The following is a 57,671-nucleotide window of genomic DNA, read 5'->3' on the forward strand; positions in this document are numbered from 1 at the left end:
GCGGCTGCAACTGCAGCCCGCGGACCGGATGCTGGCCACGACCACCATGGGGTTCGACATCGCCGCGCTGGAGGTCTTTGCGCCGCTGCTCAGCGGCAGCAGCCTCACCATCGCCTCCCGCGCCGTCGTGCTGGACCCACCCGCATTGGCGCAGTTGGTTGCCGCCTCGGGCATCACGGTCATGCAAGCCACGCCGACCTTGTGGCAAAGCCTGCTGTCCGCCACCGATGCGCTGCCTGCCGTGCACATCCTGGTGGGTGGCGAGGCGCTTGCGCAGGAGCTGGCCCTCGTGCTGCACCGCGCGGGGCGCAAACTCACCAATCTGTATGGGCCCACCGAGACGGCCATCTGGTCAGCGGCCGCCGAGCTGCACGATGTCAGCACCACGCCGCCCATCGGCGGCCCGATCTGGAACACGCAGGTGTTCGTGCTGGATGCCATGCTGCGTCCCGTGCCCGCGGGTGTGCCCGGCGAGCTGTACATCGCAGGCGCGGGCCTGGCGCGCGGCTACCTCAAACGCCCGGGCCTCTCCGCCGAGCGCTTCGTGGCCAACCCCTTCGGTGCTCCGGGCAGCCGCATGTACCGCACGGGCGACCTGGCCCGATGGCGCCCCGATGGCGTGCTCGACTTCCTCGGGCGCGCCGACCAGCAGGTCAAGATCCGCGGATTCCGCATCGAGCTCGGAGAGATCGAGGCCGTCCTGGTGGGTCTGCCTGGCGTTGCGCAGACCGCCGTCATCGCCCGCGAGGACACCCCAGGCCACAAGCAGCTGGTGGGCTATGTGGTGGCCAGCGACGATGCGGCCATGGATGCGCAGGCGCTGCGCCGCGCACTGGCAGAACAGTTGCCCGACTACATGGTCCCCGCGGCCATCGTCGCGCTGCCCGCCCTGCCCCTGACCCCCAACGGCAAGCTCGACCGCCGAGCCCTGCCCGCTCCGGACTTCACGCCCCAGAGCATCCGCGCACCGCGCACCCCCCAGGAGGAGATCCTGGCCACCCTCTTCGCAGAGATCCTGCACCTGCCACAGGTGGGCATCGACGACAACTTCTTCGACCTGGGCGGCCACTCCCTGATGGCCACCAAGCTGGTGAGCCGCGCTCGCTCGGCCCTGGGCGTGGAGCTGGCCATCCGCACACTCTTCGAGGCCCCCACCGTCGCGCTGCTCGCGCAGCGCCTTGCCGAAGCGCCCGCCGCACGCAAGTCCTTGCGTCCGATGCGCCGCGAACAGCATCCCGATACCGCACAAGGGGCACTCACGGCTTGAGCCGCACAAGACAGACAGCGATCGATGACACCACGTCCCTCGATGGGTCATCGACCCCTGATCCCCTATCACCCACCGCGTTGCCGTCGAACGACGGCGGAACCACACCTCTCGACCCGGACCGATGATGATTCCTCTCTCCTTTGCTCAGCAACGACTGTGGTTCCTGCACCGGCTGGACGGTGCGAACGCCACCTACAACCTTCCGTTGGCCCTGCGGCTGACAGGCAACGTCGACGACGCGGCGCTTCAACTCGCCCTGGGCGACCTGGTCTCCCGGCACGAGAGCCTGCGAACCATCTTTCCCGACACGGACGATGAGCCGCAGCAGATCATTCTTCCCGCGGAGAAAGCGGATTTCGTTCTGGAAAGAGCTCAGGCCCGCCAGGCAACGCTCGCCACGCAGCTCGCCGAAGCCGCCGACCACTGCTTCGAGCTGACACGCGAGATTCCGTTTCGCGCATGGCTGTTCCGCATCGATCCGCAGCAGCATGTCCTCTTGCTGCTGTGCCATCACATCGCCAGCGACGGCTGGTCGCTCGCACCGCTGGTGCGCGACCTGTCTGTCGCCTACGCCGCACGCTGCCAAGGCAAGCCGCCCGCGTGGGAGCCGCTGCCGGTGCAGTACGCCGACTACACCCTGTGGCAGCGCGAGCTGCTGGGCGACGAGAACGATCCGGACAGCACCGGGGGGCGCCAGCTGGCCTACTGGAAGCAAGCCTTGGCCGACCTGCCCGAACAACTCGAACTTCCCACCGATCGCCCGCGGCCTCCGGTCTCCAGCTATCGCGGTGAAAGCATTGCGTTCCAGCTCGATGCGCAACTCCACCAGGGTTTGACGGCGCTGGCTCGCCAAGGAGGAGGCAGTCTTTTCATGGTGCTTCAAGCAGCCTTGGCCACCCTGTTCACCCGCCTGGGCGCGGGCACGGACATCCCCTTGGGCTGCCCGATCGCAGGTCGCACCGACGAAGCACTCAACGATCTCGTCGGGTTCTTCCTGAACACGCTCGTGCTGCGCACCGACACCTCGGGCAACCCACGCTTTGACGAGCTGCTGCAGCGGGTACGGGAAACCAACCTGAGCGCCTACGAGCACCAGGACCTGCCGTTCGAGCGCCTGGTAGAGGTGCTCAACCCCGTGCGCTCCATGGCGCGCCATCCGCTGTTCCAGGTCACGCTGGTATTCCAGAACAACGCGAGGGCCAGCGTCGAGCTTCCCGGGATCGAGACGGCCTTCGAGCCGATCGCCATCCACTCGGCCAAGGTCGACCTGTCCTTCACACTGTGGGAAGAGCGGAACAAGCAAGGCAGCTTGAACGGCATCTCGGGCCGCGTCGAGTTCGCCACCGACCTGTTCGACCGCTCCACGGTGACATGGATGCTCGAGCATCTGAAGTCCGTGCTGCGCGGGGTTGCCACCCATCCGGCCACTCGCCTGTTCCAGATCGCACTGCCATCCCCGGCTTCTTCCGCCACGCGTGTGCCGGGCGGCCCCAGGCCGACCCAGCCCTATACGCCGTTCACAAGAGACGACATCGAGCAATCGTTGACGGCCCGCTTCGAAGCGCAGGTGCGACGCGACCCCACAGCCGTCGCCCTCACGCATCAGGACACATCCTGGAGCTACGCCGACCTGGACCGCAAGGCCAACGGGATCGCCAATGCCCTGTGCCAGCGCTTGGGCGCGGGCGCAGGGCGCGTGATGCTGCTGTTCGGGCACGGCGCGGAAATGATCGCCGCTATGCTCGGCGTGCTGAAGGCGGGGAAAACCTATGTGCCGCTGGACCCTCTTCATCCGGTAGAACGGCTCAGGTTCATGTTGGCGGATTCGGAAGGCGAGGCGCTGATCTGCGAATCCGCCTTGACGGCGCTCGCGAGCAGCATCGGAGCTCAGCAGGACATTCCTGTTTTCGATCCATCGACCATTTCGCCAGCCGAGCGCTGCGCCGCGCAACGCGATTCCCGCACGCCAACCTACATCCTCTACACCTCGGGGACGACCGGACAACCCAAGGGGGTGGTGCAGATCGATCGCAATGTCCTGCACTTCATTGCCACATACACCAATGCGCTTCACCTGAGCGCAGGCGACCGGTTGACGCTGTTTAGTTCCTACGGCTTCGATGCGTCGGTCATGGACATCTATGGAGCGCTGCTGAATGGCGCCTCGCTTCACGTCCTCGATCTGCGGGAAGCGGGGTTCACCAGAATCCGCGAGTGGCTCCACCGGCACCAGATCACGGTCTGGCATTCGACGCCGACCGTGTTTCGCCTCGGGGCCATGGGACTGCATGCGCAGAAGGCGTCTTCGACGAGGCTGGTGGTCCTGGGCGGCGAGGAATCGACACCGGCCGACCTCGATCTGCTCCGGAAGAACTTTGAGCCGAATTGCTTGCTCGTCAATGGCTACGGACCGACCGAATCGACGGTGACGGTGCAGTTCTTTGCCGACGCGCAGACGAATTCGAACGGCATGCGCCTGCCCATCGGTCATCCCGTCGAATCGACGCACATTGCATTGCTCGATCCGGACGGCCAGCCGACGGATGTGTTCGGCGAACTGGCCATCTGCAGCGACTTCATCGCGCGCGGCTACCTGAACAGGCCGGGCCTCACCGCCGAGCGCTTCGTGGCCAACCCCTTCGGCGCTCCGGGCAGCCGCATGTACCGCACTGGCGACCTGGCCCGATGGCGCCCCGACGGCGTGCTCGACTTCCTCGGGCGCGCCGACCAGCAGGTCAAGATCCGCGGATTCCGCATCGAGCCGGGCGAGATCGAGGCTGCGCTCACGCGCCTGCCCCATGTCGCGCAGGCCGCCGTCATCGCCCGTGAGGACACGCCCGGCCACAAGCAGCTGGTGGGCTACGTGGTGCCCGAGTCCGCCGACTCTCTGATCGACACCGCAGCCCTGCGCCGCGCCCTGGCCGAGCAGCTGCCCGACTACATGGTCCCCGCGGCCATCGTCGTGCTGCCCGCCCTGCCCCTGACCCCCAACGGCAAGCTCGACCGCCGAGCCCTGCCCGCCCCGGACTTCACGCCCCAGAGCATCCGCGCACCGCGCACCCCCCAGGAGGAGATCCTGGCCGCCCTCTTCGCAGAGATCCTGCACCTGCCACAGGTGGGCATCGACGACAACTTCTTCGACCTGGGCGGCCACTCCCTGCTGGCCACCAAACTCATCAGCCGCATCCGCTCAGCCCTGGGCGTGGAGCTGGCCATCCGCACGCTGTTCGAAGCACCCAGCATCGCGCAGCTCGCGCAACGCCTGGGCGAGGACTCCACCGCCGCACGCACGCCCCTGCGCGCCATGCCCAGGCCCGCACAGGTCCCGTTGTCCTTCGCACAGCAGCGCCTGTGGTTCCTGCATCGCCTGGATGGGCCCAGCGCCACCTACAACATCCCCCTGACACTGCGCCTGGCCGGCCCGCTCGATGGCGATGCCCTCGCGCAAGCCCTGTGCGATATCGCAGCCCGCCACGAGAGCCTGCGCACCATCTTCCCCGACACGGACGATGTGGCCCAGCAGGTGATTCTTCCACCGGAGGCTGCGCGACCCGTCCTGCAGGTGCTCGACGTGTCCGAAGCAACGCTGGCCGAGCAGCTCTCCGTGGCCGCAAGCCACGGCTTCGAACTCGCGCACGAGTTGCCCCTGCGCGCGTGGCTGTTCCGCCTCGATCCCCAGCAGCATGTCCTCTTGCTGCTGTGCCACCACATCGCCAGCGACGGCTGGTCGCTCGCACCGCTGGCGCGCGACCTGTCCACCGCCTACGCCGCGCGCTGCCTGGGCAAGGCCCCCGCATGGGCTGCGCTGCCGGTGCAGTACGCCGATTACGCCCTCTGGCAGCGCGAGCTGCTGGGCGACGAGAGCGATCCCCACAGCACCAGTGCGCGCCAGCTGGCCTACTGGCAGCACGCCCTGGCCGGCCTGCCCGAGCAGCTGGAGCTGCCCACCGATCGCCCACGCCCGGCCGTCTCCAGCTACCGCGGACAGAGCATGGCGTTCTCGATCCCGCCCGAGGTGCACCAGGGCCTGGTCGCCATCGCCAGGGAAGGGCAGGCCAGCCTGTTCATGGTGCTGCAGGCCGCGCTGGCCACGCTCTTCACCCGCATGGGTGCGGGCACCGACATCGCCCTGGGCAGTCCCATTGCCGGGCGCACCGACGAGGCCCTGGACGATCTGGTGGGCTTCTTCATCAACACGCTGGTGCTGCGCACCGACACCTCGGGCAACCCCAGCTTCCGCGAACTGCTCGCACGCGTGCGCAACACCGACCTGGCCGCCTATGCGCACCAGGACCTGCCCTTCGAGCGCCTGGTGGAGGTGCTCAACCCCACGCGCTCGATGATGCGCCATCCGCTGTTCCAGGTGGCCCTGGTGCTGCAGAACAACGCCCGGGCCAGCTTCGCGCTGCCGGGCCTGGTGGCCACGGGCGAGCCCGTGGCCAACCACACGGCCAAGTTCGACTTGTCCTTCGCCCTGTGGGAGCAGCGCGACAAGAGCGGGCAGGCGCAGGGCATTGCCGCCCGGGTGGAGTTCGCCACCGACCTGTTCGAGCTGGCCACCGTGGAGCAGCTGGTGGTGCGCCTGCAGCGGGTGCTCGAAGCGATTGCCGCCGATGCCTCGCAGCCCATCGGCCACATCGAGATCCTCGCGCCCGAGGAGCGCCAGCAGATCCTTGTCGGATGGAACGACACCATCGCGCCGCTTCCCCAGGCCACGCTGCCCGCGCTCTTCGAACAGCAGGTGGCACAGACACCGGACGCCATCGCCCTGGTCTTCGAGGACCGGCGCCTGAGCTACGGCGAGCTCAATGCACGTGCCAACCAACTCGCACATCACCTGATCGCCCAGGGCGTGGGACCCGAGCGCTTCGTCGCCCTGGCGCTGCCGCGTTCCCTGGAGCTGGTGGTCGGCCTGCTGGCCATCGTCAAGGCCGGCGCCGCCTACCTGCCGCTGGACGTGGACTATCCCAAGGACCGCCTGGCCTTCATGCTCCAGGATGCAGCGCCCGTCTGCATGATCAGCGACGCGGCCACCGCACAGCTGCTGCCCCCAGGCGTGCCCACACTGCTGCTGGACGCGACCGACGTGGGCCAGGCGATCGCCGCGCGCCCGACGGCCAATCCCACCGACAGCCACCGCACCCGCCCCCTCACCCCGCTCAACCCCGCCTACGTCATCTACACCTCCGGATCCACCGGAAGACCCAAGGGCGTGGTCGTCTCCGAAGCGGCCATCGTCAACCGCCTGGCATGGATGCAGGCGGCTTACCGACTGCGCGCCGATGATCGCATCCTGCAAAAAACACCGGCCGGGTTCGACGTGTCGGTCTGGGAATTCTTCTGGCCCTTGCTCGAAGGTGCCGTGCTCGTCCTTGCCAAACCCGAAGGCCACAAAGACTCCGCTTATCTTGCGCAATTGATCCGCAGCCAAGGGATCACAACCGCCCACTTCGTGCCCTCGATGCTGCAGGCCTTCGTCCAGGACCCCAAGGCCCCGGGCTGCACGTCGCTGACCCGTGTGATCTGCAGCGGCGAGGCGCTACCGCGGGAACTCGAAATCGAGTTTCACCGTGTACTGGATGTGCCATTGCACAACCTGTATGGTCCCACCGAAGCCGCCGTGGACGTCACATTCTGGGAGTGCGATCCCCAGGAGAAGTCGACGTCTATCCCGATCGGCCGCCCGATCTGGAACATCCAGATGTACGTGCTGGATGCCATGCTGCAGCCGGTGCCCGCGGGTGTGCCGGGTGAGCTGTACATCGCGGGAGCAGGCCTGGCGCGCGGCTACCTGAACAGGCCTGGCCTGAGCGCCGAGCGCTTCGTGGCCAATCCCTTCGGCGCTCCGGGCAGCCGCATGTACCGCACCGGCGACCTGGCCCGATGGCGCGCCGACGGCGTGCTCGACTTCCTCGGGCGTGCCGACCAGCAGGTCAAGATCCGCGGGTTCCGCATCGAGCTCGGAGAGATCGAGGCCGCCCTGGTGGGTCTGCCTGGCGTTGCGCAGACCGCCGTCATCGCCCGCGAGGACACGCCTGGCCACAAGCAGTTGGTGGGCTATGTCGTCACACAGGGCGACCTGCCCGTGGATGCCCAGGCGCTGCGCCGTGCGCTCTCGGACTTCCTGCCCGAACACATGGTCCCCGCGGCCATCGTCGCGCTGCCCGCCCTGCCCCTGACTCCCAACGGCAAGCTCGACCGCCGAGCCCTGCCCGCTCCGGACTTCACGCCCCAGAGCATCCGCGCACCGCGCACCCCACAGGAGGAGATCCTGGCCGCCCTCTTCGCAGAGATCCTGCACCTGCCACAGGTGGGCATCGACGACAACTTCTTCGACCTGGGCGGCGACAGCATCAGCTCCATCCAGCTGGTCAGCCGCGCCCGCAAGGCGGGCCTGCTCATCACCCCGCGCAGCATCTTCCAGCACCAGAACGTCGCGGCACTCGCAACGGTGGCCGTTCCGCTGGGCCTGCAGGACCACAACGACTTCACCGCGTCCGGCCTCTCGCTGCTCACCTTGAGTGAGCCGGAGCTCGAACGCCTGGAGCAGCAGCACCCCTTGCTCGAGGAGATCCTGCCCCTGTCGGCCCTGCAGCAGGGCCTGCTGTTCCACGCCCTGTACGACGAGCACGAGGCCGACGCCTATGTCGTGCAGATGGCCTTCGAACTCACCGGTCCCCTGGATGGCACTGCCCTGCAGGCGGCCGCCCGCGCCCTGCTGCAGCGCCACGCGCACCTGCGCGCCGCATTCCTGCACCAGGACCTCTCCGAGCCCGTGCAGATCATTGACCGCCAGATCGCCCTGCCCTGGCAGGACATCGATCTGGTTTCGCTCGATGCCAACGCGCGCGAGGCCGGCCTGGCCCACTTCCTCGAGCAGGATCGCCTGCAGCCCTTCGACCCCGCCCAGGCGCCCCTGCTGCGCTTTGCGCTCGTTCGCCTGGCCCCCCAGCGCGCCCGCTTCGTCTTCACCAGCCACCACATCCTGCTGGACGGCTGGTCCATGCCGATCCTGCTCAAGGAGCTGTTCGCGCTCTATGAGAGCCGGGGCGATGCCCACGCCCTGCCGCCGGCCACGCCCTATCGCAACTACCTGGCCTGGTCCAGGCAGCAGGACCGCAGCGCCGCCGAGCAGGCATGGCGCGAGGCCTTCGCGGGCCTGCAGGAGCCCACCAAGCTCGTCTCCTCGCCCGCCTCCACCTCGGGGCGCCAGGAGTCCTTCGCCTTCAGCCTGCCGCACACGTTGACCGACGCCCTCACCCGGCAGGCCCGCCAGCACAGCCTGACGCTCAACACCCTCATGCAGGGCGCATGGGGTGCGCTGCTCGCACGCCTGACGGGCCGCCAGGACGTGGTCTTCGGCATCACGGTCTCCGGTCGTCCCCCTGAGCTGGCCGGCGTGGAGTCCATGGTGGGCCTGTTCATCAACACCCTGCCGCTGCGCCTGCAGTTCCAGCCCGACGAGCCCGTCGCCCAGGTCCTCGCACGGCTGCAGGACGAGCAGTCCTCGCTCATCGCGCACCAGCACCTGGGCCTGTCGGACATCCAGCGCCTGAGCGGCTTCGCTTCGCTCTTTGACACGCTGTTCGTCTTCGAGAACTATCCGGTGGACCCCAGGGGGCGCCAGCCTTCCTATGCGGGCGTGCAGGTCGCACGGGCCGGGGGCAGCGGGGGAGACACCACCCACTATCCGCTGAGCATCGCGGTCATCCCGGGGGCGCAGTTGCAGTTGCGGGTGGGCTATCGGCCTGACCTGTTCGAGCGTGCTGACGTGGAGCAGATCGTGCAGCGCCTGCAGCGGGTGCTCGAAGCGATTGCCGCCGATGCCTCGCAGCCCATCGGCCACATCGAGATCCTCGCGCCCGAGGAGCGCCAGCAGATCCTTGTCGGATGGAACGACACCATCGCGCCACTTCCCCAGGCCACGCTGCCCGCGCTCTTCGAACAGCAGGTGGCACAGACGCCGGACGCCATCGCCCTGGTCTTCGAGGACCGGCGCCTGAGCTACGGCGAGCTCAATGCACGTGCCAACCAACTCGCACATCACCTGATCGCCCAGGGCGTGGGACCCGATGTTCGCGTGGGTGTCTGCCTGGAGAGGTCGTTCGATCTGGTCATCGCCTTGCTCGGCGTACTCAAGGCGGGCGGTGCTTTCGTGCCCCTGGATCCGGACTATCCCGCCGATCGCCTGGCCTTCATGCTGGAAGATGCGGCACTGCCCGTCGTGGTATCTCACCATCAGCTTCCCTTGCCGCCGCACCATGCGACACAGCTACAGCTCGACGCGCATGAGGCATTCATTGCGCGCTGCAGCGCACACAACCCGACTCGGAGTGCGACGCCCCGGCACGCTGCGTATGTCATCTACACCTCCGGCTCCACCGGCATGCCCAAGGGGGTCATCGTCTCGCATGCGGCTGCCTGCAACAACATCCTCTGGTTCTCTCGCACCGTCGGACTCGGTGTATCGGATCGCCTGCTGCAGAAGACTTCCATCAGCTTCGACGCCGCATTCCACGAGTTCTTTTCGCCGCTCACCAGCGGTGCAACGGTGGTTCTTGCATTGCCAGGTGGACAGGCCGACACCGACTATCTCGTTCGCACCATCCAGCAGCAGCGCATCAGCCTGGTTTCGCTGGTGCCCACGCTGCTTCGGGCATTGACCACTGAGCCCTCGTTCGCACAGTGCGAAAGCCTGCGCTACCTGATCGTTGGGGGCGAAGCACTGGATGTCGAACTGGTTGGCAAAGTACGCGATCGGCTGCCGGCAGTGGCGATCGGCAACTTCTACGGCCCGACAGAGGCGGCCTGCAACTCCACGCACCACTTGATCGGCAACGTGACCGACTACGTCGACACGATTCCCATCGGTCGCCCGATCTCCAACGCGCGATGCTATGTGCTTGACCACAATCGCCAGTTGGTTCCGGCCGGGATGCCTGGAGAGCTTTACATCGGCGGTGCCGGCCTGGCACGGGGCTATCTGAACCGGCCCGAGTTGGATACGGAGTATTTCGTGCCGGATCCCTTTCAAGCCGGAGAACGCATGTACCGCACAGGCGACCTGGCCCGATGGCGCCCCGACGGCGTGCTCGACTTCCTCGGGCGTGCCGACCAGCAGGTCAAGATCCGGGGCTTTCGCATCGAGCTCGGAGAGATCGAGGCCGCCCTGGTGGGTCTGCCTGGCGTTGCGCAGACCGCCGTCATCGCCCGCGAGGACACCCCAGGCCACAAGCAGCTGGTGGGCTATGTCGTCACACAGGACGACCTGCCCGTGGATGCCCAGGCGCTGCGCCGTGCGCTCTCGGACTTCCTGCCCGAACACATGGTCCCCGCGGCCATCGTCGTGCTGCCCGCCCTGCCCCTGACTCCCAACGGCAAGCTCGACCGCCGAGCCCTGCCCGCCCCGGACTTCACGCCCCAGAGCATCCGCGCACCGCGCACCCCCCAGGAGGAGATCCTGGCCGCCCTCTTCGCAGAGATCCTGCACCTGCCACAGGTGGGCATCGACGACAACTTCTTCGACCTGGGCGGCGACAGCATCAGCTCCATCCAGCTGGTCAGCCGCGCCCGCAAGGCGGGCCTGCTCATCACGCCGCGTGGCATCTTCCAGCACCAGAATGTGAAAGCCATTGCTTCGGCCGCCACTTCACTGGACACGCAAGGAATCCTTGAGGATGTAGCGACAGGCACCTTGCCCTTGATGCCCATTGCCCATTGGCTGCTCGATGCCAACGGCCCAATGGCCCAGTTCAACCAGTCGATGCTGCTGCAGGTCCCGGCGGACATGCAAGAGCTCCACCTGTCCGTTGCCCTGCACACGCTGGTGGCTCACCACGACGCGCTGCGCATGCGCCTCGTGCCCGCACGCAGGGATGCAGGTGCCTGGCAGTTGGAGATCGCGTCCGCCAAGCCCAGCGACGTACAGGGCTGCCTGCAGCGGGTCGACATCGACGGACTGGATGACACCAGCCGCCGCAGCCTCATCGCCGGAGCGTCGCGCGCGGCCGCAGCCCGCCTGGACCCCGAGGCCGGACGCATGCTGCAGGCCACCTGGTTCGACGCCGGCAGCGCACAGCCGGGACGCCTTCTGCTGACGATCCACCACCTGGCGGTAGACGGCGTCTCCTGGCGCATCCTCGTGCCCGACCTCGAACTGGCCTGGCGGGCCGCGCTGCACAACGAGCGCGCCAAGCTGGGGCCTCGCGGCAGTTCCCTGCGGCACTGGGCGCTGCGCCTGAACGCCGAAGCGCTCTCTGCACGACGGCTCGCCGAGCTGCCCTTGTGGCAGTCCATCGTGGGCGCATCGGACCCGCTGCTGTCCCATCGTCCGCTCGATGCGACCCGCGATACGGTCGCAACGGCCCGGCGCCTGACCCTGAGCCTACCCAGCACGCTCACCTCCGCACTGCTCACGCAGGTGCCGGCACTCTTCCATGGTCGCATCAACGACGTGCTGCTGACAGCCTTCGCGCTGGCCGTGGCCCACTGGCGCCGCAGGCGTTCATCCGAACAAGCCTCGGGCGTTCTCTTCGATCTCGAAGGCCATGGCCGCGAAGAGATCTTCCAGGACATCGATCTCTCGCGCACCGTGGGCTGGTTCACCAGCATCTTCCCCATGCGCCTGGACTTGCAGGGCATCGACCTGGATGACGCGCTGCGTGGCGGCCCGCACATGGGCCGTGCGCTCAAGCAGAGCAAGGAGCAACTGCGCGCCCTGCCCGACAACGGCCTGGGCTTCGGGCTGCTGCGCTACCTGAACCCCGAGACGTCCAAGGTCCTCGCCGGTGCCGCACCGCAGATCGGGTTCAACTACCTGGGCCGCTTCGCAGCCCCGCGGGCGCAGGACTGGGCCGCCGCGCCGGAGGCCTCCGGGCTCGGCGGCAGCCGCAACCAGGACATGCCGCTGGCACACGCTATCGACATGAATGCGCTGGTCAGGGATCGCATCGAGGGCCCCGAGCTCCACGCCTCCTGGGCCTGGGCCTCCGAGCTCTTTGGCGAAGAGGACATCCGCGATCTTGCCAAGGGCTGGTTCGATGCGCTCGAAGCATTGGTCTCGCATGCCCAACGCAGCGACGCTGGCGGCTTCACGCCCTCGGACTTCCCGCTGCTGACGCTCGCGCAACCGGAGCTCGAACGCCTGGAGCAGCAGCACCCCTTGCTCGAGGAGATCCTGCCCCTGTCGGCCCTGCAGCAGGGCCTGCTGTTCCACGCCCTGTACGACGAGCACGAGGCCGACGCCTATGTCGTGCAGATGGCCTTCGAACTCACCGGCCCCCTGGATGGCGCAGCCCTGCAGGCGGCCGCCCGCGCCCTGCTGCAGCGCCACGCGCACCTGCGCGCCGCATTCCTGCACCAGGACCTCTCCGAGCCCGTGCAGATCATTGACCGCCAGATCGCCCTGCCCTGGCAGGACATCGATCTGATCTCGCTCGATGCCAACGCGCGCGAGGCCGGCCTGGCCCACTTCCTCGAGCAGGATCGCCTGCAGCCCTTCGACCCCGCCCAAGCGCCCCTGCTGCGCTTTGCGCTCGTTCGCCTGGCCCCCCAGCGCGCCCGCTTCGTCTTCACCAGCCACCACATCCTGCTGGACGGCTGGTCCATGCCGATCCTGCTCAAGGAGCTGTTCGCGCTCTATGAGAGCCGGGGCGATGCCCACGCCCTGCCGCCGGCCACGCCCTATCGCAACTACCTGGCCTGGTCCAGGCAGCAGGACCGCAGCGCCGCCGAGCAGGCATGGCGCGAGGCCTTCGCGGGCCTGCAGGAGCCCACCAAGCTCGTCTCCTCGCCCGCCTCCACCTCGGGGCGCCAGGAGTCCTTCGCCTTCAGCCTGCCGCACACGTTGACCGACGCCCTCACACGGCAGGCCCGCCAGCACAGCCTGACGCTCAACACCCTCATGCAGGGCGCATGGGGTGCGCTGCTCGCACGCCTGACGGGCCGCCAGGACGTGGTCTTCGGCATCACGGTCTCCGGTCGTCCCCCTGAGCTGGCCGGCGTGGAGTCCATGGTGGGCCTGTTCATCAACACCCTGCCGCTGCGCCTGCAGTTCCAGCCCGACGAGCCCGTCGCCCAGGTCCTCGCACGGCTGCAGGACGAGCAGTCCTCGCTCATCGCGCACCAGCACCTGGGCCTGTCGGACATCCAGCGCCTGAGCGGCTTCGCTTCGCTCTTTGACACGCTGTTCGTCTTCGAGAACTATCCGGTGGACCCCAGGGGGCGCCAGCCTTCCTATGCGGGCGTGCAGGTCGCACGGGCCGGGGGCAGCGGGGGAGACACCACCCACTATCCGCTGAGCATCGCGGTCGTTCCGGGAGCGCAGTTGCAGTTGCGGGTGGGCTATCGGCCTGACCTGTTCGAGCGTGCTGACGTGGAGCAGATCGTGCAGCGCCTGCAGCGGGTGCTCGAAGCGATTGCCGCCGATGCCTCGCAGCCCATCGGCCACATCGAGATCCTCGCGCCCGAGGAGCGCCAGCAGATCCTTGTCGGATGGAACGACACCATCGCGCCGCTTCCCCAGGCCACGCTGCCCGCGCTCTTCGAACAGCAGGTGGCACAGACACCGGACGCCATCGCCCTGGTCTTCGAGGACCGGCGCCTGAGCTACGGCGAGCTCAATGCACGTGCCAACCAACTCGCACATCACCTGATCGCCCAGGGCGTGGGACCCGAGCGCTTCGTCGCCCTGGCGCTGCCGCGTTCCCTGGAGCTGGTGGTCGGCCTGCTGGCCATCGTCAAGGCCGGCGCCGCCTACCTGCCGCTGGACGTGGACTATCCCAAGGACCGCCTGGCCTTCATGCTCCAGGATGCAGCGCCCGTCTGCATGATCAGCGACGCGGCCACCGCACAGCTGCTGCCCCCAGGCGTGCCCACACTGCTGCTGGACGCGACCGACGTGGGCCAGGCGATCGCCGCGCGCCCGACGGCCAATCCCACCGACAGCCACCGCACCCGCCCCCTCACCCCGCTCAACCCCGCCTACGTCATCTACACCTCCGGATCCACCGGCAGGCCCAAGGGCGTCATGGGTCCCCATGCCGGCGCCGTCAACCGCCTGAACTGGATCCATGCGGTGCATCCCTATGGTGAGGGAAAAACTTCCATCGCCAAAAGCTCCATCGCATTCATTGATGGATCGACCGAGCTTCTCGGCCCCCTTCTGTTCGGCTCGCCTGTCGTGATGGCCAGCGCCCATGCGACCAAGACGCTTGACGATCTGGTCGCACTGATTGAGCAACATCGGATCGAACGCATCACGCTCGTTCCAAGTCTTCTTGCAGGCTTGATAGAGCAAGGCGATGCATCACGACTGCAGGACTGCCGGCTCTGGATCGTGAGCGGCGAAGTAATGCCACCCGAGCTGGCCACGCGTTTCACGACATTCCTGCCGCACGCGCAGCTCCTGAACTTCTACGGATCCTCGGAGGCAACGGGAGACAGTGTCTTCGCGCCTGCCGGCAAAGATGAAGCGCCCATTGGCCGGCCGATCTGGAACACGCAGGTGTACGTGCTGGATGCCATGCTGCGTCCCGTGCCGGCCGGTGCGTCGGGTGAGTTGTACGTGGCAGGTGCCGGCCTGGCGCGCGGCTACCTGAACAGGCCTGGCCTCACCGCCGAGCGCTTCGTGGCCAACCCCTTCGGCGCTCCGGGCAGCCGCATGTACCGCACAGGAGACCTGGCCCGATGGCGCCCCGACGGCGTGCTCGACTTCCTCGGGCGCGCCGACCAGCAGGTCAAGATCCGCGGCTTCCGCATCGAGCCGGGCGAGATCGAGGCTGCGCTCACGCGCCTGCCCCATGTCGCGCAGGCCGCCGTCATCGCCCGCGAGGACACGCCCGGCCACAAGCAGCTGGTGGGCTACGTGGTGCCCGAGTCCGCCGACTCTCTGATCGACACCGCGGCCCTGCGCCGCGCCCTGGCCGAGCAGCTGCCCGACTACATGGTCCCCGCGGCCATCGTCGTGCTGCCCGCCCTGCCCCTGACCCCCAACGGCAAGCTCGACCGCCGAGCCCTGCCCGCCCCGGACTTCACGCCCCAGAGCATCCGCGCACCGCGCACCCCCCAGGAGGAGATCCTGGCCGCCCTCTTCGCAGAGATCCTGCACCTGCCACAGGTGGGCATCGACGACAACTTCTTCGACCTGGGCGGCCACTCCCTGCTGGCCACCAAACTCATCAGCCGCATCCGCTCAGCCCTCGGCGTGGAGCTGGCCATCCGCACGCTGTTCGAAGCACCATCGGTGGCCCAACTGGCCCAGCGCCTGAGCAACGCGCAGGGCGCTCGCAAGGCACTGCTACCCATGGCACGGCCTGCGCAGATTCCCGTCTCGTTCGCCCAGCGCCGCATGTGGCTGCTCTTCCAGATCGACGGACCCAGTGCGACCTACAACATCCCCATCGCCCTGCGCCTGACAAGCCGCATCGATGACGCGGCGCTGCACCAGGCGCTGGGCGATGTGGTCGCACGCCACGAGAGCCTGCGCACCATCTTCCAGGACACGAACGAAGCCGCCTGCGTGCAGCTCATCCTGGCGCCCGAGGCCGCACAACCCGTGCTGCAGATCGCACAGGCCAGCGAAGCCTCCTTGCCCCAGCAACTGGCCGCTGCGGCCGCTCACTGCTTCGATCTGGGCTCGGAGATCCCAATTCGCGCCAGCCTGTTCCACCTGGACGAGGAGCACCACGTCCTGCTGCTGCTGTGCCATCACATCGCCAGCGACGGATGGTCACTCGCGCCACTGGCGCGAGACCTGTCCAGCGCCTATGCCGCTCGCGCACAGGGCCATGCCCCACAGTGGTCGCCACTGCCTGTGCAGTACGCCGACTACACGCTCTGGCAGCATGAGCTGCTGGGCGGCGAGTCGGACCCCCAGAGCATCATCTCGGCACAGCTGGCCTACTGGCAGCACACGCTCGCCGGCCTGCCCGAGCAACTTCAATTGCCCACCGACAGGCCCCGCCCTGCCGTCTCTTCCTATCAGGGCGGAGGCATCGCCTTCCAGCTGGATGCACCCCTGCACCGCAAGCTGGCAGCCATCGCCCGCGAGGGCCAAGCCAGCATGTTCATGGTGCTGCAGGCCGCACTGGCAACCTTGTTCACGCGCCTGGGCGCGGGCACCGACATCCCCCTAGGCAGCCCGATCGCCGGGCGCACCGATGAGGCCCTGGACAACCTGGTGGGCTTCTTCATCAACACGCTCGTGCTGCGCACCGACACCTCGGGCAACCCCAGCTTCAAGGATCTGTTGACCCGCGTGCGTGAGACCAACCTGAGCGCCTACGCGCACCAGGACCTGCCCTTCGAGCGCCTGGTGGAGGTGCTCAACCCGCAGCGCTCCATGGCGCGCCATCCGCTGTTCCAGGTCATGCTGGTGCTGCAGAACAATGACCGCGCAAGCTTCCAGCTGCCCGGCCTGCAGGCCAGCGCCCAGCCATTGGGCCTGCACACTGCCAAGTTCGACCTGTCCTTCGCGCTGCGCGAGCAACGTGGCACGGACGGTTCGCCCCAAGGCATCGCGGGACACGTCGAGTTCGCCACCGACCTGTTCGAGCTGGCCACCGTGGAGCAGATCGTGCAGCGCCTGCAGCGTGTGCTCGAAGCGATTGCCGCCGATGCCTCGCAGCCCATCGGCCACATCGAGATCCTCGCGCCCGAGGAGCGCCAGCAGATCCTTGTCGGATGGAACGACACCATCGCGCCGCTTCCCCAAGCCACGCTGCCCGCGCTCTTCGAACAGCAGGTGGCACAGACACCGGACGCCATCGCCCTGGTCTTCGAGGACCGGCGCCTGAGCTACGGCGAGCTCAATGCACGTGCCAACCAACTCGCACATCACCTGATCGCCCAGGGCGTGGGACCCGAGCGCTTCGTCGCCCTGGCGCTGCCGCGTTCCCTGGAGCTGGTGGTCGGCCTGCTGGCCATCGTCAAGGCCGGCGCCGCCTACCTGCCGCTGGACGTGGACTACCCCAAGGACCGCCTGGCCTTCATGCTCCAGGATGCCGCGCCCGTGTGCATGATCAGCGACGCGGCCACCGCACAGCTGCTGCCCCCAGGCGTGCCCACACTGCTGCTGGACGCGACCGACGTGGACCAGGCGATCGCCGCGTGCTCGACGGCCAACCCCACCGACAGCCACCGCACCCGCCCCCTCACCCCGCTCAACCCCGCCTACGTCATCTACACCTCCGGATCCACCGGCAGGCCCAAGGGCGTGGTCATCCCCCAGCAGAACGTCGTGCGCCTGCTGGGCGCCACCGAGCACTGGTACCGCTTCGGCCCGGACGACGTCTGGACCATGTTCCATTCCCATGCCTTCGACTTCTCGGTCTGGGAGCTGTGGGGGCCCCTGCTTCGCGGCGGCCGCCTGGTCGTCATCCCCAATCTGCTCAGCCGCTCGCCCTCGGAGTTCCTGGCGCTGCTCGTGCGCGAGAAGGTCACGGTCCTGAATCAGACGCCTTCGGCCTTCTACCAGCTGATGCAGGCCGACCTGGAGCAGCCGCACCTGCGCGCGGGACTGGCGCTGCGCTGCGTGATCTTCGGCGGCGAAGCCCTGGAGCTCAGGCGCCTGCAGGACTGGTACGCGCGGCACGCGGACAACGCCCCGGTGCTGGTCAACATGTACGGGATCACCGAGACGACGGTGCATGTCAGCTACATCGCGCTGGACCGGCAGATCGCCGCAGTGGAGGCCAACAGCCTGATCGGGCGTGGCATCCCCGACTTGCAGGTGCATGTGCTGGATGCGGCGCTGCAGCCGGTGCCCGCGGGTGTGCCGGGTGAGCTGTATGTGGCAGGTGCCGGCCTGGCGCGCGGCTACCTGAACCGCCCGGGCCTGAGCGCCGAGCGCTTCGTGGCCAATCCCTTCGGCGCTCCGGGCAGCCGCATGTACCGCACAGGAGACCTGGCCCGATGGCGCGCCGATGGCGTGCTCGACTTCCTCGGGCGTGCCGACCAGCAGGTCAAGATCCGCGGATTCCGCATCGAGCTCGGAGAGATCGAGGCCGCCCTGGTGGGTCTGCCCCATGTTGCGCAGGCCGCCGTCATCGCCCGCGAGGACACCCCAGGCCACAAGCAGCTGGTGGGCTATGTCGTCACACAGGGCGACCTGCCCGTGGATGCCCAGGCGCTGCGCCGTGCGCTCTCGGACTTCCTGCCCGAACACATGGTCCCCGCGGCCATCGTCGCGCTGCCCGCCCTGCCCCTGACTCCCAACGGCAAGCTCGACCGCCGAGCCCTGCCCGCTCCGGACTTCACGCCCCAGAGCATCCGCGCACCGCGCACCCCCCAGGAGGAGATCCTGGCCGCCCTCTTCGCAGAGATCCTGCACCTGCCACAGGTGGGCATCGACGACAACTTCTTCGACCTGGGCGGCGACAGCATCAGCTCCATCCAGCTGGTCAGCCGCGCCCGCAAGGCGGGCCTGCTCATCACCCCGCGCAGCATCTTCCAGCACCAGAACGTCGCGGCACTCGCCGCAGTGTCCACGCCCCTGGCTTCGCAAGATGCCACGGCGGACATCTCTACCGGGACGATTCCCGCGACACCGATCATTCGCTGGTTGATCGAGCGCGGCGGCCCGATACGCCGCTACAACCAGTCGATGCTGCTGCAGGTGCCCGCGGACGTGCAGCAGGACCATCTGGTTGCCGCCCTGCAGGCGTTGCTCGACCAGCACGATGCGCTGCGCATGCATCTGCATTCCGCGACCCGTGCTGCCCAGAGTAGGATGGGCTGGCAGCTGGAGATACCGCCAGTGCCGGCCTTCGGAGCCAGCGAGTGCCTTCGCCGCATCGACACGGTCGGTTTGCACGAGGACGGCCTTCGTATGCTCATTGCCGAGGCCTCGCGCGCAGCCGCAGCCCGCCTGGACCCCGAGGCCGGCCGCATGCTGCAGGCCACCTGGTTCGACGCCGGCAGCGCGCAGCCGGGACGCCTGCTGCTGACGATCCACCACCTGGCGGTGGACGGCGTCTCCTGGCGCATCCTCGTGCCCGACCTCGAACTGGCCTGGCGGGCCGCGCAGCGCAACGAGCGCGCCAAGCTGGGGCCTCGCGGCAGTTCCCTGCGGCACTGGGCGCTGCGCCTGAACGCCGAAGCGCTCTCTGCACGACGGCTCGCCGAGCTGCCCTTGTGGCAGTCCATCGTGGGCGCATCGGACCCGCTGCTGTCCCATCGTCCGCTCGATGCCGCCCGTGACACGGTCGCAACGGCCCGGCGCCTGACCCTGAGCCTGCCCAGCACGCTCACCTCCGCACTGCTCACGCAGGTGCCGGCACTCTTCCATGGTCGCATCAACGACGTGCTGCTGACAGCCTTCGCGCTGGCCGTGGCCCACTGGCGCCGCAGGCGTTCATCCGAACAAGCCTCGGGCGTTCTCTTCGATCTCGAAGGCCATGGCCGCGAAGAGATCTTCCAGGACATCGATCTCTCGCGCACCGTGGGCTGGTTCACCAGCATCTTCCCCATGCGCCTGGACTTGCAGGGCATCGACCTGGATGACGCGCTGCGTGGCGGCCCGCACATGGGCCGTGCGCTCAAGCAGAGCAAGGAGCAACTGCGCGCCCTGCCCGACAACGGCCTGGGCTTCGGGCTGCTGCGCTACCTGAACCCCGAGACGTCCAAGGTCCTCGCCGGTGCCGCACCGCAGATCGGGTTCAACTACCTGGGCCGCTTCGCAGCCCCGCGGGCGCAGGACTGGGCCGCCGCGCCGGAGGCCTCCGGGCTCGGCGGCAGCCGCAACCAGGACATGCCGCTGGCACACGCTATCGACATGAATGCGCTGGTCAGGGATCGCATCGAGGGCCCCGAGCTCCACGCCTCCTGGGCCTGGGCCTCCGAGCTCTTTGGCGAAGAGGACATCCGCGATCTTGCCAAGGGCTGGTTCGATGCGCTCGAAGCATTGGTCTCGCATGCCCAACGCAGCGACGCTGGCGGCTTCACGCCCTCGGACTTCCCGCTGCTGACGCTCGCGCAACCGGAGCTCGAACGCCTGGAGCAGCAGCACCCCTTGCTCGAGGAGATCCTGCCCCTGTCGGCCCTGCAGCAGGGCCTGCTGTTCCACGCCCTGTACGACGAGCACGAGGCCGACGCCTATGTCGTGCAGATGGCCTTCGAACTCACCGGCCCCCTGGATGGCGCAGCCCTGCAGGCGGCCGCCCGCGCCCTGCTGCAGCGCCACGCGCACCTGCGCGCCGCATTCCTGCACCAGGACCTCTCCGAGCCCGTGCAGATCATTGACCGCCAGATCGCCCTGCCCTGGCAGGACATCGATCTGATCTCGCTCGATGCCAACGCGCGCGAGGCCGGCCTGGCCCACTTCCTCGAGCAGGATCGCCTGCAGCCCTTCGACCCCGCCCAAGCGCCCCTGCTGCGCTTTGCGCTCGTTCGCCTGGCCCCCCAGCGCGCCCGCTTCGTCTTCACCAGCCACCACATCCTGCTGGACGGCTGGTCCATGCCGATCCTGCTCAAGGAGCTGTTCGCGCTCTATGAGAGCCGGGGCGATGCCCACGCCCTGCCGCCGGCCACGCCCTATCGCAACTACCTGGCCTGGTCCAGGCAGCAGGACCGCAGCGCCGCCGAGCAGGCATGGCGCGAGGCCTTCGCGGGCCTGCAGGAGCCCACCAAGCTCGTCTCCTCGCCCGCCTCCACCTCGGGGCGCCAGGAGTCCTTCGCCTTCAGCCTGCCGCACACGTTGACCGACGCCCTCACACGGCAGGCCCGCCAGCACAGCCTGACGCTCAACACCCTCATGCAGGGCGCATGGGGTGCGCTGCTCGCACGCCTGACGGGCCGCCAGGACGTGGTCTTCGGCATCACGGTCTCCGGTCGTCCCCCTGAGCTGGCCGGCGTGGAGTCCATGGTGGGCCTGTTCATCAACACCCTGCCGCTGCGCCTGCAGTTCCAGCCCGACGAGCCCGTCGCCCAGGTCCTCGCACGGCTGCAGGACGAGCAGTCCTCGCTCATCGCGCACCAGCACCTGGGCCTGTCGGACATCCAGCGCCTGAGCGGCTTCGCTTCGCTCTTTGACACGCTGTTCGTCTTCGAGAACTATCCGGTGGACCCCAGGGGGCGCCAGCCTTCCTATGCGGGCGTGCAGGTCGCACGGGCCGGGGGCAGCGGGGGAGACACCACCCACTATCCGCTGAGCATCGCGGTCGTTCCGGGAGCGCAGTTGCAGTTGCGGGTGGGCTATCGGCCTGACCTGTTCGAGCGTGCTGACGTGGAGCAGATCGTGCAGCGCCTGCAGCGGGTGCTCGAAGCGATTGCCGCCGATGCCTCGCAGCCCATCGGCCACATCGAGATCCTCGCGCCCGAGGAGCGCCAGCAGATCCTTGTCGGATGGAACGACACCATCGCGCCACTTCCCCAGGCCACGCTGCCCGCGCTCTTCGAACAGCAGGTGGCACAGACGCCGGACGCCATCGCCCTGGTCTTCGAGGACCGGCGCCTGAGCTACGGCGAGCTCAATGCACGTGCCAACCAACTCGCACATCACCTGATCGCCCAGGGCGTGGGACCCGAGCGCTTCGTCGCCCTGGCGCTGCCGCGTTCCCTGGAGCTGGTGGTCGGCCTGCTGGCCATCGTCAAGGCCGGCGCCGCCTACCTGCCGCTGGACGTGGACTACCCCAAGGACCGCCTGGCCTTCATGCTCCAGGATGCCGCGCCCGTGTGCATGATCAGCGACGCGGCCACCGCACAGCTGCTGCCCCCAGGCGTGCCCACACTGCTGCTGGACGCGACCGACGTGGACCAGGCGATCGCCGCGTGCTCGACGGCCAACCCCACCGACAGCCACCGCACCCGCCCCCTCACCCCGCTCAACCCCGCCTACGTCATCTACACCTCCGGCTCCACCGGCAGGCCCAAGGGCGTGGTCATCCCCCAGCAAAACGTCGTGCGCCTGCTGGGCGCCACCGAGCACTGGTACCGCTTCGGCCCGGACGACGTCTGGACCATGTTCCATTCCCATGCCTTCGACTTCTCGGTCTGGGAGCTGTGGGGGCCCCTGCTTCGCGGCGGCCGCCTGGTCGTCATCCCCAATCTGCTCAGCCGCTCGCCCTCGGAGTTCCTGGCGCTGCTCGTGCGCGAGAAGGTCACGGTCCTGAATCAGACGCCTTCGGCCTTCTACCAGCTGATGCAGGCCGACCTGGAGCAGCCGCACCTGCGCGCGGGACTGGCGCTGCGCTGCGTGATCTTCGGCGGCGAAGCCCTGGAGCTCAGGCGCCTGCAGGACTGGTACGCGCGGCACGCGGACAACGCCCCGGTGCTGGTCAACATGTACGGGATCACCGAGACGACGGTGCATGTCAGCTACATCGCGCTGGACCGGCAGATCGCCGCAGTGGAGGCCAACAGCCTGATCGGGCGTGGCATCCCCGACTTGCAGGTGCATGTGCTGGATGCGGCGCTGCAGCCGGTGCCCGCGGGTGTGCCGGGTGAGCTGTATGTGGCAGGTGCCGGCCTGGCGCGCGGCTACCTGAACCGCCCGGGCCTGAGCGCCGAGCGCTTCGTGGCCAATCCCTTCGGCGCTCCGGGCAGCCGCATGTACCGCACAGGAGACCTGGCCCGATGGCGCGCCGATGGCGTGCTCGACTTCCTCGGGCGTGCCGACCAGCAGGTCAAGATCCGCGGATTCCGCATCGAGCTCGGAGAGATCGAGGCCGCCCTGGTGGGTCTGCCCCATGTTGCGCAGGCCGCCGTCATCGCCCGCGAGGACACCCCAGGCCACAAGCAGCTGGTGGGCTATGTCGTCACACAGGGCGACCTGCCCGTGGATGCCCAGGCGCTGCGCCGTGCGCTCTCGGACTTCCTGCCCGAACAGATGGTCCCCGCGGCCATCGTCGCGCTGCCCGCCCTGCCCCTGACTCCCAACGGCAAGCTCGACCGCCGAGCCCTGCCCGCTCCGGACTTCACGCCCCAGAGCATCCGCGCACCGCGCACCCCCCAGGAGGAGATCCTGGCCGCCCTCTTCGCAGAGATCCTGCACCTGCCACAGGTGGGCATCGACGACAACTTCTTCGACCTGGGCGGCCACTCCCTGCTGGCCACCAAACTCATCAGCCGCATCCGCTCAGCCCTGGGCGTGGAGCTGGCCATCCGCACGCTGTTCGAAGCACCCAACATCGCGCAGCTCAGCGAACGAATCAACGCCAAGGATCAGAACGACTCGTTCGAGACGCTGATACCGATCAGGTCCACGGGAGACATCGCGCCCCTTTTCTGCATCCACCCGGGAGGTGGGTTGAGCTGGGGCTACGGGTCGCTCATCAAATACCTTGGCAACAATCGCCCCGTGTACGGACTGCAGGCCCGGGGGTATGCGGATCTCGCGCTCATGCCGGATTCCATCGAAGCGATGGCAGCAGACTACCTGCAGGAGATCCGAAAGGTTCAGCCATCGGGCCCCTACAACCTCCTCGGCTGGTCGTTCGGCGGATATGTGGCCGTTGAAATAGCCCGCCTTGCCTCCGCGCAAAGCGGGCTGGACAACCAGCTCGTTCTTCTCGATACCTATCCACCCCATGTGAACGTTTTCAAGACAACGAATCAGCAGTCCGATATCGACCGGCTCGACTTCCCGGTCGAGCGGAAATCAGCCTACCTCCAAAGGGAAAGAATACGGCAGGGAATCACCTTCAGCGCGGAGAAATCCATTCTTTCGAGTCTCAGCAAGAATCACATCGTGAGAATGAACGAGGTGACAAAACACAATGTCTCGCTTCTCAAGAACTACAGGCCCGAAAAGATCACGGGCAATCTGCTGCTGTTCGTCGCGACCGAAACGCCCCGCCTCCCATCCCCCGAGGTCTGGCTCCCGTTTGTGACGGGTCAGGTCAATGTCTATGAAATCGCCTGCCACCATGGTGCAATGACAGATCCAGAACCAATGTCCGAGATCGGCAAGGTTCTGACCTCGAAACTGGGAAGGGCGGATTGAAAAAAACGCCTAAATAAAGCTGAGCACGCGCCCGGTGCATCGCGACGACGTCAGTCCAGTGCCGAATCAGAATCGCATGGGAATCACTTGGCTGAACGGTGTAGTGCCGCATGACGGTGCGGCATCACCTGAACCTCGACTTTGCCTGCGCAAGACTCAGGCAGAGCGAGGCTCCTCGTGTGGCGAGGACAAGGGCTGCGGCACGGCCGATGCGATGCCGGGCGCGTCCGTTGCATCGACGTTCGATGGAACTGGCATTTCGAGGGCAGAAGAAGACACGCTGGCGGTGCTCAGACTTGCTCTGAGCAACTCGGTAAAGGCCCTGACCACAGGCGCCGCACTTCGCTTGCTTGGATAGAAGACATTCAAATCCAGGGCTCGGATTTCCAGGTCCGGCAGCAGGCGCACCAGTTCCCCGCGGCGAACCTGGTCTCTGCACATCTGCTCAGGCAGACAAACGATCCCCGCCCCCTGGACGCTCAGGTGGCGCGCCCCCGCCAAGCTGTCGATGTTGAGCCTCGTGCGCAAGTCCTTGAAGACCTCCAACTCGAACAGATTGCCCAGTCCAGGCGCGAAGTGAGTCTCCCGATCATTGGTGGCAATGATGTCGTGCATGCCCAGGTCGTCCAGCGTCTGGACCGCACCGCGCCGCTCTAAATAGACAGGAGATGCACAGAGCCAACGTGCCAGCGTGACGAATCTCGACGATCCCGGGGGGTGCGTGGGACCGCTGGAAATGGCGATATCCACGTTCTCTGAGCGAAGCTCGGCCTTCTGCATCGTGGAGCGAAAGATGACGCTGACACCTTCATACCGCTCAAGAAACCTTGGGAGCCGACGGATTCGCTGATGCGCTTCATGATCTCGACGCCTCGGTCCTTGAGCACATTCCCGGCACGAGTCAGCTTGACCTTGCGGGTGGTCCGATTGAGCAATTGCGTACCCATCAAGGTCTCCAGGCGCACGATGCTGCGACTGACGCTTGATTTGCTGATGCCCAGTTCATCCGCGGCGGCTGAGAAACTGTAGAGAACCGAGACGTAGGTAAAGATTCTCAGATCGTTCAGATCAAGCAGATCTGCCTTGTTCTGCGAAGCCGATTCATCGTCTTGCATGCTGTGCCATAAACTGGGAATCGCAGCTAGACACCCGGTTTTCCACTACCTATAGTCACGCACTACCGGGGTCGGGACATGAACTGCGCAAGCTGCGCACCGACACGGCCCCCTGCGCTGCTGCCGATGGCACAGTCACACACACATGACCGTCTGGACTCTAGGCTTGAACCACACGACCGCGCCGCTCGATCTGCGCGGTCGTTTTGCGTTCGCGCTCGATCAGATCGCCCCGACGCTGCAGAGCCTGCGCAGCTCCTTCCCCAGCGGCCGGCACCCCCAGGTGGAAGCCGCGATCATCTCGACCTGCAACCGCACCGAGATCTATTGCGCCTCCGAACACATCGCCCTCGACCACACGGTCGGCTGGCTGGCAGAGAGCGGCGGCGTGGCTCCCGCCCTGCTGCGTTCCCACGCCTACACCCTGCACGACGACGAGGCTGCGCGCCACGTCTTCCGCGTGGCCAGCGGGCTCGATTCGATGGTGCTCGGCGAGGCCCAGATCCTCGGCCAGATGAAAGACGCGGTGCGCGCGGCCGAAAACGTCGGCGCCCTGGGCACCACGCTCAACCAGCTGTTCCAGCGCTCGTTCGCCGTCGCGAAAGAAGTGCGCACCGCCACCGAGATCGGCGCGCATTCGATCAGCATGGCCGCCGCGGCGGTGCGGCTGGCCGGGCAACTCTTCGAAGACCTGCGCAAGACGCGCGTGCTGTTCGTCGGCGCGGGCGAAATGATCGACCTCGCGGTCACGCACTTCGCGGCCAAGGAGCCGAAGTCCATCGCCATTGCCAACCGCACGCTGGAGCGCGGCGAAAAGCTCGCCACGCGCTTCGGCGGCGAGGCGATGCGGCTGGCCGACCTGCCGGCGCGGCTGGCCGAATTCGACATCGTGGTGAGCTGCACCGCGAGCACGCTGCCGATCATCGGCCTGGGCGCCGTCGAGCGCGCGCTCAAGGCGCGCAAGCACCGCCCGATTTTCATGGTCGACCTGGCCGTGCCGCGCGACATCGAGCCCGAAGTGAAGGCGCTCGAAGACGTTTACCTCTACACCGTGGACGACCTCGCGCACGTGGTGCAACAGGGCCAGGCCAACCGCCAGGCCGCGGTGGCGCAGGCCGAGGTGATCATCGATGCCGGCGTGCAGAGCTTCATGCACTGGCTGGGCCAGCGCAGCACGGTGCCGCTGATCCAGCAGCTCAATGCGCAGGCCGACGAATGGCGCGCCGCCGAGATGGCACGGGCGCGCAAGCTGTTGGCCAAGGGCGAATCGGTCGATGCGGTGCTCGAGGCGATGTCGCGCGGGCTCACGCAAAAGATGATGCACGGCGCCATGGCCGAGCTGCATTCGGGCGATGCCGCATCGCGCGAGCAGACCGCGCAGACCATCTCGCGCCTGTTCCTGCGCAAAGAGCGTTAGGGACGACGAGCGCCGCTCTGCGCGACTCCCCCCAGGGGTGCCCAATCGCGTTGACACAGGCACAGTTCGATGCGCTCGTGGTCGGGCTGCCGTGGCAGCGGCCATTCATCGAACCTGTGGTCCAAGAGATTGAACATTGGCACGCGCCAATGCTCGACTTCTCTGCCCTCTCTCCAACGGTCATCAAATCGCTGCATACGGTCTGTCTCTTTTCTCGAATGATAGGAAACGACTGCAGCAGTCGGTCGACTGCCGAAGCTGGCCAACTACAACCAGTCTAGGCTGGTAGCAGCCGCTGGATCTCCGACAGCCCGATAGAAGCCAGCTGTTTGCGAACCTTGCAGTGCGTAGGACAGTCCCAGTCATTCGAGACGTGGGCAATGCGTAGGCCTCCAGCAACGGACCTGGATGCTTGTGTCCACGGCGGCACGTGGACCTATGAGCACTTCAGACTTGAGCACGGAGGAACTGACGCCACCAGCGGAGCGCAGCTGACCGCGCGTTGTACGGAAGCTCAGGCCGAGGAGCTATATGAATCCATAAACTGCGCTCACTGGAGAAATGGCCGTGCCGCTCTCCGCCGCGGAACGCCCCGCCCCCCCGTCAGCCGTTCGCGCAGATGCAGCCTGCGTGTGCCATCTTGACTTCGTCCGGGCCAAGCCGAGGGCGAGCTGAACGGCAATGGCATCGCTGATGTCGCGATGCTGCTCAGGGGCAGCGATCATGATGGACGTGCCCGACGCCAGGCTCCTGCATGAACTCGGGGCCGAGAACAACAAACTCAAGAAGCTGCTGGCCGAAGCGCACCTGGACATCCACGCGCCGAACACGGCCTTTGGGATAAAGCGATGACAGGCAACGCGCCTGCCACACACGGGTGTAAACACCGCCCCGCGCGAACGCGGGGCGGTTTAGCGGCTGAAGATACAGAGCCTGTCCCCGTTTTTGCCCCCCCATAGGGCCTTGTGCTGGATGGGCAAGCAGGTTTACCTGAACCTGTTGTACAACCGAAGCGTCCACCCAGTACCGCCCGAGCGAGGAAGCCGACCATGACCGCCATCGAGACCCGCCTGATCGAACGCCTGAAGCAATTGCCGCCCAGCCGCGTGGCCGAGGTCGTGGATTTCGTCGAGTTCTTGGCCGCACGAGAGGAGAGGGCCACAGCTGCCGCCCGCCTGGGCGAGGCCATGGCCAAGCTCGACGCACTGAATTTGGCGCCGCTGTCCGAGGAAGAGGTCGAGCAAGAGGTGCAGGCCGCTCGTCAGGCTCGGCGCCAAGGCGCCTGAGGCCCAGGCTCCGTGCGCTTCGTCATCGACACCAACCTGCTCGTCTCGGGCCTCATGTTTGGCGGGCTGCCACGCCAACTCCTGGACGCAGCGCGCGCCGGCGATTTCGAGTTGTGCACGAGCGAAGTCCTTCTGGCCGAGTTGCTCGATGTGCTCGGCCGCAGCAAGTTCGCCGATCGCATAGTTCAAGCCAACCTGAGCCCGCAGATTCTTGTGGATGATCTGCGCAAGCTCGCCATCGTGGTCACGCCTACAAACGTGCCGCGCGTGGTGCCCACCGATCCCGATGACGACCACGTGCTGGCAGCGGCCCTGGCCGGTGCAGCCGACCTTATTGCCTCGGGTGACCGGCGTGATCTGCTGCCGCTGGGCAACTATGCGGGCATTCCCATCGTCAGCGCGCGCGAAGCCATGGAGCGGATCGCTCCCAGATAGCACGTCGGACGGGTTGCGCGTACATGCCCGGGTGGGCAATCGACGGGTTTGCGGGGCATGTCGCACCTGCCCGGCCCCATGTTCTTGATTCCCCTGGCGGCTACGTCCAGAGCTTTGCAGCCCCGAGACATCACTCGACTATCGTGACGATGGCTTTTTGACGGTAGCGCAAGAGCTCTGGGACGCCGAGGACACGCCAGTGCCTTTGAGCTAGTGCCTTCTCCCTTGCCTGGCCCGCTTGCTGTCCAGCGACTTCCTAATGCTCGAAGTACCCGGAGACGTGAGTGAATTCCGTTCCGATACGGTTTGAAGCTGCGGCGGAGCTAACCACCAGGCCATACGCTCAACTGCAAGTGTCGGCGCCACCGACTAGGGCCAGTTAACACCACCGGGCCCCTTTAAGCTTGGAGCGCGGCTGCAAGCTACAGGGTAGGAACATAGCCGCCGTCGGTCCGATACTCGGGCCCTGCGATCGAAACGGATCGCCTCTTCGTCCACAGCTCGGCTAGCATCCTGGCGCTTTTAGAAAATTTCAACAGGACAACTCGGGAGGGATGAATGAGAGCTCATGTCATTGGGCGATGGCTTGCCGTTGCCAGCTTGGTGCTGCTGACCGGTTGCGCCACATCGATCGCCACACGCGCGCCGGATGGTCGGCTTGACGTTCGGCTTCCCGCCGAGGGAACGGACGGGTACGTGCTCCTCAAGGTCGTGTCCACCAGACCGATCAGCCTGCTGAATCCGAAATGGCAGCAGATCACCTTGGTCTCTGCACAGGGCATCCGCCATGAAGTGCCCGATCTGACGCCGATGGCGATAGGTGTATTTGGAGGCAGTTCGGTCCCTACCGAATCGCTGCACTTCGGTCGCTTGCCTCCCGGCGAATATGAGTTTGCGAGTGCCGGCAGCATCGGACCTGGACCGGGCCTGCTCATTGCCCTGATCACCAGCGATCACGCCTCCCTGGACAAGCAAGTGCCGCGCTTCAAGGTGGAGGCGGGACGCCTCGCTAACCTGGGAACAGTGGTGTTCTCGCCGAGCACAGGAGACAAGGAGCCGGCCCAAATCGTCCTGCTTGGCGGTGCACGAGGTACCGCGGAAAGCATGCGGGCGCTGCGGGACGACTCTCGCAGTGTCCCTGCGATGCAACCGGGTGGAGGATGGCTCCAGATGCCCGCAGACGAAGCGCAGGCCATTGCGCGCGCAAGAGGACTGGTGTCGATGCTGTCTCCCATCGGATCGCGAAATGGCGCCCGCATGGTGGCTGGATCGCACCTGGGCGAGATCGTTGAGCGCGTGGCCCCAGGGCGCTGGACATCGGAGCCGCTCGACACGCTGGCGCGTGTGAGCTTCGTGTCCTGCTGGAAAGATGCGACTTGCGTGGCCGGCTCCGAGTTCGGCCGCTACGCCGTCAAACGCCGCGGCGGTTCGTGGGAAGCTCGCCAATTATCGAGCGAACATGGTCAAGTCGCATCGATCCAGGACTTGCCTGAAGGCAGGGCGCTGCTCGTTGTCACCGACCGGCTCAAGGGCGCCCGCATCCTGGTTCAGGATCAGTTGGGCAACGATGAGGCAGCGCCGAAGGAACTCAGCGCGGGCATTCAGGACTTAGACGAGGCAAAGCTGCCCGCTCTGCTGTTGGATCATCAAGACGCCCTGCTGATGGCCAGAAACGTTCCCGGCTTTCGACGCGAGACTCTCATCACACGCGTCGACAAACAATCTCTACAGGTAACGACGACTCGCGAGAAATTCTGGGTCAGCAACTGGCAAGTGCTCCCCGATGGGGCGATTGCCGTCACCCGCATGAATGGCATGACGACGTACTTCACCAGTTCCAACGACGGCGGCAAGACCTGGGTGAGCACCGAGCGCACCGTGCCGATCGGGACCTATTGGCGAGATCAGACCCGTGCATTGGGCATCCAGCCGACGCCTGGATTCAGTACTGTGAGCAACCAGGTCACGCAGACGACCGATGGCGGCAAGACCTGGGCTCCCTTGGGCCAGCCTTTCCGGAGTGCCGACTTTGCGGCGCGAATCGTGTACGCCGATGACCAGGAAATCCTCGCGGAAGACGGAAAGCGCGTCTTTTCATCGCTCGATGCAGGAAAGACCTGGACACCGCGCTTTCCACGGGAAAGCGCGAATTCCGGCCCTGTGGTTGCTGCACCGCGTTCGCAACCAGGTCTTTGAGACTCACTCGGTTGCTTCTCTTCCAAATGGCGAAGAAGGGCTGCCGAACGAAAACGCAAATAAAACTACGGTGACGATGACCGGCCGAAGCCCGCCGCCTCCCGCTGCGCCTGCGGGTACTTGGGCCCAGCCCGCATGGTCACGGGGAGATCGAGCCGCGGCTCGTACTCGCGGTGCCAGTCCTTCAGGACATTCTTGGTTGGGCACCAAAGCTGGCGAATAGTTGCCGGATGCGCTTGCCGAGCTCGATGTACAGCTCGACCGCTCGAATCCTGTCTTCATATGAATGCATGAACTACCTTCTGGTCATCCAAGTTTTTGTCCGCATCCCCCACTCATCAAAAATTCCTGCTCGCAAGAGAGGCAGCTTTTGAAGATGAAATGGAAGCAAGCCATCCAGAAAACTTGGAATCGAATCACAACCCGTGACTCGCAGCGGTAAGTCAATGATTCTTGGGGCTTGGCTGAGCGGCCAAAGCCGCACCAAAGCTGGGGCGGAATCTCAAGATCGCCGTCAACCCGCACCAGCACTCGCTTTCACCAATTCGTCCAATCTGCCGGGTACACGTTTGGGTACACCAAAACTGCCGGAAACGGCCCCAGGTTTCAGGCATCACACCAGAGACAAACGAGCCACCGAGGCAGAATTATCCCACTTGCGAATCGGAGCGCGAGATGTGCAATTCGAGATGTGCGTCCGGCCAAGTCATCTTGCATGAGCCTGCTGCACGCGGCTCAGGAACTGCGCCACGTTGGCGCCGTGCCGACTCTCCTTGCTACTGACCGAAGTCACGCTGTTCTCGCCCGCACGAGGTAACGTCCGCTAGCGCTGATTCGCGAGCGTATGCCGGACTTTGCGGGCAAGATCTTCGCGCGTATACGGCTTGGCGAGCAGTTCCACCCCCGGGTCAAGGCGGCCGCCGTGCACGATGGCATTCCGCGTGTAGCCCGATGTGAATAGCACCGCAAGCCCCGGCACCAGTTCGCGCGCCCTGCGCGCCAGATCTGGGCTGCGCAAGGGACCTGGCATCACGACATCGGTGAAGAGGAGGTCGATCTTGATTCCGCTTTGGATGATGGCGAGTGCCTGCTCGGCATCGCTCACGGCGAACACCTTGTAGCCGAGTTGCTGCAACATCTCGACCACCGTGGATCTCACGTGCTCATCGTCCTCCGCAACCAAGATCGTCTCGGCCCCACCCACCACCGGGCCCATGTCGGGCGAGGCCGCTTCCTCCTCGGGGTTCCTTGACCGCGGCAGATAGAGCTTGACGGTCGTCCCGTCACCCACCTCGCTGTAAATCTTCACATGGCCGCCCGATTGCTTCACGAAGCCGTACACCATGGAAAGACCCAAGCCCGTGCCTTTGCCCTCCGGCTTGGTCGTGAAGAACGGATCGAAAGCTTGTGCAATGATTTCGGGCGGCATTCCCGCGCCCGTGTCCGACACGGCCAGCATGACGTAGTCTCCGGCGACGAGGTCGGCATGTTCCCGGGCATACGCGACGTCGAGGGTCGCATTGCCAATCTCCACCGTGAGCTTGCCCGCCCCATCCATGGCATCACGCGCATTGATGGCCAAGTTCAATAGCGCATTCTCGACCTGCGCCACATCGACGGAAGTGCTCCAAAGGTCATCGGCGACGGTCGTCTCCAGCAGCACAGCCTCGCCCAGAGCACGCTGCAACATTTCGTGCATGGCCTGCACGATGCGACCGAGATTCACGACCTTCGGCTCGAGCGTCTGCCTGCGACCGAAAGCCAGCAGCTGCCCGGCCAGCTTGGCTCCCCGCCGCACACCAGCGAGCGCGTTCTCAACGCGCTGTTCGGCCCGTTCCAGTCCTGTCACGTCGCGAGCCAAAAGCTGCAGATTGCCGGCGATGACTTGCAGCAGATTGTTGAAGTCGTGTGCGACGCCACCCGTGAGCTTGCCGATGGACTCCATCTTCTGGGCCTGCATCAGCGCCTTTTCCGTGCGCTTGAGCACCTCGGCCGCCTCTCGACGTTCTGTAATGTCGCGAGTAATTTTGGCGAAGCCAAAGAACCTTCCGTCGTCATCATGAAGTCGATCGATGATCACGTGGGCGAAGAACTGGCTCCCGTCTTTGCGGACCCGCCAGCCTTCCTGCTCGAAGCGGCCTTCTGCCGACGCAATGGCAAGGGCTTGAGCGGGCAACCCAATGGCCTGTTCCTCCGGGGTATAAAAGCGTGAAAAATGCGTTCCGATCACGTCAGTCTCGGCATATCCCTTAATGCGCTGAGCGCCCGCGTTCCATTTCGTGATCAGGCCATTTAGGTCGAGCAGGTAGATCGCATAGTCCGTCACCCCCTGCACGAGCAGCCGGAACTCCTGTTCGCTTTTGCGGAGTGCCTCCTCCGCAGCCTTGCGATCGCCCACGTCCCGGGTGATCTTGGCAAAGCCCAGCAAGCGCTGATCGGCGGCATAGATGGGGTCGATGACCACGTTCGCCCAGAAGCGCGAGCCGTCCTTGCGCAGCCGCCAGCCTTCTGCCTGGAACGTTCCTTCTTTTTGTGCGGTTTGCAGGGCACGCTCGGGGATTCCCGCCGCCCGGTCTTCTGGCGCGTAGAAGCGCGAAAAGTGCTGGCCCACGATTTCGCCAGCCGCATATCCTTTGAAACGCTCGGCACCCGCATTCCAGCTCACCACATGGCCCTGCGGATCCAGCATGTAGATCGCGTAGTCGTGGATTGCCGAAACGAGCAACTCGAAACGTTGCAGTTCAATCAGCCTGCTGTCATCGGGAAGGCCGCTGGTGTCCATTGATTTCTGAGAGGCTGTAAATTGAACCGAGCTCCAACCTCCGACAGCGGCATTCCACTCTTCGGGAAAGGAGGCTCCTTAAGGTACCGGCGCCTGGTGACATCGGGCGTTAGGTCACACGCCGGATTTTGCCATCCCCGGTTTAGCTGCGATTCTTCCCTTCAAGAAGACAGTATGGTCCTAACCGGCACGCCTGAACGCTTGGGAGAGGGAACGGCAAGCGTGTCGCGTCAACCTTTTTTTCCGTCCCGCTTTTGCGAGCGCAGACAAGGCAGCTCCTCCCCGACCACTCATGAATCCACCCCATATCGACTTCGAGATCGCATCCGACGCCGCCCCTTGCCATCGCTCACGTCGGTGAATAGCTGCGGTTGGTCCTGTGACCATTGGGTACGGGTTGACGAAATCTCCTCATGGACGTCAAGGTCACGGCGATAAGCACAGGCACGCAAATATCCCCTTCGTGGGTTGGCCGATGACCTCAAATCGCGAGAATCGCAGGTTATATGTTGTTGGACAGCAACCTCAATCGCGAGCATCTCAGGCCTTCTCCAGCGCAGCGATCTCCGTCGCGCCGAGCGCCCCGCTGTAGATCCGCAGATCGTCACCACCCTTGCAGATCGGGGTCGGTGCCGTACTGCGGGCGATCAAGCAAGTTCTGCGTCGTCTCGCCGAGGTCGGCGGGCGTGAGCGTCATCTGCGTATGGGGACCGGCGACGACGCCGTCCACGTAGAGCGTGCCAGTCGTGCCGGACAAGTCAGTCGTCAGATCCTCGACTCGAAGCAGCCTTGGGACGGCACGCTCTTTCGCCGCACTGGCCGTGGCGAACCCTGACCGAACTGGGTGCGTGCGCTGTGGTGCGGCTCCGCTCATGGCGGCAGGAGACGAAGCGCCTCACCCAGGAACTGCCGGTGGAATCCGGCAAACTGCTCGGCGAAGTCCGGATGGGCTTCATTTCTTCGCTGCAAATCCATTAGTGACCGGGTTCTTCGAGCGGCTGCACCTGGAGCATCCGGGTATTCGTCTCAACGTTGCCGAATCTCAGGGCATCGAACTTGACACGATGCTGGACAGGGGGTCGTCGACGTGGCGGTTCTCTTCCGCTTCAACCGACCAAGTGGCCGGAGGAGAAGCTGCATCGCGGACTGTTGCCTGCCGTTCAGATGTTTCCCGAGCCTCACTCCGCACGAACGCCGTTGCGCAGCACACCGATCGCGTCGACTTCCACTTCGACGATGTCTCCCGCCTTCATCCACACGGGCGGCGTGCGTTTGGCGCCCACACCGCCGGGCGTGCCGGTGACGATCACGTCGCCCGCTGCCAGCGGCATGAAGGCCGAGATGTGCGCAATCTGCTGCGGAATGCTGTGGATCATTTTGTCGGTGGTGGTGCGCTGCATCTCCTGGCCATTCAGGCGCGTGACGAGCGTCATGACCTGGTTGTCCTTGATGTCGTCGCGCGTGACCATCCATGGGCCAAAACCACCAGTGCGCCAGAAATTCTTGCCGGCCGTCCATTGCGGCGTGGCGGTCTGCCAGTCACGGATGCTGCCGTCGTTGTAGCAGGCATAGCCGGCAATGTGATTCCACGCGTCGGCCTCGGCAATGCGCCGTCCGCCCCGGCCGATGACGACGGCGATCTCGCCTTCGTAGTCGAGCTTCGTCGATTCGGGCGGCAGGACGATCTCGTCGCCATGGGCCACCTGCGATTCAGCCACCCGCAAGAAGAGGGTGGGCTGCTCGGTGATCTCGCGGCCTGTTTCCCGTACGTGCTCGCCGTAGTTGAGGCCGACGCACACGATCTTGCCCGGGTTGGGAATCACCGGCAGCAATCGAACCTCGCTCATCGGCAGCGTCGCGGTGGTTTTCGCCGCGGCCGCAGCAGCTTCGGTCAGCAGATCGGCGGCGATGAGCGTCTTCAGGTCCGTCGCGCGATCGGCGAAGACTTCGCGCAGATTGACGATGCGCTCGCCTGTCACCGCGCCGTAGCTGTCGATGCCGTTGTGTTGGAAGCTGATGAGTTTCATGGTCTGTCCGTGAGGCCCGCGAGGGCACGTGGTGGTTGTGGAAACAGGTTTACGCCAAGCGACCTCCAATGCGCGAAGCGCCCTCGGTGATCAGGTGAACGATCTTGTCGAGATCGACGATGGACAGGCGCGAGGTGTCGAAGACCAGCGAGATGGCGCCCCATGCGCCCCCGTCGGCTTTCATGATCGGCGCGGCAACGGCCGCCAGCTGCGGCTCCAGCTCGCCGATCGACACGTAGTGCCCCGCCTTGCGGATCGCCGCGTAGTGGCGGCGGAACTCGCTCCATTCGGCGGGCAGTCCGCAGCGCACGAGCTCGTCGTGGCGCGCATCGAAGACCTTGCGCAGTTGCGCTGGCGCGAACGTGGCCAGCAGCACCTTGGGCGCGCCGCCCCGGAACAGCGGGCGCGGTCGGCCACGCCCGTAGGCCAGCGCGGGCGGCGCACCGCCCATCTCGCGGTGCGTGTCCAGCACCTGCATGCCGAAGAGGCCCGATGTCACGCAGTCGAAGCCGGTGGCGGCCACCAGCTCGCGCATCACCGGGATGCCCTCGCGCAGCACCGGGTCGGCCTTGCGGATGTAGTGGTCGAGCAGGATGATGCGCGGCCCCAGCGCGTAGTGCGAATCTTCCACGCGCTGCAGCAGGCCAGCCTCCAGCAGCATCCGCACATAGCGGTAGCCCGTGGGGAGCGACACCGCGAGCGCGGCCGAGATGTCGTCCGCGGTACGCGTCAGGTGCATGTCGTCGAACAGGTCGAGCACGCCCAGCATGCGACCCAGGCTCGACATTGATTTTTCCGGCACGCGGTTTCCTCCAGGATGTCATGGCGCGACGGGGAGGTGTTGCGAGATGCGATCCAGATCGAGCCCCGTGCGCGCAACGCCGACGATATATCGGTCGGGCCGCAGTATCACTGCTTGCGCTTCCTGGGCGTCAAGCCAGTCCCGCAATGTCGCGTCGGGCTGGTCGATGACCATCGCGTCGGCGCGGCGCCAACGCTCGACGGTGGCGGGGGCGGCGGCTGCGAGCGCGGGGTGTCGGCCGATGACCGCGCTGCGGCGGCCCAGCAGTTCGTCCAGCAGGCGGCCGTCCTGCAGGCGCGGCTGCGGAAACGGGCGGCCCGCTGGCGAGCCGGGCTGCGCGTCGAAGGCGCCCTCGCCCAGCACCTGCGGCGGCAACTCGAAGATCTCGGGACGGCCCGCGCGGAACTTCGCATCACGCTTGGCCGCGAGCGCGGGGTCGGTGGTCTGGATGATGTTGCCCAGCCGCACCGCCAGTTCGATGAGCGCACGCACATGCGGCGCGCGCTCCGACTCGTAGGTGTCGAGCAGCGAATCGGAGGCCTGCCGCGCGAGCACCGCCTCCAGCTTCCACGCGAGGTTGGCCGCGTCGCGGATGCCCGCGCACATGCCCTGGCCGAGGAAGGGCGGGGTCTGGTGGCACGCATCGCCCGCCAGCAGCAGCCGGCCCCGGCGCCAACCCTGCGCGATGACCGAGTGAAAGGTGTAGATGGCCGCGCGCTCCAGCCGCGCCTGATCCGGCCTCACCCATGGCGCGACCAGGCGCCAGAGCGATTCGGGCTGCACCAGTGCTTCGTGGTCGTCGCCGGGCAAAACCATGATTTCCCAGCGCCGCCGGTCGCCGACCACGTTGCAATAGGTCATGGGCCGTGCCGGGTCGCAGTGCTGCACCGTGTGCGCAGGCAGGTCGACCGGCTGGCGCAGCACCACGTCGAACACCAGCCACGGCTGGCGTAGGCCGAGGTCCAGCATCGCGCTGCCCATGTGCTGGCGTACCGGCGAGCGCGCGCCGTCGCAGCCGATGACGTAGCGCGCGCGCGCGGTCGAAGTCTGGCCGCTGCCGGCTTCGCGCACGGCCAGCGTGGCGCCTTCCGCGTCCTGCGCGACGCCCGTCACTTCGCTCCGCAGCCGCACGTCCACGTTGGCGAAGCGCGTCAGGCCTTCGCGCAACACCGCCTCGAGTTCGGGTTGGTGAAAGTAGTAGTTGTTGGCGCAGCCGTGCGGCCCGAGCGCAGCGCTGCCGCCACGTATCAGCATGGTCTCGCCCGCGCCGTTGACGAAGTGCATGCCCTGTTCGCCAGGGCGTGCGATGGCCAGGGCCTGCTCGCGCAGTCCCGCGCCCTGCAGGATGCGCAGCACCTCGCCGTCGAAGTGAATCGCGCGCGGCAGCGGGAACACGCCAGCCTCACGCTCAAGCACCACCACCGACAGCCCCGCCGCGCCCAGCAGGTTGGCCAACGTGGCACCGGTGGGGCCGAGCCCGACGATCGCGACATCGTGCATGCGATGCGGCTCAGCCACGCTGGTCTTCCTCCATGCGACGCGCGACCTCGGCCTGCCATTGCGCGCGGCTCATGAACTTCGGAAAGCGCTTGGCGATGGCCTCTGCCTGCGCAAGGATGACCTCATCAGGCTGCGACAGGTCAATGGACTCGCGCAGCGGCTGCTCGCAGTACCAAGGCGTGTCCATGAAGAGCTCGAGCCGGTTGCCCTCGGGGTCACGGCAATACACCGATACCGCGTTGCCGTGCGTCACCGGATTCATGTCGCTCGCGCCCTCGGCCATCAACCGGTCATGGAACTGCCGCAGCGTGGCGATGTCGGGCACGCGAAAGGAGACCTGGTTGACCACGTTGAAGCCCAGGTCGGCCGGCCGGCCGGTGGCGAGCACCAGTTGGTGGTGCTCGCGCGCGTCCCGGCTCAGAAACACCAGTTGCACCGTGCCGAGGTCGCCCGCATCGGTCTGGGTGAAGCGCAGGGCTTGCCGGTAGAAGCGCGCCATGCGCGGCAGGTCGTTCACGTACAGGCCGATGTGGCTGAACTGCAGATTCGATGGGCTGCTGTCGGTCAATTCAATATCTCCTGGCGATAAAGCGTGCCGGTATTCGGCCTTGCGTTGATGAATGATATTGAAATTATCGTATTTTGACAATACAACGCATTTCTTTATCATTCGGCCTCGTGCAAACGGCACGCAAGATCAACAGGAGACAAACCGATGAGAATTCTGAAGATGACGGCCCGCCGCTGGATGGCCCTTGGCGTGATGGCCGCCGCAGGCGCCGTGCCGCCTGGCGCGGCAGCACAGTCCGACTACCCGAGCAAGGCGGTGCGCATCATTGCCCCCTTCCCGGCTGGGAGCGGGCCAGATGCGAACGCACGCGAGATCGCGGCCGAACTCACGAAGATCCTGGGCCAGACCTTCTTCGTGGAGAACCGGCCTGGGGCCTCGAACATCATCGGCACCGAGGTGGCTGCCAAGGCGCCGGCCGACGGCTACTCGCTGTACATCGGCACGACCAGTTCGCTGTCAGTGGTGCCTCACCTGTATGCGAAGCTGCCATTCAACGCAGAGAAGGACTTCGCTCCGGTCAGCCTCCTGGGCGTACTGAACACGGGGCTCATTGCCACGGCCGGCGTCGAGGCGAAGGATGCGCGCGCGCTCATCGCGGGGCTCAAGGCCAGGCCTGATTCATTGGCAGTTGCGACCGCAGGCATCGGCAGCTATTCGCACCTGTCGGCGGTGTGGTTCAACAATGCCGCGGGCGTGAAGACCAACCTCGTGCCCTACAACAGCACCAGCCCCTACACCGACCTGATCGCGGGCCAGGTGCAGGCGATGTTCGATGGCCTTCCCGCTGCCGCGGGAAGCATCCGCGCGGGCCGTCTGAAGCTGCTGGCCATTACCGGCAACAAGCGGCATGCGAGTTTTCCCGATGTGCCCACCTTCGCAGAAGCAGGACTGCCAGACTACGCCCCGATCGCGTGGCAGGGCATCCTCGCGCCGGCCGGCACGCCGAAGCCCATCCTTGAGAAGCTCAGCGCCGCCATGCGGAAGGCTTGCCAGTCCGAGGAACTGGCAAAGAAGTGGCGCGAGTACGGCGGCGAATTGCGCTGCGACACGCCAGAAGAGTTCGCGGCCTTCATCCATGCCGACCGGCAGATGTGGGGCAGGGTGATCAGGCAGGCCAACATCAAGCTGGACTGACGCGCCTTTGCAGATGGGGAGCGCGGACCATGTTGGCTTGAGTGGGCATCACGCAGACGCAAATCAAGACGTTGGGCGAGGAGCCTCAGGCATTCCGATCGAGTTCTACCGAGAGCACCTCAGAGGCCAGATGGCCAAGCTGATGAAGCGTCAACTCCAAAACTTCAGACTCACTCACTGATCGGTCCGCGAGCCACGCCAGGACAAGCTGATCGTGGAATCCGATCCAGGCACGCATGCACGCTCGAACCTTCTTGGTTGGGCTCGAAATCCCGAGGACTTCGCATATCCGATCGATCGCTTGCTGACGCGACGCCTCCCAAATTTCAGCAACCTCCGCATTGATTGCGAGGTTATGGGAACGCGCTCTAAAAAGCGCATCGCCTTGCCGTTGCTTCACAGCTTTCAGATGTGCGCGCAGGAACGATGTCACTTGTTCACGCGCGGTCCGGCCGCGAAACGAGTCTTGCTGCACCTTGTTCATCTTCTGCGCCGCTGCCCTACTGACCTCGGCGTACAGACCTTCCATCGATCCGAAGTGATGAAAAAGCAGGCCGTGGGCGACCCCGGCCTCGCGAACGATCTCTGCGGCTGCGACGTCCAGAAACCCTCGGGTCGCAAAAAGGCGCTCAGCCGTTTCCAGGATTCGTTGCTTGCCCGAAGACTTCCGCTCGGGTGTTTCCCGGCTGGGGTTACCGGGAGAAAACGCAGTGTCAATCATCGTTTCGATCATATGTCTGCTCGTGCACATGGGCCTCGCAACCTCAGGGAAAACCAGCAACCGCTGCTTGCAATCGCGGCCTTAGACTGACTGACAGTCAATCAATATCAAGGGAAATTTAAACCATGGCGAAGCAAACAAGAAACACGATGGCTTCCAGCTACGACGTTCTGATCGTCGGCGGGGGGCCCTGCGGGTTGGCTGCGGCCGTCGCGCTGGGACGCTGCGGGGTGCGCACGCTTCTCGTCGAAAAACACCCGTCGACGAGCTTTCATCCGCGCGGCCATGTCGTCAGCGCGAGGACGATGGAGATCTTCAGAACCTGGGGCTTGGAGGACGCAGTGCGCGCCCGCGGCATTCCGCATGACCGGAACCAGGGTGTCATCTTCGTGCGGTCCGTTGTCGGCGAGGTGATCGGCGAGATCCGCACCTGTGCCGATCGGCAGCGGAATCGACTCTTCGAAACCTATGGCCCGAGCGCGAAGACGTCCTGTCCCCAGGATGCGCTCGAGCCGGTGCTACGCCGCGCCGCGGACGATCAAGCCAGTGTCGATGTCATGTTCGGGACCCCGCTGGAAGACCTCGAGCAGGATGAGCAGGGTGTCTCGGCGAAGATCACTACAGGCGATGGCGTGACGCGCATCGTTCGCGCACGCTACGCGATCGCAGCCGACGGCGCACGCGGCGCGATTCGCGAGCAACTGGGCGTTCCTCTAGGCGGCGAAGCGGCGCTCGGCCATCAGATCGGCGTCTACTTCGAGGCAGACCTGTGGCCGTGGGTGGCGAATCGTCCCAACCTGCTTTGGTGGATCTACAACCCTGAGACCGTCGGCGTGATGATTGCGTTGGACGGTCGCAACCGCTGGACCTACAACTTCGGCTACGACGCCACCAAAAACACGCCAGAAGACTTCACCCCCGAGCGTTGCGCCGACATTGTGAAATCCGCCATCGGCGTGGAGGACCTTCGATTGCAGGTCAAGGACGTTCGCGCATGGCGCATGCAAGCGCGCATCGCGGAGAAGTTGCGCGTCGGAAGAATCTTCCTTGCAGGCGACGCCGCGCATCCCTTGCCCCCCACCGGTGGGCAGGGCATGAACACGGCGATCGGCGATGTCCACAACCTGTGCTGGAAACTTGCGCTAGTCCTCCAGGGCGTGGCCGACGAAGACATCCTCGACTCCTACGAAGCCGAGCGCCTGCCCGTGATCCGGTTCAACGTGGCGCAAAGCGTGCGCAACGCGCGACGCATGGAATCCGCGGGGTTGGGCGGCATCATGAAGACGCATGAAGACTTCTGCGAAGACGACATCTCGCACATGCGCGATGCGATCCCGGGCCAACGGGAGCACTTCGAATACCACGGACAAACCTTCGGCTATGCCTACCGGTCGCCCCTGGTCTTCGACGAAGGAAATCCGGCGCTGCCCCGCGACGTCAATACCTATGATGCGACCGCCGCACCAGGCGGGCGCGCACCGCATTGCTGGCTGAAGCTACCCGAAGGCGGACCCACGATCTCGACGGTGGATCTGTTCAAGGATCTGCGCTTCACCCTTCTCGCTGGCCGCGATGCGCAGCCATGGGTCCAGGCGTTCGCAAAGGCCGCCTCGAGGGCCGGCATCCGGTCGCAGGCTTTCGTCGTGGGTGCGCATCGCGACCTGCTGGACCACCTCGGCGCATTCCATGACCTCTATGAAATCTCCCCGCGCGGTGCCGTTCTCGTACGTCCCGACGGCCACGTCGCATGGCGTGCCAAAGACGCCCTGCCCCATCCCGACCGAACGATGGCCCAAGTGATCGGCGCTTTCGCGTCGAAACCAGACAAGCCGGTTGCAGAACCTGCGCCACAAAATCCGGAGGTACACGCGTGAATTCAACCCCTGCCGTCGCCACGAAATCGCCGCGGCGATTGGCCCACATCGCATTGCGCACCAACCACCTGAGCGAGCTCATCGATTGGTATTGCACGGTTCTCGGGGCGCATGTCGCGCACGCCTCCGACAAGGTCGCGTTTCTCACCTACGACGATGAGCACCACCGGATCGCGTTGATCGGGCTGCAAGACTATCCGCCGCAGGACGGGACTGTCCGCGCCGGCTATTTCCACACCGCCTTCGCCTACGACTCGCTGGCCGACCTGCTCGACAACTTCGTGCGTCTTCGACAACTCGGGATCGTTCCCCATCGGTCGATCAATCACGGGCCCACGGTCTCCTTCTATTACGCGGACCCCGAGGGCAATCAGATCGAACTGCAGGTGGACAGCTTCCCCGATGCCGAGGCGACCAATGCCTGGCTCGCGAGCGAAGCGTTCAAACGCAACCCGATCGGGATCGAGTTCGACGCGGACGAGATGCTGCAGAAGCTGCGCGATGGCGTTCCCGAAGTCGAATTGATGCGCCGGCCCGATTCCATCCTGTAAGCCATTCAAACAAGGAGACAAGCCATGCTCAACAAGTATCTGAGGGACGCTGCCATCGGCGTGGTCATGGCCGCGTCAGCGTTGGCGGCAACCGCCCAACCCGCGAAGGCGAAACTGGTGCTTCCCGCTGTCTCCATCCTTTTCGCGCCGGTCTACATCGCGGAGGATGCCGGCTATTTCAAGGATGCAGGCGTCGATGTCGAGATCAGTCAGCTGGCGGGCCCTGCAGCGCTCAATGCGCTGATCGGCGGCAGCAGCGACTTCACCACGATCGCCGGACTCATTCAATTGCGCGCGGCCCAGCGCGGCCAGAAGACGCTGGCAATCGCCGGTCTCCAGGAAAACGCGACCACCGAGATCGTGCTGTCGGCGGCAACGGCCGAACGCCTGGCCTCCGCCAAGACGCCGATGGACAGGGCCCGCGCGCTTAAGGGCCTGACGCTGGCAGTCGATGCCGCCAATGGCCTGCCGCATGCCTATCTGCGATTCGTCGCCCGACAGGCGGGCATCGATGCCGACAGGGATATCCGCTTGGTCTTCATCGCGCCGCCCGGAATGGACGCAGCCTTGCAGAAGAAGGAGGTCGACGGCTTCATCTTTTCCAGCCCCTTCACGCTGGAAGCCGCGCGGCGAGGCGCCTACCTCTGGATCAGCGGGCCCCGAGGCGATTTCCCCGAGGTGAATCCGACGACCTACAACGTGCTGGTCGCCCGCGACGGCTTCTGCCGGAGCGCCACCGCCACCTGCCGCCACATGGTCGGCGCGCTCGACCGGAGTCTCGCGCTCATCACTGCTGAGCCCCAGAAAGCACTGGCGTTGCTATCCAAACGCTTCGAGAAGATGGACCCCGAGCTTCTGAAGCAGGCGTTCGAGAGTTTTCAACGCAACACACCGGCGCGATCAATGCCGATGGGAAAAGCGTTCGAGCACACCGTGGACGTGATGTTCGGTCCGCAGGATGACAAAGCAGCACTCAAGGCGCTCGCCAAGAGCCTCTACACCGACGACTTCGTCGGCTCCGGCAAATAGGCGAAGCCAAAAGTGAATCGTCGTCGACTTTGGACGGACAGGATCGTTCTGGCCTCCGTGCTCCTGATCGCGTGGGAGGCCGTGGGCCGGCTCCACGGGGCCTACTGGATCAGCTCGCCGTCGCTGGTCCTGGAAAGAATCTGGATGCTGGTGCTGAACGGCGACCTCTGGTTTCATGGGCGATTCACGCTCGGCGAGGCATTGGGCGGTTTCCTCCTCGGTGCGATCCCCGGCTGCGCGGTCGCGATGGCCCTGCGCCGGCATCCCTTCTCGCGCGCGGCATTCCTGGGCGTCGCCGCCATCGGGTACGCCATTCCCAAAACGGCGCTCGTGCCTCTGTTCATCCTGTGGCTCGGGGTCGGGCCTGGGGCGAAGGTCGCGCTGGTGGCGGCAGCGATCTTCTTCATCGTCTTCTACAGCACCCTGGACGGGGTCAATGCTGTCGATCAGAAGCTCTTGCTGTCGGCGCGTGTTTTCGGTGCTTCGGAATCGCAACTGCTCAGGCATGTGGTCTGGCCTGCCGTCGTCCCGTACGTGTTCGGCGGTCTGCGCGTGGCCGTTCCTTATGCCATCGCCGGAGCCATCGTCGGAGAAATCATTTCGTCGAACCGCGGCCTCGGTTACCTGGCGCAGTTCGGCGCCACAGATTTCGACACTACCTTGGTGTTTGTGTCGCTCGTGACCGTGATGCTCATCGTTCTTTCGGTGAGCGCCGTCTTGTCGCTGATCCAGAAGCGCCTGCTGAACTGGCAAACCAACCTGTCGCAGGGCGCGCACACCGTAGGAGCATGACCGTGAAAAGAGACATCCCCGAAAGGGCCTTGGCCGACGTGCTGCTACAGCTGCGGCGGCTGGGAATTTCGTACGGCACTCACGATGCCGACGAACGCCACTGGATCCTGCGCGACTTGGACCTGAGCGTCCGCGAGGGTGAGTTCGTGACCGTCATGGGCTCTTCGGGCGCTGGCAAATCGACGCTTCTGAACTTGGTGGCCCAGACGCTGCAGCCTTCTGCAGGTCAGATCGCCTTTCGAGGGGAAGTCGTGGGTGGTGCCGACATGCCGCCCAACCCCGGCAGCAGCCGCCAGATCGGCTACGTCACGCAGGATGACAACCTGCTGCCTTGGCGCACCGTGTGGGACAACGTGATGTTCCCGCTTGCGCTGGCCGGCAAACCTTCGCCATCGGATGTCGATCGGGTCCGACGGTTGATCGATCAGGTCGGCCTGTCGCAGTGGACGAAGCACTACCCGCATCAGCTGTCGGGCGGCATGCGCAAGCGTGCATCCCTGGCTCGCACGCTTGCCTACAACCCGCCGGTCGTCCTGATGGATGAGCCCTTCGGCGCGCTCGACGCCGAGACCCGGGCGCAACTGCAGTCCGATTTGCTCGAGCTGTGGGCGTCCGAGAGGAAGACGATCCTGTTCGTCACGCACGACATCAATGAAGCCATCGCGCTGGGCGATCGCATCATCGTGCTGTCGGGTTCACCCGGACGAGTCGTGCTGGAGCGCCGCATCGACATCGATCGTCCGCGCGACCCGGAACTGATCTTCAAGGCGCCGACATTCGCGGGGCATTACGACGCCATCCGCGAGTGCCTGCGGAGCGCCGGCCACCCATGACCAAGCAGGAGATGCTTGCTGCGAAAGCGCTGGGCCTTGTCGCTTTCGCGTCGGTGTGGGAGCTCGCCAGCCGCTGGGTCGGTGATTACTGGGTACCTGGCATCGGGCAGGTTGCCGGGCGGATCTGGACAGAACTACTGGCAGGGAAGCTCCTTGTCGACCTCGCCGCCACCAGCCAGTTGCTGCTGGCGGGCATGTCCATCGGCGCCGCATGCGGATGTGCCGTCGCCTGCATGCTGAGGCTCGCCCCGCGGCTCGACATGCTGATGCAACCGTTCATCACGGCCGTCATGAGTATTCCGAAGCTGGGCCTGGTTCCCCTGCTCGTGCTCTGGTTCGGGACCGGCTGGATGCCCAAGGTGATGCTGGTCGCACTGACGGTACTGTTCATCGTCTTCTCGCTGACCTACGCCGGCCTGGCCGCGGTGAATGCGCGCCTGGTCATGACCGCGCGCGTGTTCGGCGCCAGCTCGCTCCAGCTGACACGTCACGTCGTCGTTCCGAGCGTGCTTCCTTTCATCTTCACGGGACTTCAGGTCGCCTTGCCATGGGCAGTCAGTGCGGCGCTCGTTGCCGAGTACCTCGCTGCCAAGGTGGGGATCGGGCACGGCATCGAAGAGGCGCGGCAACTGAGCGATTCGGTGGGGGTGTATTACGGAATCGCCCTGGCGACGGTTCTGGTCCTGCTTTGCAACGGCGTGCTGGCGTTCGCTCGCAAACTGGCCATCAAGGTTCAACCATAGGAGCACTGAGTGAAGATCTATAAGTTTCTGCAAGGTGGCCAGCCCCGGTTCGGCGTACTCGAGGAGCCTGGCACCGTCCGGATGATGAAGGCATCGCCATTCGAGGGCAGCATCGAAATGGGCGAAGAGACCTGGCCACTTTCAAGCCTCGTCCTCCTGCCACCCACGGTGGCACACCCGCGAATCTTTGGCGTGGGCCTCAACTACAAGTCCCATATCCTGGAGACTGGTCGCCCGTTGCCGGAGATTCCGTCCATCTTCATGAAGCCGGACACCGCCCTCATCGGGCATGGTCAAAGCATCGTATATCCGAGCGGAAGCACGGTCGTCCACTACGAAACTGAACTGGTCGCGGTGATCGGACGCAAGGCCAGGAGCGTCGCTCGCGAAGATGCGCTGCACTACGTGCTCGGCTATGCCTGCGGTAACGACGTGAGCGAACGCACCATCCAGCGCAAGGAAATGTCCTTGGGACTCATGACCGTGGGCAAGGCCTTCGACACCTTTGCGCCCGTCGGGCCCTGCATCGACACGTCTGTCGACCCGTCGAAGCTCCGGATGCGGGGGCGCTTGAACGGCGTCGTCGTGCAGGATTGCCAAACCTCCGACCTACTGTTCGGGGTGGACGCGCTGGTGGCCTACCTGAGCAAGTCGATCACCTTGATGCCCGGCGACCTCATCATGACCGGAACGCCCGGCGGCATCGGTCCACTGAAGCCCGGCGACATCTTTGAGATCGACATCGAAGGCGTGGGCGTGCTTCGCAACGACGTCATCGGAGACAACACATGACCACGAAAAAACCCGACGTTCGCTCGCAGGTCCTGGCGGCCGACGAGTCGAGGTACCAAGCCTTGTACCGGCAGGACGTGGCCGAGCTCGGACGCATGCTGGTTGATGACGGCTACGTCCATATCCATGCAAACGGCAACGTCGACGACAAGGCGGCCTTCCTGGCGTCGATCCAGGCGGCCAGGTATCGCTTCATCAACGCCGAACGCACGGCGCAGCAGGTCCGCCTTGCCGGTCCGCTTGTCCTGTTGCACGGCAGGACCCGCACCACGCTGGACGTTGCAGGCGAGACCAAGGTTATGGACAACGCCTTCACGACGGTCTGGAAGCAGACTGAGGACGGTCTCAAGCTGCTGCATTGGCAGGCCACCAGGCGCATCTAGCGCGATGAAGGGACAGACGCATGCACAACACAGCACGCCGGCCGTTCTCGGCCCTGTTGGTGGTAACGGCCATCGGTATCCCCTTGGCAGCCTTCTCCCAGGCGAAATATCCGTCCAGGCCGATCACGCTGGTCTTGCCGGCCGGCGCCGGGACCGGCGTCGACATCATCGGTCGGCTTGGAGCGCAGAAGCTGTCGGAGGTGCTCGGTCAGCCTGTGGTGATGGAGAACGTCGTGGGTGCCAGCGGCGTCATCGGCGTCCAGAAGGTCACCCGTGCGAAACCAGACGGTTACACGCTGCTTCTCGCGTTCAACCAGACGATCACCATGAATCCTCACGTGGTCGCCAATCTGCCGTATGACCCACAGAGGGAACTGTTGCCCATCTCTCAGTTCGCGGCTGCGCCATTCGTCTGGATGGTCAACGCGCAAGTGCCGGTCAAAACGTTCCCTGAGCTGGTTGCTTATGCGAAATCGCAGCCAGGCAAGCTCGCGATGGGCGTCACCGGCTTCGCTTCCGCCGCCTATCTCGGCTCGCAGTTGCTGGCCTATCAGACAGGGGCCGAGGTTCTGCCAGTGAACTACGCAGGCAATTTCAGCGCCGACCTGATGTCCAACGTGGTCCAGCTGTCGATGAGCCCCGCCGCGCAGGTGCCGGCCCTGGTGGCAAGCGGAAAGGTTCGCGCGCTGGCGCAGACGGGGGAGCGCAGAGCTGACGGGATGAAGGACATCCCGACCGTCAGTGAAACAGTGCCCGGTTATGTCATTGATGCCTGGTACGGCGTCTGGGCGCCGGCGGGTACGCCGAAGGATGTCATCGCGACCTTGACCGAGGCTTGGCGATCGGTCGCTTCGAAGCCGGAGATCAGGGAGCGCCTCGCAGCCCTTTCTGCCGTCGCCGTCGGGAGCACGGCCCAGGAGCTTGACGAGCTGATTCGCAAAGAGACAAAGATGTGGGGGGACGTCGTCAAGGCCCGGAAGATCACCCCTGCGCAATAGGGCTCGGTTCCGGAGGCACCTTTTGCGGGAAGCGGTCGAGGGTGTGGGCCTGGCGACGGGATCTGGCAGAAACAGCCAACGGTGCAGCTTGCAGCTGCCCGCGCGTCACTCGAGCCGAATATTGGATCTCTGCACAACCGTCTTCCATTTCGCAGACTCGCTCCCCAGGAACCGGCGCATCTCCTCCGGGGTGCTGCCCCAAGGTTCGATGTCGAACTCCAGCAGGCGGCGACGGGTCTCCTCGGCCTTCGCCATCGTCGCGACGGCTTGCGAAAGCCGGCCGATGATCGCCGCGTCAGTGGATTTCGGCGCCACGAGGCCGAACCACACGAGCACCTCCATGTCCTTGAAACCCTCTTCTGCGAGCGTCGGAACGTGAGGGAACAATGCACTGCGGCGTGCACCCGTCACCGCGAGTGCCCGGATGGTGCCCGCGCGAGTGTGCTGCACCGCAGTCGTGGTGTTGTCGAACATGGCGGAAGTACGTCCCGACAGAAGATCCGTGTAGGCAGGCGCCGTCCCTCGGTAGGGAACGTGAAGCATCTCCGTCCCAGTCCGATACTTGAACAGTTCACCTGCGAGATGAAGGGGCGAGCCCGCGCCGGCGGAGGCGTACGAATACTGCGTCGGCGACGAACGTAGGATCCGAACGAATTCCGCCACGTTCCTGGCGGGCACCTTGCTGTTCACCACAAGCACCAGCGACGAACTACCCACAACGCTGATCGGTTGGAAGTCGCGCTGAGGGTCATATCGCAGGTTCGGATAGACGCTCTGGTTGATGGCGAGACTAGCCGTATTGCCCAGCAGAAGCGTGTACCCGTCCGGCCTTGCAGCGGCCACTGCCTGCGCACCGACAGAGCCCGCCGCACCGCCGGCGCGGTTGTCGATCACGAAACTTCCGGGCATCGCCTCGGCGGCAGCGTGTTGGCACCGATCCGACTACTTGGCGCCCGACGCACTCGCCTGCTTACGAACACCAGGCTCATGACGATCGCGGCGCGCTGGCCCCGCCGACTCACCGCTCGCGAACAACCAAGCCTTGTGTCCCATTGACCATGGCCTCGCGAGATTCTCAATGCCGTTGTTTTCGACGCTCACCTCGCCGTCAAGCAAGTGATGGGTGAGCTTGCCCCTGTAGTTAAAGTTGTAGTCGATCACCTTGGCCTGAACGACTCCATGCACTCACTCATATGCTCAGCTTGATCAAAGGTGGCTCACAACAGGACGGCAGGTATCGTTTCACTGAACTCGTGCACAGACTTCACTTCCACTTCACCTGGTCCAAGCACACTGCATATCGACAGTGGTTCGGCGCTGGTAGGGGTCAGGGAGGAAAAAAGCCGCTCAGGGAATCGCCCCGATGCCAACCGCTGTCACTCTTCAACATACTCACGAGAAAGATGCGCCTGTGCTGGCGTGCTTGGTGCACAGCCGATTCCGGGTCTCGCACTAATGCGTTGCACGATGCACAAGCAAGTCAACAGCGGCGGGAGAATTTACGCATGACCACGAACCAAGAGTTGCCCGACGAGACGCTGAGCGCAATGGCGATCGGGTGGCGCAGGAAGGCGCTCGAGGGAGATCTTCACGCCCGCGGAATAGCGCACGAGCTTGAGACTGAATTGCGCAGGCGCGCCGGTGCGCCGTTCACCAACTACGACACTCTCGATATGCGGCCGCTCGAATTGAGGGCGGCGCGCCCTCGTTGGTGGCGGTTCTGGCGCAGACACTGAGGCCATGCGACTGCGCGGTGCTGCCCAGGCCCCCACGATCCGGAGGCCTCAAAATCAATCTCAGGCGAGTTTCGTGGTGCACCCCGCCTGTTAGGAAGCCGTCCCTACGAAGAAGCAGACACCCGAATGCCACCGACGACGAAGTCAACAAGCGCGTTCGCAATGTACTGCGTGTCCGTTGTTCCGGTCTTTGTGCCCGAAAGGCGATGGAGGCGATTAGGTCGGCCCCTATCAGTCAGGAAGAGCACCACGGTACTGACCATCAGCATGTAACGCAGGTACATCAAGCTCAAAGGAATCTCGGGCACTGCGTCGTGGAGCGCCACCACGAACTGCTTGGCCATCGGGTCGAAGTGTTTCTTGATCACCCGCTCCGTCATCGGCGAAGGTGAAAGGCGGTGCTTCAGGATCAACTGCGCAAGCAATTGACCTTCAGTGGCTGCGCCCTCCCCGACGTACGGAGCGACAAAAGCCCTGACGATCGCCGTCACTTCTGGCCGCGTGCCTCCCTTTCCTGCTGCCGCCGTGATCTCTTTCAGGGCCAGCGTGCGGCGTTTGTTGACGCGCGCTGACAGCTCATCAAAAAGTGCCTCGGCCAGCGCTTCGGTGCCTCCGAAGTGGTAGTGGATCGCCGCGACGTTGACGCCGGCATGGCTGGTCAGCGTTCGCACAGGCACCCCGTCTATGCCTTTCTCGGCATACAAGGCCAAGGCGGAATCGAGGATCTTCTGCCGGGTGAGTCGATCGGATGAAGGGGGCGTTGGTCCTGGCATGTCCACGCGAGGCTAAGGAGTTGGGTCAATACGCGTCACCGCAGTGCGGCGTGCGATGACCATGGGCATTTTGCATCATCCAGTCAATCACTTGTTTCAATCGAGCGACCGAATCGATTAGATCCGTAGAAACACTTGATTGAAACACATGTTTTATTTGCCTAGAATGCGCTCGCTACCGGCTTCCGGCGTAGTCAGCGCCGGCCGGTGCCATAGGAGACAAGCCCATGTTGAATCGAAGAGAGGCGCTCGCAGGCATCGCTGTCACGCTCGCGGCCCCCATGTCGAGCGCGGCGACGACGGACCTGCCCGAGATGATGAGGATCGTGATGCCGTTCCCTGCCGGCGGCGCCCTCGACGGGATGACGCGCATCTTTGCAGACACCTATCAAAAGGTGACCGGCCGGCAATGCATCGTCGACAACAAGCCCGGCGCGGCCACCACCATCGGTGCGTCAGAGGTGTCGCGTGCGAAGCCCGACGGTTCGGTGGTGCTCTGGACCACCGGTGGGCACCTGACCAACGGGGTACTGATGAAGAAGCTGCCCTATCACCCGATCGATGGCTTCACGCCCCTATCGATGGTGTATTCGACCTACGGCTTCGCGCTGCTGCACAGGACAAGCGGACCCTTCAATACGCTGGCCGAGTTCGTCGCTGCAGCAAAGAAGCAGCCTGGCAAGTTGAGCTATGCGTCAGCGGGCAACGGAAACACGACCCATGTGGTCGGCGCCCTGTTTGCCAAGCAGGCGGGAATCGATTTGATCCATGTTCCTTACAAGGGAACGCCCCTCACGGATCTGATCAGTGGCGTGGTGGATGTCTCGTTCATCGCGCCGTCGTCGGTGATGCAGTACATCGAGGCCAAGAAGATCAAGGCTCTCGCGATCACTGGGGCGCAGCGTGCAGAGACGTTGCCCACTGTGCCGACGTTCGCGGAACTGGGTATGCCCGACATCGACATTCCTGCATGGATCGGCATGCTCGCGCCACCGAAGATGCCGCCCCAGGTCTTGGCCACGCTCTACGAAGGCGTCGCGAAGACGCTGGCCGACCCGGGTTTCAAGGAAAAGATGATCACGTTCGGCAACAAGGTCTCGGGCATGCCGCCTGATCGGTTTAAGGCGTACCTCGAGAGGGAGTTCGCGCGCTACCAGCGGATCCTTCCTCCGCTCGGCATTGAAATGGATTCGTAATGTTCAAGAAAATCGTCGACCTTTCCATTTATCTCGAGAACGATGTGATCTCGGATCCTCCAGCGTTTGCGCCCAGGATTCACTACATGAACCATTCGGAGAGCTTCAGCCGGTTGGCGCAGTTCTTCCCAGGGCTCAAGGCGGAGGATCTGCCGGACGGTGAGGCGTGGGCAGTGGAGAAGGTAGAGCTCAGCACGCACAACGGCACGCACCTCGATGCGCCGTGGCATTTCGCATCCACGATGAATCACGGTGAGCCGGCGATCACTATCGACGAGGTGCCTCTCGAGTGGTGCCTGCAACCAGGGGTGAAACTCGACTTTCGTCATTTCAAGGACGGGTACGTGGTGCAAGCGACTGATGTGGAAGCGGAGTTGAAGCGCATTGGCCACACGCTGAAGCCGCTGGAGATCGTGGTCATCAACACCCGCGCAGGCAGCCGCTATGGCAAGCCTGATTTCGTGCAGTCGGGGTGCGGCATGGGCTATGGCGCGACGATGTACCTGCTCGAGCGCGGCGTGCGCGTGACCGGTACGGACGCCTGGAGTTGGGACGCGCCATTCCAGTACACCGCCGAGCGCTACAAGCAGGACAAAGACCCGGCAGTGATCTGGGAGGGGCACAAGGCCGGCCGCGACATCGGCTACTGCCACCTGGAGAAGTTGCACAACCTGGAAGTGCTGCCGCCGAACGGATTCTTCCTGTCTTGCTTTCCGGCCAAGATCCGCGGCGGCTCGGCGGGCTGGACGCGAGCTGTCGCGCTGTTTCAGTGACGTGAATCGGAACGAAAAATGATCTTTGAAAAGAATGTGTCGATCCGCCTGCGCGACGGCGCGGTTCTCAAGGCGAACGTTTTCCGCCCGGACGGGGATGCCCCCGTACCGGTTCTCATGACGCACGGCCCCTATGGCAAAGACGCGCATTTCGAGGATGCCTTCAAGCCGCAATGGGACGAACTGAAACGCCTGTATCCGGGCATCGACACGGAAGGCAGTTCCGGAAAGTACCTGCGCTGGGAGGTGGCCGATCCAGAGCGCTGGATTCCTTGGAACTATGCGATCGTGGTGGTCGACAGTCGAGGCGCTGGTGAATCGCCCGGCAAGCTGTGGGTGTGGTCGCCACAGGAGATAGACGACTATGCAGGCTGCATCGAATGGGCGGGAACGCAGGAATGGTCCAGTGGCAAGGTAGGCCTCCTTGGCATCTCGTACTACGCGATGAATCAGTGGCAGGTCGCCGCGCGCCGGCCGCCTCATCTGTCGGCGATCTGTCCGTGGGAGGGAGCCAGCGACTTCTACCGCGATGCCAGTCACCACGGCGGGATCTTCGGCAACTTCTTCTTCGAACTCTGGTTCCCGAAGCAGATCCTCTCGGTGCAGAACGGCAAGGCCGACAGTCCCTACATCGACCGGGAAACGGGTACGACAAGCACGGGCGAGGCACTGGACGACGAGGTTCTGCGCGCTAACCGGGTGGATGTGATCGATGAGTTCCGATCGCATCCGCTCGTCGATGACTGGTATGCCGCAAGATCTTCGAAGCTCGCGGACATCGAGGTGCCGGTCCTGTCCGCAGGGAACTGGGGCGGCATGGGGCTGCACCTTCGCGGCAACGTGCAGGGCTTCCTGGGCGCAGGTTCGCGGCACAAGTGGCTGCAGATGCATGGCGGCACGCACTGGGAATCCTTCTATCTGCCAGAGTATGTGCAGATGCAGAAGCGCTTCTTCGACAGGTTCCTCAAGGACGAGCCCAACGGATGGGACGAACAACCCCCTGTCATGCTGGAGGTGCGCCATCCGGACCGGTTCGAGCAGCGCTTCGAACACGAATGGCCGATGGCGCGAACGCAGTGGACCAGGCTCTACCTTGATGCGCAGGCCAACAAGCTGGCATCCGAACCCGTCGCTTCAATCGCCACAGCTACGTACCGTGCGCCAGAACGCGGCGTCGAGTTCATCAGCGCGCCCATGGATGCATCGACAGAGTTCACCGGGCCGCTGTCACTGGTTGTGTGGCTTCGCTCAAGCACCAAAGACATGGACCTCTTCGTGACTGTCCGGGCGTATGACCCCGATGGCCTCGAAGTGCTCTTCCGAGGCGCAACCGATCCACAGGTGCCGGTCGCGCAAGGGTGGCTGCGCGCCTCGCACCGCAAGACCGACCCGGCCCGGTCTCGTCCGGGCCAGCCGTTCCACACGCACACCGAGGTCGAGCCCTTGACACCCGGCGAAGACTATCGGGTGGAGGTAGAAGTCTGGCCCACGTCCATCGTGCTTCCACGCGGGTATCGGCTTGCAGTGCGTGTCGACGCGCAGGACTTTGAACGCGAGGGCGCGACAGGGCCGCGCAAGGGATCAGGGCCGTTCCTGCATACCGACCCGCTGGACCGCAACCCTGATCTCTTCAGCGGCGAGAACACCATCCTGACTGGCGGTCGCTACGAATCGCACCTGATGCTGCCGCTAATTCCCTCCCGCGACAACTGAAGCGCTTTCCCAGTCACAGCCCCTAACCGGGTGACTTGGGAGCGGCTCGCGAGCAGACAGCACTTCGACCACGAAGGATCCACCTTGACCGCCCCGTTCGATAAGAACTCGCCCGACCTCGCCAGTTGGGTCGAGAGCGCCAACGCACCCGAAACCCCTTTCCCGATCCAGAACTTGCCCTATGGCAGATTCAGACGGGATGCATCCGATCCGTGGTCGATCGGCGTGGCCATCGGTGACCAAGTCCTGGATGTACACGGTGCGGGACTCTTCCACAGTTCGGACATGGTTCATTGGCTGACGCTGGACCGCGCACAGCGGCAAGCCCAGCGCCGAGCGACCTCGATGGCCTTGCAGCACGGCGGCGAAGACCGTGCGCGCATCGCGCCGTGGCTGGTTCCGATGAGCGCGGTCGAACTAGGCCTACCTTGCGATGTCCGCAACTACAGCGACTTCTTCATCGGTATCCATCACGCATGCAACACGGGACGCCTCTATCGACCTGATGCGCCGTTGCTGCCGAACTACCGCTGGGTGCCCATCGGCTATCACGGACGTGCGTCATCGATACAAGTCAGCGGGCGCGATTTCTTGCGACCCAAGGGGCAGGTTAAGCCCGCAGGCGAAGAGGCACCGTCGATGCGGCCCAGCGACCGGCTGGATTTCGAGTTGGAGATGGGCATCGTCATTGGCCGCGGGAACGCACAGGGCGATGCAATCCCGATCGACGAAGCCGAGGACCACATTGCGGGCCTGACGCTCCTGAACGACTGGAGCGCACGTGATCTCCAGGCTTGGGAAGCGCAGCCGCTCGGGCCGTTTCTGGCGAAGAGTTTCGCCACGACACTGTCGCCTTGGATCGTGACTCTGGAGGCCCTGGCGCCGTTCCGCAAACCCTTCGTCCGTTCACCCGATGAACCGCAGCCACTGGCCTACCTGGAGGCTCAGACGGGCCGCGAACTCGGGGCGATCGATGTGACGCTTGAGGTCTGGCTACAGACGCCACAAATGCGGGCCCAGGGTCAGAGCGGCGAATGCATCGTTCGCACCGGCCTCGCCCAGGCGGCGTATTGGACAGTGGCCCAACTGGTGACGCATCACACCATCAACGGGTGCAACCTGATGCCGGGCGATCTACTTGGAACCGGGACGCTTTCCGGCGACGGCCCGGGCCAAGCGGCCTGTCTGCTGGAAATCACAGAAGGAGGCAGGCAACCACTGCGGCTGTCGAACGGCGAGGAACGCCTCTTCCTGCATGATGACGACACAGTGACCTTGCGGGGCTATTGCGAGCGTCCCGGGCACCGTCGGATCGGCTTTGGGGACTGCACAGCGACAGTTCGAAAAGCGAAGCCTTCACGGAGGTGAGGAATTTTATGGGTCAGCCGGCCTAGACTTGCGGGCGTGCGAATCCGTGGGTGGCAGCTCTGGCGCTGAGGCCATGCGCGTGCGCGGTGATGCCCAAAGTCCGACGCTGCGGCCAACCGACGATAACGACAGGCACGTAAACACCCTGTTATCGGTCCTTGGTTCGGGCGCACCTCTCAACTCGTGATAACCACAGTCACGAGAACAACCATTTATCGGTGGTTGGTCCGGTCTCACATCTCAATTTGCAACACCAAAGTCACGAGAACGCCCCATTACCGTAGGCTGGTTCAGTCTCACGCCCAGCTTGCAATAACGAAGGTCACGAGAACATCCCTTTATCGGTGACTGAAAGCGCAGCGGAAACGGCAGGAACACGCTGGACCTAGGTCGGCACTTCGACCTGCGAGCGGCAGGTATGCAGCGATATCCGCAACGTAAGCACGCAGCCAACACATCTTGACGACCGCGATCTGAGATGCGCCCGGTTGGCTCGACGTGTTCATCAGCTTGTAGCAACATCTGCCAATGCCGAAGTACCGATGGTCATGTCTCGCTTGCGGTGAGACGAATTCGAGTGAGTTGGAGGCTTGCACCTCGTGCCAATGCTCGGCCCATGCTACGTCGGCGCAGATCACCGCGAACCGAACGAGGTATGTCGAGGGAGGCGGTCGACTTCTGGGAGAGGCTGCGATCAGCGGTTCCGAAGACCTCTCTGCTTTCGAGGTTCTCTGCAAGCCGGTGATCTTGTTCCTCTTTGGGTGGTGGCCAGGCAGGCGCCCTTAGGCGGTCAACTTGGCTTCCAGAGATGCGGCAACAGTTCGTCGATGCGGCTGTGCGGCTGTGCGGCTGTGCGGCTGATCAGTACGCGCCTGTCGCGTGCCAGAAAGAGGCGACGCCCTTGATTCAGAACCGGGCGATGTGGCTCACACAATTGCTGGCACAGACTGAATTGATCTCATCTCAAGAGATTTTCGGCCGTCGGATTTGCCGTCCCTTTGACCTTCAACCCTTCCGAGCTTCGAACATGCGCTGAAGCAACTTCTGAAGGAGCTGCTGATCTGACGCGCTGAGCTGTTCAATGATCGGGGCCAGTGCCTGTTGCCCTTGGACCCGCAGCCGCTTGACGAGCTTGGCCCCGTCGCTCGTCAGAAAAACGTCTGTCGCCCTGCCATCTTCTTCGTTCGGCGCGCGCGCTACCAGTCCCCTCTTTTCTGCTCGGGCGATAAGCCCTGACATCGTCTGCTTCTCCAACCCGAGGTAGTCGGCGAGTTCGGCCATTCGCGGGCGCCGATCCCACAGGATTCCTAGGACGCGGATCAGCGAGAGAGACAGGTCGTTCTCGGCGCCAATCTTGTTGATCACGGCCATCGTGACAAAGGCGGTCGTCACAAGTGCATCGGCCAGCCCCTCATCGGACGCGGGGGCTTCCTTCATGGATTTTTTCTCTCTCGTCATGGCTCCATATTGACATAGTTCGTATTACGTATCAATAATAGATCGTACTACGAACTTTATAGCCGACGTGCCCACCGAAGGAGAACCCATGAAAGCTGCTGTCATCACCTCGTTCGACCACCCTCCGCACTACAGCGACTACGCCGATCCCGTGCCCCAACGGCCGGGAGAAATGCTCGTCGAGGTGCTCGCGGCCGGCCTGCATCACGTCACTCGCGGCCAAGCTTCGGGCGTTCATTACTCCGGCGGTGGGGGGCTGCCGCTCATCCCGGGTGTCGATGGCGTCGGACGCGGTACCGACGGCAAGCTGCGCTACTTCGTGCAGAGCCCTGGGCAAATCGGCACGATGGCCGACAGGACGGTGATCGAACTCGACCACAGCATCGAGCTGCCGATCGACAGCGATCCAGCAACGATCGCGGGCGCGATGAATCCCGCGATGGCGTCCTGGCTCGCGATGCGTT

34 protein-coding genes and 3 pseudogenes (2 of these 37 only partly in view) are annotated in these 57,671 nt (G+C 64.8%); 23 read left to right on the forward strand and 14 right to left on the reverse strand.

Features of this window, described 5'->3' with window-relative positions; translation table 11 throughout:
• Window positions 1-1,267, forward strand: partial view of a non-ribosomal peptide synthetase gene (locus QFZ83_RS25205; protein ID WP_307510967.1) — the final stretch only. Its footprint begins 13,049 nt before the window's first position; the window shows 1,267 of its 14,316 coding nt (coding positions 13,050-14,316); its start codon lies beyond the left edge, outside the window; the stop codon is at window positions 1,265-1,267.
• 124 nt (window positions 1,268-1,391) lie between these two features.
• A complete protein-coding gene (locus QFZ83_RS25210) occupies window positions 1,392-24,209 on the forward strand; it encodes a non-ribosomal peptide synthase/polyketide synthase (RefSeq protein WP_307510969.1) in 22,818 nt (7,605 codons plus the stop codon).
• A 156-nt stretch (window positions 24,210-24,365) separates the two neighbouring features.
• Here the strand turns inward: QFZ83_RS25210 and QFZ83_RS25215 are convergent, their stop codons facing one another.
• Complete coding sequence (locus QFZ83_RS25215; protein ID WP_307512810.1) at window positions 24,366-25,196, reverse strand: LysR substrate-binding domain-containing protein; 831 nt, start codon at window positions 25,194-25,196, stop codon at window positions 24,366-24,368.
• Window positions 25,112-25,324 (reverse strand): annotated as a pseudogene (locus QFZ83_RS32795) (LysR family transcriptional regulator); the annotation flags it as partial. The gene QFZ83_RS25215 and the pseudogene QFZ83_RS32795, both read right to left, overlap by 85 nt.
• A 145-nt stretch (window positions 25,325-25,469) precedes the next feature.
• Here QFZ83_RS32795 and hemA point away from each other — a divergent pair.
• The 5 genes from hemA to QFZ83_RS25240 all read left to right on the forward strand — a co-directional run bounded on the left by hemA (window position 25,470) and on the right by QFZ83_RS25240 (window position 30,658).
• On the forward strand, window positions 25,470-26,741 hold the full coding sequence (gene hemA / locus QFZ83_RS25220) for a glutamyl-tRNA reductase (protein WP_307510971.1): 1,272 nt from the start codon (window positions 25,470-25,472) through the stop codon (window positions 26,739-26,741).
• Between the two features lie 723 nt (window positions 26,742-27,464).
• Window positions 27,465-27,593 carry a hypothetical protein gene (locus tag QFZ83_RS25225; protein ID WP_307512871.1) on the forward strand — a complete coding sequence of 43 codons (129 nt, stop codon included), beginning with the start codon at window positions 27,465-27,467 and terminating at the stop codon, window positions 27,591-27,593.
• A 197-nt stretch (window positions 27,594-27,790) separates the two neighbouring features.
• Window positions 27,791-28,027: a DUF2281 domain-containing protein gene (locus QFZ83_RS25230; protein ID WP_306883327.1), complete on the forward strand. Its 237-nt coding sequence runs from the start codon at window positions 27,791-27,793 to the stop codon at window positions 28,025-28,027.
• Window positions 28,028-28,039: 12 nt separating this feature from the next.
• Window positions 28,040-28,462, forward strand: coding sequence for a putative toxin-antitoxin system toxin component, PIN family (locus QFZ83_RS25235; RefSeq protein WP_307510973.1), 423 nt, complete (start codon window positions 28,040-28,042; stop codon window positions 28,460-28,462).
• Between the two features lie 558 nt (window positions 28,463-29,020).
• Window positions 29,021-30,658, forward strand: a complete 1,638-nt coding sequence (locus QFZ83_RS25240; protein ID WP_307510975.1) for a sialidase family protein — start codon at window positions 29,021-29,023, stop codon at window positions 30,656-30,658.
• Window positions 30,659-30,750: 92 nt separating this feature from the next.
• Here the strand turns inward: QFZ83_RS25240 and QFZ83_RS25245 are convergent.
• From QFZ83_RS25245 to QFZ83_RS25275, 7 genes and pseudogenes are all read right to left on the reverse strand, one after another.
• A pseudogene (locus QFZ83_RS25245) lies at window positions 30,751-30,950 on the reverse strand (IS3 family transposase); the annotation flags it as partial.
• Window positions 30,951-31,481: 531 nt separating this feature from the next.
• A complete protein-coding gene (locus QFZ83_RS25250; RefSeq protein ID WP_307510977.1) occupies window positions 31,482-33,440 on the reverse strand; it encodes a PAS domain-containing sensor histidine kinase in 1,959 nt (652 codons plus the stop codon).
• A 604-nt stretch (window positions 33,441-34,044) separates the two neighbouring features.
• Window positions 34,045-34,197 carry a hypothetical protein gene (locus tag QFZ83_RS25255; protein WP_307510979.1) on the reverse strand — a complete coding sequence of 51 codons (153 nt, stop codon included), beginning with the start codon at window positions 34,195-34,197 and terminating at the stop codon, window positions 34,045-34,047.
• 421 nt (window positions 34,198-34,618) lie between these two features.
• Window positions 34,619-35,467 (reverse strand): fumarylacetoacetate hydrolase family protein, encoded by an 849-nt coding sequence (locus QFZ83_RS25260; RefSeq protein WP_307510981.1) that lies wholly within the window; start codon window positions 35,465-35,467, stop codon window positions 34,619-34,621.
• A 49-nt stretch (window positions 35,468-35,516) separates the two neighbouring features.
• Window positions 35,517-36,269, reverse strand: a complete 753-nt coding sequence (locus QFZ83_RS25265) for an IclR family transcriptional regulator (RefSeq protein WP_307510983.1) — start codon at window positions 36,267-36,269, stop codon at window positions 35,517-35,519.
• An 18-nt stretch (window positions 36,270-36,287) separates the two neighbouring features.
• The gene (locus tag QFZ83_RS25270; protein WP_307510985.1) at window positions 36,288-37,787 is read right to left on the reverse strand and encodes a bifunctional 3-(3-hydroxy-phenyl)propionate/3-hydroxycinnamic acid hydroxylase; all 1,500 of its coding nucleotides are present in this window, start codon (window positions 37,785-37,787) and stop codon (window positions 36,288-36,290) included.
• A complete protein-coding gene (locus QFZ83_RS25275; protein WP_307510986.1) occupies window positions 37,780-38,337 on the reverse strand; it encodes a VOC family protein in 558 nt (185 codons plus the stop codon). Before QFZ83_RS25275 ends, QFZ83_RS25270 begins: the two co-directional genes overlap by 8 nt.
• 147 nt (window positions 38,338-38,484) lie before the next feature.
• Between QFZ83_RS25275 and QFZ83_RS25280 the strand changes: the two genes are divergently transcribed.
• Entirely contained in the window at window positions 38,485-39,474 is a 990-nt protein-coding gene (locus QFZ83_RS25280) for a tripartite tricarboxylate transporter substrate binding protein (protein ID WP_307510987.1), read from the forward strand.
• Window positions 39,475-39,559: 85 nt separating this feature from the next.
• Here the strand turns inward: QFZ83_RS25280 and QFZ83_RS25285 are convergent, their stop codons facing one another.
• Window positions 39,560-40,207, reverse strand: coding sequence for a TetR/AcrR family transcriptional regulator (locus QFZ83_RS25285; RefSeq protein WP_307510988.1), 648 nt, complete (start codon window positions 40,205-40,207; stop codon window positions 39,560-39,562).
• 137 nt (window positions 40,208-40,344) lie between these two features.
• Here QFZ83_RS25285 and QFZ83_RS25290 point away from each other — a divergent pair, with 137 nt between their 5' ends.
• From QFZ83_RS25290 to QFZ83_RS25330, 9 genes are read left to right on the forward strand one after another with little or no spacing between them, the layout of a single operon-like run.
• Window positions 40,345-42,069, forward strand: coding sequence for an FAD-dependent monooxygenase (locus tag QFZ83_RS25290; protein WP_307510989.1), 1,725 nt, complete (start codon window positions 40,345-40,347; stop codon window positions 42,067-42,069).
• Window positions 42,066-42,620 carry a VOC family protein gene (locus QFZ83_RS25295; protein ID WP_307510990.1) on the forward strand — a complete coding sequence of 185 codons (555 nt, stop codon included), beginning with the start codon at window positions 42,066-42,068 and terminating at the stop codon, window positions 42,618-42,620. Before QFZ83_RS25290 ends, QFZ83_RS25295 begins: the two co-directional genes overlap by 4 nt.
• A 24-nt stretch (window positions 42,621-42,644) precedes the next feature.
• Entirely contained in the window at window positions 42,645-43,649 is a 1,005-nt protein-coding gene (locus tag QFZ83_RS25300; protein WP_307510992.1) for an ABC transporter substrate-binding protein, read from the forward strand.
• A gap of 57 nt (window positions 43,650-43,706) precedes the next feature.
• Window positions 43,707-44,441, forward strand: a complete 735-nt coding sequence (locus tag QFZ83_RS25305) for an ABC transporter permease (protein ID WP_307510993.1) — start codon at window positions 43,707-43,709, stop codon at window positions 44,439-44,441.
• Window positions 44,442-44,443: 2 nt separating this feature from the next.
• Window positions 44,444-45,274, forward strand: a complete 831-nt coding sequence (locus QFZ83_RS25310) for an ABC transporter ATP-binding protein (RefSeq protein ID WP_307510995.1) — start codon at window positions 44,444-44,446, stop codon at window positions 45,272-45,274.
• Window positions 45,271-46,017: an ABC transporter permease gene (locus tag QFZ83_RS25315; protein WP_307510997.1), complete on the forward strand. Its 747-nt coding sequence runs from the start codon at window positions 45,271-45,273 to the stop codon at window positions 46,015-46,017. Before QFZ83_RS25310 ends, QFZ83_RS25315 begins: the two co-directional genes overlap by 4 nt.
• Window positions 46,018-46,026: 9 nt before the next feature.
• A complete protein-coding gene (locus QFZ83_RS25320) occupies window positions 46,027-46,809 on the forward strand; it encodes a fumarylacetoacetate hydrolase family protein (RefSeq protein ID WP_307510999.1) in 783 nt (260 codons plus the stop codon).
• Complete coding sequence (locus QFZ83_RS25325) at window positions 46,806-47,192, forward strand: nuclear transport factor 2 family protein (protein ID WP_307511000.1); 387 nt, start codon at window positions 46,806-46,808, stop codon at window positions 47,190-47,192. The genes QFZ83_RS25320 and QFZ83_RS25325 overlap by 4 nt, the downstream gene beginning before the upstream one ends.
• A 20-nt stretch (window positions 47,193-47,212) precedes the next feature.
• Entirely contained in the window at window positions 47,213-48,190 is a 978-nt protein-coding gene (locus QFZ83_RS25330; RefSeq protein ID WP_307511002.1) for a tripartite tricarboxylate transporter substrate binding protein, read from the forward strand.
• A gap of 105 nt (window positions 48,191-48,295) precedes the next feature.
• Here the strand turns inward: QFZ83_RS25330 and QFZ83_RS25335 are convergent.
• Window positions 48,296-49,108 (reverse strand): annotated as a pseudogene (locus QFZ83_RS25335) (Bug family tripartite tricarboxylate transporter substrate binding protein); the annotation flags it as partial.
• A 24-nt stretch (window positions 49,109-49,132) separates the two neighbouring features.
• The gene (locus QFZ83_RS25340) at window positions 49,133-49,351 is read right to left on the reverse strand and encodes a transposase (protein WP_307511004.1); all 219 of its coding nucleotides are present in this window, start codon (window positions 49,349-49,351) and stop codon (window positions 49,133-49,135) included.
• A gap of 344 nt (window positions 49,352-49,695) precedes the next feature.
• On the opposite strand from QFZ83_RS25340, the gene QFZ83_RS25345 reads away from it, so the two are divergent.
• The gene (locus tag QFZ83_RS25345) at window positions 49,696-49,926 is read left to right on the forward strand and encodes a hypothetical protein (protein ID WP_307511006.1); all 231 of its coding nucleotides are present in this window, start codon (window positions 49,696-49,698) and stop codon (window positions 49,924-49,926) included.
• A gap of 104 nt (window positions 49,927-50,030) precedes the next feature.
• On the opposite strand, the gene QFZ83_RS25350 is transcribed toward QFZ83_RS25345, so the two are convergent.
• Entirely contained in the window at window positions 50,031-50,699 is a 669-nt protein-coding gene (locus tag QFZ83_RS25350; protein WP_307512811.1) for a TetR/AcrR family transcriptional regulator, read from the reverse strand.
• A 281-nt stretch (window positions 50,700-50,980) separates the two neighbouring features.
• On the opposite strand from QFZ83_RS25350, the gene QFZ83_RS25355 reads away from it, so the two are divergent.
• The 4 genes from QFZ83_RS25355 to fahA all read left to right on the forward strand — a co-directional run bounded on the left by QFZ83_RS25355 (window position 50,981) and on the right by fahA (window position 55,749).
• A complete protein-coding gene (locus QFZ83_RS25355; protein ID WP_307511008.1) occupies window positions 50,981-51,895 on the forward strand; it encodes a tripartite tricarboxylate transporter substrate binding protein in 915 nt (304 codons plus the stop codon).
• The gene (locus tag QFZ83_RS25360; protein ID WP_307511011.1) at window positions 51,895-52,668 is read left to right on the forward strand and encodes a cyclase family protein; all 774 of its coding nucleotides are present in this window, start codon (window positions 51,895-51,897) and stop codon (window positions 52,666-52,668) included. Before QFZ83_RS25355 ends, QFZ83_RS25360 begins: the two co-directional genes overlap by 1 nt.
• Before the next feature lie 18 nt (window positions 52,669-52,686).
• The gene (locus QFZ83_RS25365; RefSeq protein ID WP_307511013.1) at window positions 52,687-54,381 is read left to right on the forward strand and encodes a CocE/NonD family hydrolase; all 1,695 of its coding nucleotides are present in this window, start codon (window positions 52,687-52,689) and stop codon (window positions 54,379-54,381) included.
• 84 nt (window positions 54,382-54,465) lie between these two features.
• Entirely contained in the window at window positions 54,466-55,749 is a 1,284-nt protein-coding gene (gene fahA / locus QFZ83_RS25370; RefSeq protein WP_307511015.1) for a fumarylacetoacetase, read from the forward strand.
• 1,005 nt (window positions 55,750-56,754) lie between these two features.
• Here the strand turns inward: fahA and QFZ83_RS25375 are convergent.
• Window positions 56,755-57,186: a MarR family winged helix-turn-helix transcriptional regulator gene (locus tag QFZ83_RS25375; protein ID WP_307511017.1), complete on the reverse strand. Its 432-nt coding sequence runs from the start codon at window positions 57,184-57,186 to the stop codon at window positions 56,755-56,757.
• 109 nt (window positions 57,187-57,295) lie between these two features.
• Between QFZ83_RS25375 and QFZ83_RS25380 the strand changes: the two genes are divergently transcribed.
• Window positions 57,296-57,671, forward strand: the start of a protein-coding gene (locus QFZ83_RS25380; protein ID WP_307511018.1) for a zinc-binding dehydrogenase. Its footprint extends 566 nt past the window's final position; 376 of the gene's 942 nt are visible here — the first part of the coding sequence; it begins with the start codon at window positions 57,296-57,298; its stop codon lies off the right edge, out of view.

The sequence above is a fragment of the Variovorax sp. W1I1 genome (assembly GCF_030815625.1).
Lineage (GTDB): Bacteria > Pseudomonadota > Gammaproteobacteria > Burkholderiales > Burkholderiaceae_C > Variovorax > Variovorax paradoxus_C.

Excerpts from the sequence above, each read along its gene's own strand:
- QFZ83_RS25210 (WP_307510969.1), top strand. The coding sequence starts at position 1,392 with ATGATGATTCCTCTCTCCTTTGCTCAGCAACGACTGTGGTTCCTGCAC.
- hemA (WP_307510971.1), top strand. The coding sequence starts at position 25,470 with ATGACCGTCTGGACTCTAGGCTTGAACCACACGACCGCGCCGCTCGAT.
- QFZ83_RS25225 (WP_307512871.1), top strand. The coding sequence starts at position 27,465 with ATGATGGACGTGCCCGACGCCAGGCTCCTGCATGAACTCGGGGCCGAG.
- QFZ83_RS25230 (WP_306883327.1), top strand. The coding sequence starts at position 27,791 with ATGACCGCCATCGAGACCCGCCTGATCGAACGCCTGAAGCAATTGCCG.
- QFZ83_RS25240 (WP_307510975.1), top strand. The coding sequence starts at position 29,021 with ATGAGAGCTCATGTCATTGGGCGATGGCTTGCCGTTGCCAGCTTGGTG.
- QFZ83_RS25250 (WP_307510977.1), bottom strand. The coding sequence starts at position 33,440 with ATGGACACCAGCGGCCTTCCCGATGACAGCAGGCTGATTGAACTGCAA.
- QFZ83_RS25260 (WP_307510981.1), bottom strand. The coding sequence starts at position 35,467 with ATGAAACTCATCAGCTTCCAACACAACGGCATCGACAGCTACGGCGCG.
- QFZ83_RS25280 (WP_307510987.1), top strand. The coding sequence starts at position 38,485 with ATGAGAATTCTGAAGATGACGGCCCGCCGCTGGATGGCCCTTGGCGTG.
- QFZ83_RS25285 (WP_307510988.1), bottom strand. The coding sequence starts at position 40,207 with ATGATCGAAACGATGATTGACACTGCGTTTTCTCCCGGTAACCCCAGC.
- QFZ83_RS25290 (WP_307510989.1), top strand. The coding sequence starts at position 40,345 with ATGGCTTCCAGCTACGACGTTCTGATCGTCGGCGGGGGGCCCTGCGGG.
- QFZ83_RS25300 (WP_307510992.1), top strand. The coding sequence starts at position 42,645 with ATGCTCAACAAGTATCTGAGGGACGCTGCCATCGGCGTGGTCATGGCC.
- QFZ83_RS25315 (WP_307510997.1), top strand. The coding sequence starts at position 45,271 with ATGACCAAGCAGGAGATGCTTGCTGCGAAAGCGCTGGGCCTTGTCGCT.
- QFZ83_RS25325 (WP_307511000.1), top strand. The coding sequence starts at position 46,806 with ATGACCACGAAAAAACCCGACGTTCGCTCGCAGGTCCTGGCGGCCGAC.
- QFZ83_RS25330 (WP_307511002.1), top strand. The coding sequence starts at position 47,213 with ATGCACAACACAGCACGCCGGCCGTTCTCGGCCCTGTTGGTGGTAACG.
- QFZ83_RS25345 (WP_307511006.1), top strand. The coding sequence starts at position 49,696 with ATGACCACGAACCAAGAGTTGCCCGACGAGACGCTGAGCGCAATGGCG.
- QFZ83_RS25350 (WP_307512811.1), bottom strand. The coding sequence starts at position 50,699 with ATGCCAGGACCAACGCCCCCTTCATCCGATCGACTCACCCGGCAGAAG.
- QFZ83_RS25355 (WP_307511008.1), top strand. The coding sequence starts at position 50,981 with ATGTCGAGCGCGGCGACGACGGACCTGCCCGAGATGATGAGGATCGTG.
- QFZ83_RS25360 (WP_307511011.1), top strand. The coding sequence starts at position 51,895 with ATGTTCAAGAAAATCGTCGACCTTTCCATTTATCTCGAGAACGATGTG.
- QFZ83_RS25365 (WP_307511013.1), top strand. The coding sequence starts at position 52,687 with ATGATCTTTGAAAAGAATGTGTCGATCCGCCTGCGCGACGGCGCGGTT.
- QFZ83_RS25375 (WP_307511017.1), bottom strand. The coding sequence starts at position 57,186 with ATGAAGGAAGCCCCCGCGTCCGATGAGGGGCTGGCCGATGCACTTGTG.